We start from the raw sequence: 49,636 nt of genomic DNA, 5'->3' as shown, positions 1-49,636 counted from the left end.
TTTGGATCCCGTGGTCAAGCCGCGGGATGACATTGTTATTTTTAGACACTATAATACCCAAATAACTATACCCCATACAAGCAATGCTAATCCCTACTATAGACCCGTGATAATGAGCAGGGATACTACATTTATACCTGAGATATTCATCGCTATAAGTCCGCCAAGTAGGAATAAAGTAATGGAGTAGAGTAAGATGGTTTTGATGATAGAGTATGTCATGCCCGCGTAAGCAGGAATCCATTCTTTTTTTTCTGGATTCCCGCCTTCGCGGGAATGACATAAAAATACCAACTCAAACCCCATACCGACCAAACATAAAACAGGAGCAAGACCGCCTAGATATTTCATATGATTTGTATAAAATTCTTTGAAGGCTCCATCGATAATGTCATAAGACGCATGACCGAATATAGCAATAATGCCGAAAATAAAATTTAAATAAAGTAAGAAAAGATAGAATTTTTGAAATTTCAATTCTCTAGCTATTAACTCTCTAAATAAACTAACCCAAATAAATATTAATATTTGAGTATATATAAATTGTAGTAAATGACCTCCGCTCCAAAAAAGTAATTCATAATAAAATTCTATCTCGATAGGAATAATTTGGATAATGTTTTGCAAACCATTATAAGACCATCCAAAACAAACAAAGCTTAAAATAAACATTATAATAGTCGATAATACGGTAAAATTAACTAGACTATTTAAGTTCATCCAATCGAAGAAATATAAAATATTTATAGCATATAATAGTAGCGTAACACCAAATAAGCTTAACCCCAAAATAAATACGATATTTTCAAGCATCGGTATATAATTATTCATCACCGGATTATGCCCTGCTATTGGGGAGATGGCTATAAGTATCGTGCTTAGGAAAGCAAGTTTGCATAGTATGTCATTCCCGCGAAAGCGGGAATGACAAAGAGGGTTGCGAGAATGACATAGACCAAACACTAGCCGTAACGGACAACAACCAAACTAATACCGATAAATTAACATGAATAATTAAAGCAGATTTGAAAATATGAGGATTTGGAAAAAAGCTTGATAATTGCGGGGTACGTAATACCACCAAAATAATTGAATATAAACCTGCAAACCCCAAGGATAAAATACCAAGCTTAAGCCAAGAGATAGTTAAGCTATTATTTTGTGATTGATTGGTAGAATTCATAACTACACGCGAGTTTCGTATTAAGATGCCTAAATTATGATTAATGAATATGCTATAATGCTTATCCTTTCAAGGTTTGTAAGAGGTGTGACAAGTTTTACAATTTAATAGTTATAGTCAAAAAAGTCAATTTACTAAAAATTTATGCAGTTTTAAGTACATTTAATAACAAAAACAATATTACTAATATCCTCGTAACCCAGTTACTATCAGCTATTCAGTTCCTCTATTAATACGAAACTCGCGTAACTACAGGTAAATATTAAATATAATCTACAAATAGCTCACGGTATTTAAATAAGCAATATTTCTTTATTTGCTTTAGAAGTTAACATACGATATTAATAAGTCAATCAAAAGTTAATAGTTAGACATGACTAACAACCCACGCATCGGTATAGGCGCTATAGTTTTTAATAGCAAAAATGAGATTTTACTAGGCAAGCGTATTGGTTCTCACGGTGAATCTAGTTATGCTCCTGCCGGTGGACCATAATTTCCCTCTATTAATAAAAATAAACCAAAATGTAATACCATTTATGTTAAATGAACAACACTAATAATTAGTATTAATTCAATATTTTAAATATTGTTGCATTTGTGCTTCAATAATATAATTTTATCATTTATTTTATCGTCTCAATGAGTTTTTTAACTCCCTCGACTGACTTATCAAATAGTGCTTTTTCCTCTGCAGTTAACTGTAGTTCTATTACTTTTAGAACACCTTCTTTACCGATAATAATAGGTACTCCGACATATAAATCATGTACGCCGTACTCACCTTGTAAATAAGAGGTACAAGTTAGAATTTGACGTTTATCTTTTAAATATGCTTCAAGCATTTCTATTGCTGAGGCTGCGGGAGCATAATAAGCAGAACCTGTTTTAAGTAATGCAACAATCTCACCGCCGCCGTTTCTAGTACGATCAATTATTTTTTCAATACGCTCATTACTTGATAAGCCCATTTTTATCAAATCAGGTATCGGTACACCTGATATTGTAGAATATCTTGCAAGAGGTACCATTGCATCACCATGACCGCCGAGAACCGTGCTATTAACATTGCTAACCGATACTTTAAATTCTTCAGCAAGAAAAAGATTAAATCTTGATGAGTCAAGTACGCCTGCCATACCTATTACTTTATTATGAGGTAGCCTGCTTTCTTTAAGCATGACATATACCATAACATCAAGTGGATTGGTAATTACTATTACAAAGGCATCAGGAGCGTATTTTTTAACATTCTCTGCAACCGTTTTCATAATACCGGTGTTAATGCTAATTAAATCGTCTCTACTCATCCCTGGTTTTCTTGGTAAACCGGCAGTAATAATTATGGTATCAGATCCTTCAATATCTTTATAGTCGTTTGTGCCTTTTATTTTGATATCAGACCCGGCTATTGTACCGGCTTGCATGAGATCCAATGCTTTTCCTTGCGATACTCCTTCAGCCACATCAAATAACACGATATCGCCGAGTTCTCTAAGGCTAATTAAGTGAGCAAGCGTACCACCTATGTTACCGCTACCTATTAATGAGATTTTTGGATTTTTTTTCATTACTCCCTCTACAAATATTAAATATCCTATTACTATATTACAAATACATTCAAGAAAAAAGAATTTTTAAATTATATTGTTAATTGGTTAATTTTTATGAATTAACCATTCACATTGACTTTGATTAAAATAGATTAATATAATGCCGAGTCAAAAATACCATGAAACATGGAATTTTAATAAAATAACTATGCCTAAAATTTCTAAGTTGATAAATATTATTAAATCTTGTGTGGGAAAGGGGAGTAATACAAAAGAATGTAAAACCGTTCCAGATGTGTTTCACGATTTATGCGTTAGTATTAACAATAGTCTTAATAGCAAGAACAGTAAAGATGTAAGCTTTGATACGGTAGATAGCCCAGAAAACAAAAGTACCCTACATTATATAACTGACTTAGCAGATCTTAAAAAGTTACTTCAAAAAGGTATTGATCCTAATATATGAGATGAGAATGATAAAACAGCTTTAGAGGTTACAGGTAATTTTAAAAAAGCCAAAATGTTACTTGAATATGGTGCTACGGTGAATGACTATAAACAGATGGGTGAAGTATTACATTACAATGCATAATAATGCTAATACTAATTTTACAAAAGCAAATTTAACGCGAGTTTCGTATTAATAGAGGAACTGAATAGCTGATAGTAACTGGGTTACGAGGATATTAGTAATATTGTTTTTGTTATAAAATGTACTTAAAACTGCATAAATTTTTAGTAAATTGTCTTTTTTGACCATAACTATTAAATTGTAAACTTGTCACACCTCTTACAAACCTTGAAAGGATAAGGATTATAGCATATTCATTAACCATAATTTAGGCATCTTAATACGAAACTCGCGTTAATTGGTAAAAAAGACCGACTAATCCAATATTCAGCAACTTTACAAAAATCATCGACAAAACAAAATAATGCGGTAATATATTTCTTCAAGGGGATACTCTTGTTTTTTTTGCTAAAAACTTATATAGAATATCTTCTATCCCTTGTAAATACTTCCATTCCTACCTCTTTTAATCCAGAATTCGGGTTAAGAGTATATGTTGACAGATTACAGAGCTTAAAAAATAAATATGAAAAAGCAAAGGATAGCAGCCAAGCTGTTTCAAAAATAATATTAGATTATATTGAAAATCAAGAGAGTGATGGTTTAAAAGCTAAACTTGTTATTACTTGTCAAAATCTAGGGTTAATCGAAGATTATTCGGAAGTAGCTCAAGAAAATGCAGTATATAAGTGCTTGGATGAGGCTTTTGATTTGCTTGATCAAGGACTAAAGAACCCTCAGCTATAAGCTGAGGGGTTATAAAGTGGAATCGATTAGAAATCGATCATCATTCACAGGTTCACCTTCCTGTTCATCAATATAGCGCTGTATCATTTCATCAGTTATATTACCTGAACTGACCGCCATATAGCCCCTAGCCCACAAATGATTGCCCCAAAATTGTTTTCTTAAATGAGCAAATTCTTGCAATAAAATTCTTGAGCTACTACCTTTTAAATACTGTACTAACTTGCTAAGAGATATTTGTGATTTATATGAGATAAACATATGCACGTGATCACATGATATTTTCCCTGAAATTATATATACTTCATGTTCCATACAAATCTGCCTTAGTAAATCTCTAGCCCTTTCCGCTACTTTGCCTATCAATACTCTCTTCCTATATTTTGGTATCCATATAAGATGTACTTTTAAATCATACTGACTATGACTATTCTTTCTATAACTTCTCATGTTTCTTGATATAAATTCATTGCTAAAGCAATTTCATTATATCTTCCCTTCGCCTGAAGGCGAGGGATTTCTTATCCCCGAAGGGGGACATTAATAGGAGAAGATGCTCAAAATACATTAGTTTGATCAACTATTACGTGGATCGATTTCACGATTGTCACTAATGGTCAAGCCGACCTTGTTGTATGGTTTGATGTCATTCCTGCGTGGATTGGTTTTCCCGTCATTGCGAGGAAAAATTGAAAATTTTGACGAAGCAATCCAGTTTAAAAATGCTAATCTTTAGCATCTTTTTATTTTTTACTGGATTGTCACGCAGCCTACGGCTTGCGTAGCTCATGACGATTAGGTATCAACGCAAGCAAGCCTTCACAGGAATGGATACCCTTACCAACGTTGTATCATCTTATTATAATATTTTGATAAAACTTTCACGCCATATAGCCATAATAGACATACGATTACAAAGCTAAACATCAATAAGCCGGCTATGTCGTTATGTACGGCGTTCGGGAAAATACTAAAGGATATGAATTGAATAATAGCACCTATTGATTTACCGATTTTAGTACCCATAACATCAACGGCAGCTTTACCTTTGGTCTTCATTTCACTATCGAGCGGAATATATACCATTTCTTTAGTAGCATCAAAAAGTGAATATTTTACGGATTTGGAAAGTATATGCCAAAGTCCGCCGATAAAAACTATAACGACAAGCGGCGAACTATAGCCGAGAGTATTTACGATATTTCCTAGATGATTTTCAAAAACCGTGAATGAAAAGAACATAACACCTGCTCCAAACATCATAATCGGTGTTATAATAGCTCCCCAAAACCAGCCGCATATTCTAATTAAACTACTTCCTAAAAACGCACTAACTAACGTGAGTACTCCCGTCCCAAAAAACACTTCACCGTGATAGGATATAAAATCCTTTGTAGCAGGATAGAGTTGTTTTACTTTTGACATCCATAATCCTTCTATTAGGCTAATACTCATAGAATAAGACATTACAAGAAGACAAATAAAACCGAGATATCTAGAAGTCAATATTACTTTTGCACTTTCGACCAAGCTTAATTTTAATATATCCGTTCTTTGATTTTTAAATTTAATATTTTTGTCAGCTTCTACGACTGATTTATCAATAAATTTATGAAGAGCTAGACAAATTAATCCGGATATTAAAATAACCATAATAAAAGACTTTAAAAGGATTTCATTTGTATCGTTTAGATGAGAAAATAAAGGTAATAAGAAATGCTCGCTCTTAGCAAAATAAATAATTACGGTTCCTGAGATGAGTAAATTAGTTTGTCCAAATAAAGTAAAAAATGAGTAAAACCTCGGTGCTTCTTCGACTTTAGTAATTTTATTCGCAAGCTGCCAATATAAAAGAGTAAAAACTATAACCGGCCATAATTCGCCCATAATATAAAACAATACCAAGCTCCATTGTCCCCAGATTATTAAAAACCACTTTAAATGGGGAAGAAGGGTTATATAATGTTTAACTAATTCGGGATCGGGATGAAAAAACTCTCTGTACGGAAATAAAATAAAACCAAAAATTGCGAAGAAAAATAAAAAAGTACCGGTAATTATCCTAAAAACCTGCTCTGTTGTCATAATATTACAGAGTTTAGAATAAAGGATAACAAATAAAATTCCCATCGGCATTTCGCCCCAAAGTTTGATAAAACTCAATACTTCCGAGCTAATTAAGGTAACAACAAAACTATCTTTAATACTACGAACTAAGTTTTGATTAAGTAGAATAAAAAACATTAGTAAAGCCATCGGGATGAATTTAGTTAATTCATACGATCTAATCGGCCATACTATATGCCTAAATTTACTGTTTCTGGCTTTATTCCAAATTGTGAAGTTAGAATCCACGGCATCCATTGATTTACTATGAGCTTATTTTTTTAGTACCGAATAGTTTTTAAAAATGTTATGTTTTTGCAAGGCTTAGAGCTTTATATGTCATTCCCGCTTTCGCGGGAATGACATCAAACGCTTTTCAAAAACTGTCCGGCTATATTATTTTTTATGCAACCTAGACTATAATAAAAACTATATCAAGATTTTTTAAAATAGTCTCATATATTGTTGTTAATTACATTTATTATACTCAATTGCAGCCTTAACAAATTCAATAAATAAAGGATGAGCTTCAAAAGGTTTAGATTTAAATTCTGGATAAAATTGTACTCCTACAAACCAACGAAGTGCCGGTAGTTCAATTATTTCTACAATCTCTTCATCTTTTGAAAAACCGCTAAATACTACTCCGTTTTTTTCAAAAATATTTTGAAATTCATTATTAAATTTATATCTATGACGATGTCTCTCATTTATTTCAAGGCTTTTATAAGCATTAGCTGCAATGGTACTTGCGACCAAACTACAAGGATAAGAGCCAAGCCTCATAGTCTTTTTTACATTTTCAATTGTTATTTTTGAGTCTTCACGGTTTTTATTTATTTTCTCAATAATTTTTGTACCGTCTACTTTAAATTCTTCCGTTACTGCATCTTTAATACCGATTAAATTCTGAGCTATTTCGATTGTCGCAAGTTGCATACCGAAACATATTCCAAAAAAAGGTATGTTATTAGTACGGGCATATTTTATTGCTATAATTTTTCCTTCAGTTGCCCGTTTTCCAAATCCGCCCGGTACTAAAATCCCGTCTATATCTAATAATTTTTTATTAATATTCTCTTCAGTTAGATTTTCAGCATTTATCCATACTAAGTCAATTTTGTATTTGTAATAAATACCTGCATGATCAAGTGCCTCGATTACTGATTTATAAGCATCTTTTTTAGCTATTATAGCGATTCTTACTTTTGAATTAGAATCTTTTAGCCTACCAATTATATCATGCCATTTATCTAATTTGGACGGCACGACATTAATATTAAAAAATTTTAATACTTTATTGTCAAGACCTGAATTATGATACGCAATCGGTACTAAATATATATTTTTTTGATCTATTGCCGGAATAACATATTCAGATTCTATATTACAAAATAAAGCTATTTTATCTATTTCGCTTTTTGAAATATTACGTTTTGCACGACAGACTAGTATATTAGGTGAAATACCTATAGCACGTAATTCTTTAACTGAGTGTTGGGTAGGCTTTGTTTTTAATTCACGGGCGGTTTTAACATAAGGTAATAATGTTAAATGAATAAATAAACAATTTTCGCTTTTTAATTTGTTACCGATTTGCCTTATAGCTTCAAAAAACGGTAGACCTTCAATATCATCGACTGTACCGCCTATTTCACAAATAATAAAATCAAAACCCTTGGTGTTTGAAAGTATAAAATCTTTTATTATATTCGTAACATGCGGGATGATTTGAACGGTAACGCCGGTGTAATTTCCTAAACGTTCATCTTTAAGTAATTTTGAGTATATCGCTCCTGTCGTGATGCTATCAAACTTGCACGAGGAAACTCCGGTAAAACGTTCATAATGGCCAGGATCTAGATTGGTTTCTGCTCCGTCATCCGTTACATATACTTTCCCGTGTTCGTGAGGATTCATAGTCCCAGGGTTGACGTTAAGATAAGGGTCTAGTTTTCGTACGCAAACTTTAAATCCTTTCGCTTGTAATAGCATAGCAAGAGATGCTGCCGTTAGACCTTTACCGAGTGATGAAACAACGCCGCCGGTAACAAAAATGAAACGTACCATTATTTATTATAAACCTAGTTTACTAATATTTTCGTAAAATTTTACTGTTTTTTTTAAGTCTTCTTCCGTATCTACGGAAATAGGAATATTCTCAACTAAACATGTACCTATAGTCATACCGTTTTCAAGGACACGTAATTGTTCTAAACGTTCTGTTTTTTCTAAAAAAGTTGGCTTAAGAGATACAAATTTTTCTAAAGCGTTTTTGCGAAAACCATACATGCCTACATGATATAAAAATTCTTCTGCACCGTTTGGAATAAGACTACGCGAAAAATACAATGCTTTCCCCGCTGAGTCAACCGCTACGGTAATATTACTACTAGCTTCCACTGATTCCCTATCTACTTTTACTACTGGTGTAACAATATCGTATTCGCTGTTTTTTAAATATTCTATAATTTTCAAAATAGAGCTAGGTTCAATGAAAGGCATATCTCCCTGTACATTAACTATGTAATTAATATGTTTATTATTTGGAATTAATTTAAAAGCTTCATAAGTACGATCAGTGCCGGTAGGGATATTGCTATCGGTAAATATTACTTTCCCTCCGACTTTTTTAATAATTTTTGCTATCTCTTCCGAATCGGTTGCAACGTATATATGCTCAAGGTTAGCCTGATTTACTTGTTTGAATACCCGCTCGATTAAAGTTATAGAGCCGATAAGCTGTAAAGGTTTTTGTTTAAGCCTAGTTGAACTTAGCCTTGAGGGGATAATTATAGCCACGTCCTGATGCTGCATAAACTGCCTATATTTAAATTAAAAAATAATTGTTGACAAATTAGCCTTTTTCGGCGATAAAGTAAAACATAATTTTTGAATATATTTTATACTTTAGATGTCATCCCGTGGCTTGACCACGGGATGACACACAGAAAAAGCATAAATATATTTAAGAGCTCGTAGCTCAGTCGGTAGAGCATTTGACTTTTAATCAAAGGGTCCCGGGTTCGAATCCCGGCGAGCTCACCACATCTCTATATTGTGGGTTTGTAGCTCAGCTGGTTAGAGCACACGCCTGATAAGCGTGAGGTCGGAAGTTCAAGTCTTCTCAAACCCACCACTAAATCTACCGCAACTATAATGGTACCCAAAAACTGGACTACTAAAATGATAGAATGAGATATAATTTTCAAATACAAAAGAGAAATTATATGTCTAAAAAAGCAAAACAATATAGTGCAGCAGAAAAAACAAAGATAGTTTTAGAAACAATAAAAGCTGAAATGACAATAGCTCAAATTAGTAGCAAATATGGAGTTCATCCGACACAAATACAAGAGTGGAAAAAAGAGGTATAGAAAATTTAATTAGTGGTTTTCAAATTAAGCCACAATCCAAGGATCCAGATCATCAGGATTTAATAAAACAATTGTATGAACAAATAGGCCAGTTAACTGTTGAACGTGACTGGTTGAAAAAAATCTACATTGTTTGGACTTGGCAATTAGAAAAAATATGGTAGATAAAGATTGTAGTAATCTAAGTATCGCTAGGCAATGTACTCTACTGTTTATTAACAAATCTAGCTATTATTACAAGCCACAAGGCTTAACCCAAAAAGACTTAGAAATAATGCAAGTAATTGATGAAATATACACACAGCATCCTTACTTTGGAGCAAGAAGAATGTCTGAGCACCTTGTACCATTTGGAATCACAATAGGTCGCGAGGCAGTAAGTCGTTATTATAGAATAATGGCTATTGAAGCTATCTATCCTAAAATGAACTTAAGTAAGCGCAATCAAGCTCATAAAATATATCCATATCTTTTAAAAGGAGTTGAAATTATTAAAGTAAATCAGGTATGGAGTACAGATATCACTTATATTAGAATGGCACAAGGATTTGTATATTTGGTAGCAATTATTGATAGGTTTAGTCGTTATATTGTAAGCTGGAAGGTGTCTATTAGTTTAGAAAGTGACTTTTGTATTGATGCACTGGAAGAAGCTATAATAAAATATGGTCAGCCTGAAATCTTTAATACAGATCAAGGTTCTCAATTTACATCAAAAAATTTCACAGATAAACTAATTAAACGTGAAATCAAAATCATTATGGATGGCAAAGGCAGAGCCCTGGATAATGTATTTATAGAAAGATTTTGGCGTTCATTAAAACAAGAAAAAATATATTTGATGGTTTTAAATACTGTCAAGGAGGCAAAAAATGCTATAACTGATTACATAAATTTTTATAATAGAAAAAGAATGCACCAGTCATTGGAATATCTCACTCCGGAACAGGTGTATTTTACAAAAATTATTGAGTAAAATTATAACGCAAATTATATCTCATAAATCTTAATTTTTAGTCTAGACAAATTGGGCCACCTCATTGATTTTAGCCGATTACTATCTATCCCCGCTTGTGCTACAGTTTTCTTTATTCGTCTTTTTGCATCAATGAAATCCGGAGTCTCCTAAGATTTGTCCTTGCAACAGCACCAACTATAGCAATAGCTGCTCCAAACCAAAATGCAATACGTCAATCAAGTCCAAAAGAAGTAACAAGTGTTCCTACCGCCAATGCTACGGTTGCACCTAAAGTTACAAAAACAACAAGCGAAGCCACCACCCAATAACGTTGAAGAATTTTTGTCATTTCGGTTAGATAAAGCTCGGCACCTACTACCTCCCCCATAGAGGACATCCCCTGAGCGATCCGACACGCAGTTACTACAAAAGTCGCCGTAATACTAATTTCGGCATAAGTTTTTAAATTAGCCATTATAAGACAACAAAGCGACATTAAAAAAGTTGTAATAATGACCGTTGCCTTACGACCTATAGTATCTCCTATCCAACCGAATATTAAAACACTGATAGGTCTAAATACATATTGTTGAACAATATGCAATGGCAGAATATAGAGAAACAGCTCGTGCATCGGCTTCAGGAAAAAATAACTCGTTAAGTAGTACCGCCATGTGTACATAGGAGCATGAGATCAAAATATTCAAGAAACATACCTATCGATAGTAGCCCTATTGCTTCTTTTTGATTACGGGCTAAACTCTTTTGCGTAACTTAACATGCTTTTTTACAGAATTAATCTTACTACATGACAATTTTTAGAGATGTAAGGACTAAAGGATTGAATTTTGCTGATAATTCATGATGATAACGGGGAAAGAACTTGGTTTACATATGAAAGATCATTCCGCCCCTCTAGTCGAATTATTACAAAAACATATTTCGCTTAATTTATCAAGAGCAAAATGTTTAGGATTATTTATCATTTCAATGCTTAACAGCAGGACAGTAAACATGTCATTGTTATGCAATAGAATGCCGTCTGGGATTAAAGCAGCTTCATGGTATAGAAGGATGCAAAGATTTATCTCTGAAATCTCAATATCATGGAGAGTATTACCTGTTATGTTAGTCATGATGACTGGGTTTGAGCAGGAGCAAAAATGGGTATTGTGTTTAGATAGAACGAATTGGAAATTTGGTAAACGACATATAAATATTTTATATTTAGCTGTCAGTTTTCATGGTATAGCGATCCCCCTTTTTGGAATTTTCTAAGTGATAAAAAGTGTGGTAACTCTGATTATATTGAGCGTATTGATCTGATGGAGTGTTTTTTAGAAGTTTTTGACAAAAACCGCATTGAAGCATTAACCGCTGATAGAGAATTTATAGGTAAGGAATGGCTCTCTTGGCTTAGAACAAATCAAATAAGATACGTTTTTCGAGTTAGAGAAAATGGACAATATATCAGTAATGCAAGGGGAAAAATGGTTAAAATACAAGAGTTATTTCGCCCTCTAGCCATAGGATCGCATGTGAGTTTGTCACAACGTAGAATTGATACAAAAGGTGAAATATTTAATGTAGTAGGGATCAGAAATAAGAAGAGTGAACTTGCAGTCTTAATACATAGTGATGAGATCAAAAATCCTGCTGAGATATATGCTCAAAGATGGCAAATTGAAACAATGTTCAAAGCTTTTAAATCAGCAGGATTCAACTGTGAAGCAACTCATATTACTAATGATTTACGATTAGATACATTGATGCAAATATTGTCTATTGCATTTTGCCTAGCTTATCAAACTGGAGAGATTATAGTTTTAGATAAACCAATAGTTATTAAAAAACATGGTTATAGGCAAAATAGTATATTTCGTGTTGGATTAGATACATTGGTTAATATCTTGTATAATATTTCTACTCAATTAGTACGTTGGATACAGCTGTTGTCCTTGATATTCCAATATCCAAAGATGATAAAATGAAAAATTGTCATGTAGTAAGCAAATTTCCAATTCGTTCTATCTAAACACAATACCCATTTTTGCTCCTGCTCAAACCCAGTCATCATGACTAACATAACAGGTAATACTCTCCATGATATTGAGATTTCAGAGATAAATCTTTGCATCCTTCTATACCATGAAGCTGCTTTAATCCCAGACGGCATTCTATTGCATAACAATGACATGTTTACTGTCCTGCTGTTAAGCATTGAAATGATAAATAATCCTAAACATTTTGCTCTTGATAAATTAAGCGAAATATGTTTTTGTAATAATTCGACTAGAGGGGCGGAATGATCTTTCATATGTAAACCAAGTTCTTTCCCCGTTATCATCATGAATTATCAGCAAAATTCAATCCTTTAGTCCTTACATCTCTAAAAATTGTCATGTAGTCATGTAGTAAGAGAATTAATAAAGAACTATACTGTTTTATATAAAAATAAAAGTCAATTAAAAAAATTAGATTTTATAGCATTGCTAACTAAAGACAGGTATCGTATGAGCTGAGCGACTGAAAGGAGCGTATCAATCTAAAAAAATTCTAGTTTACAGAGTTTTTAACTAGATTGCTTAGTCAATTACTTTGTAATTTCCTTGCAATGGCGTTAATTTATTAAATAATCTATATTTAGCAATACCAATAAATTTCTAATTTAATACTTGCAATTTATCTTATAATTACTTATATTCAGATTCGCTTAGATTAAAAAGCACTAAGGCGTTTTATATGTAATTAATTTTGATCCCCTTAAACTTTTTACATTAAAACGCCGTTATTTTATTTAAGCGGGTGTAGCTCAGGGGTAGAGCGCTACCTTGCCAAGGTCGAAGTCGAGGGTTCGAATCCCTTCACCCGCTCCAATGATTTTTTCTTAAGAAATATTAAAACTATTTCAGTATTAACCTGAATGTTTAGGATGTCATTCCTGCTTTCGCAAGGCCTTGTTGCATAACTCGTTTTATGTCATTCCCGCGTAGGCGGGAATCCAGTAAAGCAGATAAAAAACTTATTTTTTTATCTGTTTATTTTATCAAATATGTAATCTATATCAATATTGAAGCTATTTATTCTGGATTCCCGCCTACGCGGGAATGACATAGAACATGTTTTTCGAGCCAGGCAACAACGCCCTTTCACAAATGACATCGGTAAGTTTATCATAAATTCAATCTTCCAAACCATTTATTTATTTTACCCTTGCATAAAAGCGTTTAGCTAGCTATTTTTATTTTATTAAACTTCTTGCATAACGTAGTTAATAAGGAGAAATTTGTAGGAGACACTTCACCTCGAACCGCAGCATACACTTAGTACGTGAGGATTCGAGTACCGGATCGACACACAAATTACCCTTAGAAGCAAGTTATGCAAGAAGTCTATTGCAACAATTAGGAAATTACATATGTCAGCAAATACGCAAGATAACCAGACAAACAATAACGACACTATAGAAATACAGGAAACTGAGGTAGTACCTGTAGAAACAAATTTTCTACAATCGGGGTTAACAAGCTTAATACCTATGGTTTTAATTTTTGCCGTATTTTACTTCTTATTATTACGTCCACAAGAAAAACGCCGCAAAGAAAGAGAGAAATTAGTAAGTGAAGTTAAAAAAGGCGAAGAAGTTCTAACAAATAGCGGCATTTACGGTATTGTGACTAAAGTAAGTGAAAATGACAATAATATTGAAATCGAAATAGCTAAAGACGTACGTATTAAAGCTTTAAAAAGTGCTATTATCAATATAACTAGTCGTACAAAAGAAGTAGCAGTAAAAAAAGAAAATAACAAAAAAGATAAGAAGGTAAGCGGTGCAAAATCTTCCTAAATGGAAAATCTTTCTTTCAATTATATGTACGGTTTTTGCGGTTATTTGTGCCTTACCTAATTTCATGCAGGTAAACTCTAAGTTTCTGCCTCATGATTCAGTAAATCTAGGGCTTGACCTTAGAGGAGGAGCCCATTTATTATTCGATGTTGATTTTGACACCTACTTAAATGATTCAATGGAAAATCTTGCCGACACTTTACGCAAAAATTTTCGTGAGGATAAAATCGGCTATAAAAATCTGTTAGTTAGACAAAATAGCATTCAATTAGAAGTAAGATCGCCTGAGGAATTAAAGCCGTTAAAGAAAATAATTAATAAAATCGATCCGGAAATTATCGCTGAAATAAATGAAAATAAAATAAAGCTTAGCTACAGCGAATCTAGATTAAATGACTTACTTAATAAGGTAGTAGACCAATCTATTGAGATCGTTCGCATGAGAGTTGATAGTACCGGCACTAAAGAGCCGACCCTACAGAAACAAGGCGATAAGCATATATTGCTGCAAGTTCCCGGTGAAGAGAATCCCTCTTACCTGAAGAATATATTGGGGAAAACTGCAAAGCTAACTTTTCATTTAGTTGATGAAAATGCCAATATCGAAGAAGCGGTAAAAGGACATGTTCCGGTAGGTTCAATGCTAGTTAAGGGAGATAGCGAAAGTCATGGGGAGTATTATGTAGTTATAAAGAAAAAAGTTGTTTTAGGTGGGGATCAGCTTACAACCGCTTCAGCTTCTTTTGACCAAAATTCGCAAGCGGTAGTTGCTTTTTCTTTCAACAATTTAGGTAGTAAAATATTTGGTGAAATAACCAAAAATAATACCGGTAAACGCCTTGCTATAGTTTTAGACAATAAATTACTAAGTGCTCCAACGATAAACGGAGCAATTATGGGCGGAAGCGGTATAATAACAGGAAATTTTACCGTTGAGTCGGCAAATGAGCTTGCACTATTATTGCGAGCCGGTTCGCTCCCTGCCCCACTTAAAATTATTGAAGAGAGAAGTATAGGGCCAAATTTGGGTGCTGATTCTATAGAGTCGGGCAAAAAGGCAGGACTTATAGGATTTATAGCAGTGTGTATATTTATGGTTTGGTCTTACGGTGTGCTTGGTTTATTTGCCAATATAGCCTTAAGCCTTGCATTGTTATATATTTTAGCTTTACTTTCACTTTTCCAAGCTACTTTAACTCTGCCGGGAATTGCAGGAATAATACTAACTATGGGTATGGCTGTTGATGCTAATGTATTGATTTATGAAAGAATTAAAGAGGAATTACATAAGGGAGTTTCTAATCTTTATGCTATTAAAACCGGTTTTGAATCTGCGGTTGTTACTATCCTTGATTCCAACTTAACTACTTTAATCGTTGCCTTTTTACTTTATATATTTGGAGTCGGGGCAATAAAAGGTTTTGCCGTTGCATTAACGATCGGGATTATATCTTCAATATTTTCGGCGATTATCATTACTAAATTGTTAATAGATATTTGGGTAAAATATTTTAAACCTAAAAAACTAGGTCTGGTGTAAGAGGTTATCAGTAATGATTTTTATGATATTGTTGCGTACCGGAGTCGTCATTGCGAGGAAATTGCATAACAATTGACGAAGCAATCTCAGGAGTTTGTTATTATTTCATGAGATTGCCACGTCGCCTACGGCTTCTCGCAATAATGATTTTGACAACGTTCCTCAAGCCACAGAATGACAACGAAAAAACGGACAATATATTATGAAAATACAGTCAAATATTATAAAAATAATTATTGTAATTAGCTTATTAATAGGAGTAGGAGCATTATATTTATTGCTATCTTTAAAAACTCCTGACAAACCGCTTGCCGGTCAAGTTAATATCTATGAAGATAACGTAAAAATCGGCGGTGATTTTGAGCTAACTGACCAAAATGGAAAGATATTTAATAGTGATAAGTTGCAAGGCAATTTAAGTCTCATTTACTTTGGTTTCACCTCTTGTCCTGACATATGCCCGACCTTTCTAAATAAGATGACGGAGATTGTAGAAAATTTAAGTAAACATAACATAGATATTCTACCTGTTTTTATCACTATTGATCCAAAACGTGATACACCGGAAGTACTTAAAGAATATCTAAAACATTTTCATCCAAAATTTATAGGTCTTACCGGTAACGAGCAACAGATAAAAGATGTAACCGATAAATTCAAGGTTTTCTATGCTCGTGTAAATGGTGATGATGACGACCCGAACTATATGCTTGATCATTCATCTTTTACCTATTTAATCGATGCAAACGGAAAATATCTGAAACATTTCTATTTAGATTCTTCACCTAAAGAAATTATGGAGTTTTTAAAAGGCAATTAATGAGTAATTATATATTAGCTGCATATTTATTTACTTTTTTAGTTTTAACGATATTGTTAATTGCAAGTTTTTTAAATTACAAGTCATTGAAAAATAAACAGAACTTTAATGCAAAAGAGAGTAAGAAATAGATTAATAACAATAATTATTTGTTTCTGCTCAGCATGTTTAGGAATTAGTATAATACTTTACAATTTAGAGAAAAATATAGTATTTTTTTTGCCGCCGTCAAAAATTAATGGAATAGAACAAGGCAAAGAGTTAAGAGTCGGTGGGCTTGTTAAAACAGACTCAATAAATAAAATTGCTGCTGATAAGACAAGTTTTGTTATTACCGATAATATTAAGGATTTAGAGATATTATACCAAGGTGTAGTCCCTGCCCTATTTCGGGAAGGACAAGGAATTATTGCCATCGGGCAATTATCGGATGGGAAATTTATAGCAAGACAATTACTTGCAAAGCATGATGAGAATTACAGACCTCCGAGTTAAAATACTCGGTGTCATACCGTGGCTTGACCACGGTATCCATAAAAACAACTTAAAACACAGGTTGTTTCAACATTTTTAACTGGATGCCGTGGTCAAGCCATGGTATGACAAAAACAAGACAAAAAACATGTTTATAGATAAAATCAAAGCAAAAGCAAATAATGACGAAATAAACGTAATTATCGAAATTCCGATGAATAGCGGTCCAATCAAATATGAATTTGACAAAGAATCAGGAGCGGTTTTTGTTGATCGCTTTATGCAAACCACTATGAGCTATCCATGTAATTACGGTTTTATTCCTCATACTCTTTCAAATGACGGTGATCCCGTAGACGTACTTGTCGTAGCTCATCATCCGGTAGTGCCTGGGTCGGTTATAAAATGCCGAGCAGTCGGCGTATTGATGATGGAAGACGAATCAGGGCTTGATGAGAAAATAATCGCAGTACCGACTTCTAAGCTCGATATTACTTTCGATCATATTAAAGAGCTAGATGATTTATGTGACATGCTCAAGAAACGTATCGTGCATTTCTTTGAGTATTATAAAGATTTAGAAAAAGGTAAATGGGTTAAAGTTACCGGATGGGAAAATAAAGCAAAAGCCGATAGCTTGATTAATGAAGGTATAGACAGGGCAGGAGCGTAGAGCAACGCTGTCATACCGTGGCTTGACCACGGTATCCAGTAAAACATGATAAAAATTTATTTTTATATATTTATTCTATCAAGCTATGTACTATCGTTAACAACGTTGAGGTTATTTTTTCTGGATACCGTAGTCAAGCCACGGTATGACAGCGCGTACGTTTTTTGATCCATGCAATAACATTAAAATAAGATAAAAAACAAACAGTGGCCAACTTCTTGCATAACGAAGCTAATAAAGAGGAATTTGAAGGAAACACGGAACGCAGCACCACAGTGTACACTTTAGTAAGTGAGGATACGAGTACCGGATTGACGCACAAATTACCTTTAGAAGCAAGTTATGCAAGAAGTCGATTATTTCGTTCAGGAGTCGTAGTAGCTTTTTTTACACTAATTTCTCGCATATTCGGGCTTGTGCGTGAACAATTTATCGCATCATTATTCGGCTCTATGCCTATGGGTGATAGCATTAATGTTGCTTTTAAACTACCGAATCTATTTAGAAGAATTTTTGCAGAAGGTGCATTATCAAGCGTATTCATTCCTATTTATAATGAAAAAATGCTTATTTCTAAGAAAGCCGCTAATAATTTTTCAGGTGAGGTTTTTACCCTTCTACTTCTGACATTAATAGTAATAATAGCATTAATACAAATCTTCATGCCACAATTAATGCTGTTTATTGCTCCTGGATTTCACGGTAAAAAAGAAAAGTTTGAGCTTACGGTATTTTTATGCCGAATTACAATACCTTATTTAATATTTGTTTCATTAACGGCTCTACTTGGCGGAATATTAAACTCCGTAAAGAAATTTGCAGCTTTTGCTTTTTCACCAGTTATTTTAAGTGTATGCGTAATAATTTTTACTCTAACATTTGACAATTATATAGAGTCTACTATCTCAATTAGCTTATCTTTAATAATTGCCGGAATATTACAAGTTTCTTTTATGTTTGTCTGTGTGAAAAGAGCGGATTTAAACTTTCCGATAATTTTTAACCCAAGCGATCCCGATGTAAAAAAGCTTTTGATTAATATGGGACCAGCGACCATTAGCTCCGGCGTACAGCAATTAAACCTTTTTATATCCCAATCTATTGCTAGCTTTATTGAAGGTGCTATTTCTATATTATCTTATGCCGACCGGATATATCAATTTCCTTTATCGATAATAGGTACTAGCTTCTCTACTATATTGCTACCTGAGCTGTCAAAAATATATAAATCAAATGATATAGTAGCTGCAAAAAAAATACAGAATAACGCTATTAGAATGGGGCTATTGTTATCATTGCCTGCTACATTCGGTATTATAATTCTATCTCATCCGATTATTAATATAATTTATGAAAGAGGAGTATTCACGAGCCAAGATACTACAAATACAGCTGAGGCTATTTCTGCGTTTGCACTTGGGCTTCCTGCTTTTATTTTGGCAAAAATTTTAACTCCTATTTTTTATGCTAACGGAAATACTAAAACACCGCTCAAAATAACCTTATTTTCAATAATAATTAATACCGGTATGAATCTATTATTAATGGATTCTTTGAAACATATCGGTATTGCAGTCGGGACATCTATTGCAGCTTGGTATAATCTAGGTTTATTATATAGCTATACTACAAAACAAAATAAGCTACATATAGAAACCGGTATAAAGCTTTTCTGTGGTAAAATTTTGTTATGCTGTACATTAATGTCTATTATAATTGCTTTAATAAAGCATTATTATTTAGAATATTTTTATTCGGAATATTTACTGATTAAGGTCTGTATGCTAGGCAGTACAATTGCAGTTGGAATGGGAGCATTTTTCGGCATGGCATATTTATTAAAAGTGGTTAATTATGATAATAACAAGAAATAAGCACCAATCAAATTATCAGGATTTGCTAAAAACCTTAGCTATTATAGCCATGATTATTGATCATGTGGGTTTATATCTATATCCCGAATTAACAATTATGCGGATCATAGGTCGTACAGCTATGCCGGTATTTTGCTTTTTTGCCGGTTATAATTTTCATGATAAGCCAAAAACCCATATAATAATATTCGGTGTTTTGCTACAAATATATACCACTGTGCTATTTAAACAGTTTCTTACTACAAATATTCTAATCTCTATCTATTTAGGGCAATGGTATATTTATTATTTTCGTAATTCTTTAACTCGCTTTTTCTATAGCGGTTATTGTCATACAATTATAATGGTAATATTGTGGTATATTAGCTGGGCTTTGATTGATTACGGGACTCTTGTAATTGCTATAATGATACTTGGATTTATTTCAAAACATGAACAGGCAAATCTAAAGCTTTGCTGTTTTATAGCAATTTTTGCTTCTTTCGTGCATTCAACTCTTTTTACTCTTGCAATTTCCTTTAATGAGTTTAATTTTTCAAATACTGACTTAATTTTAAACCTCACTTTCTTAACAATTACCTATATATTAATGATCATAAGCGATTATTCACAAAAAATACCGATAAATTTAAAATGGATAAGCCGAAATGTTTTATATATTTACTGCATACAAATTATGATCTTACAATTCATATTTATCTATAAATACACATATGGTTTTAAAAATTGGTAAGTAAACATTAATAATTAGTGACAGTGGTCCTAGATTAATATTAATATGATTTAGATAATGTTGATATTACTTATATGGATTTGATAGATCGTCTAATTCCGGATAATGAACAATATAAAGAGCAATTTAGAAAAAACAAACTATTTAAAATTAAGTTAGATAGTACTCTACAAAAAAAATAAATTTCTTAAACATTTTCGGATTTGGTCAGACGAATTTCAAAAAATGGTATTAGCAAGAGTAGTGTTTTCTGAAACAAAAGAATTTAAACAACTTGCATGGAAGCATCTTACCGATGAATTTGGACATAATATAGAATTATCCCAAAATCTAGAAAATGGTAAAGAAACTACGGATTCTATTTTTGAGGCCTTAGGTTCTTGGTTTACGCTAAAAATGATAACTCTTGGAGATAGTGAAAGAGCCGTCCTTGCCCATTTAGTAATAGAGTCTTGTGCTACTATATTTTATGAAAAATTAGGATCAATATTTTTTAATCATAAAGCAGCAAAACATTTCAAAACACATATGCATCTTGATCCTGAACATGAACAAATGGGAATAGATTTATTAAAACAAATAAATATTAATGATTCTTCTTTACTCAATATTCAAAAAAAAGCTGGGATATGATTGAAGCTCTGTTTACTAGACTTGCTGAAATCACACAGGATTACCTTTATCTACCTAACTAATGTAAATAGCGAATTATTACATAATCCGCTATCTAGTTAAAAATAATGAAAATAAAAACTAATTAATTGACATTTAAATCCATTATATGTATATCACTAAAGCTTATTTATATATTAAAAATTTTTAATATATAAGCTATATGAATATTAAACAATATTAATGGATTAAGTTATGCCAATACTCCGCGTACTAACAGCAACACCAAAAAGCATTTTTAGTAAACTTACTTATAAATACGATTTAGCTACTACTATACGTGCTTATAATGCTGTAAATATACATCTAGATGAAGCTTTCAAAACTTCATTACAAAATAATTCTTACAAAACTGCAAAACTACTACTTTCATCAGGTCAACTTAATCTTAATTATAAGGACGCCTAAGGAAATTCAGTTTTAATGAATATACTTCAATCACAAACTACTAAAAAATTATTTTAGCAAGGCAAAAGTAGAAACTGGTTTTAAATTATTTCCTTTAATACCTAATAATAACGGTGAGACAATTTATAATATTGCTGCAGTAGCAGACAATAAAAAAGTTTCAAAAATTCTTTATCATAAAATAGCAGAGCTTCATGATCTTAATAAAATAGTAATCCAATACTTTGCTAACAAAAAAACGCGAGTTTCGTATTAATAGAGGAACTGAATAGCTGATAGTAACTGGGTTACGAGGATATTAGTAATATTGTTTTTGTTATAAAATGTACTTAAAACTGCATAAATTTTTAGTAAATTGTCTTTTTTGACTATAACTATTAAATTGTAAAACTTGTCACACCTCTTACAAAGCTTGAAAGGATAAGCATTATAGCATATTCATTAACCATAATTTAGGCATCTTAATACGAAACTCGCGTAAAATAGATTCAAATACTTTAGATTAGGATTTTTAACTGGATTGCTTCGTCAATTGCTATGCAATTTCCTTGCAATGATGAAAATCACTAAACCTAAACCAAATCGCTTACTTGCGATTTGGCGAAGAGCTTTATCTGAAAGTTAACAAAATTTAAATTACCTTTTGAGCCTATTTCCGCAAATTTATGAGCTTTAAGAAGTAGGTCATAATCGTCCGCTAAATCGGCAAAGAAAAATTCGATTTCGCCGCTTTGTTTTACTCCTAAAATCTCACCGCTACCTCGAAGTTTTAAATCCTGCTCAGCTATATAAAATCCATCATTAGTTTGTTTCATTATCTCAAACCTACCTCGGGCAACTTTTCCAAGCCTTTTAGGATTATATAACAATATACAATATGACTGCAAACTACCCCGCCCTACTCTACCTCTAAGCTGATGAAGTTGAGCGAGACCAAACTGCTCAGCATTTTCAATAATTATTAAGGTGGCTTCAGGTACGTCTATTCCGACTTCAATAACGGTTGTTGCAACTAATATCTTAATTTCACCTTCCTTAAATTGCTTCATTATTTGGTCTCTCTGCTCGTTCTTCATCTTACCGTGAATAATACCGGTATAACCTTGATAGATATTTTCAATAGAGTTAAAACGATTCATCACATCCATCAATAAACTATCCTCTTCCTCCTCTGGTGTCATCCCACGAGCTTGTAGCGGAATCCAGTCAAAATTACTAGCATTATAAGTTGTTTTTTGGATACCGCAGTCAAGCCGCGGTATGACAACAGGGGGTTTTCCATGCTCTATCAATGGACATATCCAATATACCCGCTCACCTACTACAAGTTTCTTGTTTATTGCTTCGATAATATGCTCTATCTTGTTAACGGACATAGTGTTCGTAGCGATAGGTAAACGATTTTTCGGCTTACCCATTAGCTTTGAGATACTCATATCGCCAAACATAGTAAGTGCAAGACTCCGAGGGATTGGTGTAGCAGTTATAACTAATACATCGGGATTTACTCCTTTATTTATTAGATTCAAACGCTGCTGCACTCCGAATCTATGCTGCTCATCGATTACTATATAACCTAGCTTATTAAAACTTACTTTCTCTTGAAATAACGCATGAGTACCGACTAATATATCAATCTCACCACTTTCAAGCTGCAGCATAATATTTTTGCGAACTGACCCAAGAATCTTACCGGTAAGCAACGCAACCCTTATATCAGTATTTTTTAATGCTTTAACAAAAAACTCGTAATGCTGGTTAGCAAGCAAATCGGTTGGAGCCATAAGAGTTGCTTGAAACCCGGCTTTCACGGTATTTACCATCGTAAGCAAAGCTACCAAAGTTTTACCTGAGCCGACATCGCCTTGCAACAATCTCATCATTTCTCCTTTATCGCTTTGATCAAACTCTATTTCTTCTATAACCTGCTTTTGATAAGAAGTTAACTCAAATCCTAGCTCATTTAATATATTTGCTTGAATAGCTGCAGCTTTAGGGTAAATATTACCTTGTCTTCTACTTATTTGCGTACGTACATTTAAAAGAGATATTTGATTAGCGATAAGCTCCTTAGCTGCTAGTTGTTTTTTGGCCGACTCAGTGTCATCCCACAGCTTTATTGTATTGCTTGGGGTTGTCATCCCGTGGCTTGACCACGGGATCCAGTTGTTGTTATGGATACCGTGGTCAAGCCACGGTATGACAGCCTCACTTACATGCAACATTTTCAAATTCTGCAATATAATATCTAAATAATCTTTTACTTCTTTATCTTCTATACTCTTACATTTCTCTTCAAATATCTCTATTGCTTTTATGATATACGAATATAGCTGTTTGTTACTCAGTAAATATGTCAGGGAATAAATCGGCTCTATTTCCTTTGCAAGCTTAGGATTAGTAATAAATTCAGGATGTGGAATCTGCAAATAATGATCAAAAAATTGTACTTTCCCGCTGATAATATGAGAAGTACCAATTTTTAACTTGTTAAAAATAAATGGATGGGGCTTATGGAAAAACACTAATAACAATGAACCGGTATCATTGCTAGCCGTAATCTTTAACGGCTGATGGCTTTTTTTCGGTAAATTAATGCTCTCAATTACAATTTCCGTTTGGATTATTTCACCGTCTCTAACTTCGGTTAAATTAGGTGATAATATTTTATTTTGATAAGAAACGGGTAGATAAAATAATAAATCCCGAATATTGTTAATACCAAGCCTTTTAAGAGCAGATACGGTATCTTCACGTATATTAATGAACGTTTTTACAGAAGAGAATAAAAATTTTTCTAGAATAGTTAGCATATATAGTCATATATCATTACTTTAATATCATGATTACATATATACTTTAAAATAAGTAGAGAGTTAATAAAAAAATAAGTGTCCTTATGTTATGCCTACGAAAGCATCGCCTATGTGGATCAGTTTTTCCAGTGTCATACCGTGGCTTGACCACGGTATGACACTGAACACATTTTTAGATCCACGCAACAACGCCCGCTCGCAATAACGTTTTTTGCAATGCTTATAAAGCTAATTTTAGCCCTGCTCTAAGAATAGCTGAGGCTTTTAAAGGCATATAGCTTAAGCAGGTAAGGTAGTTACTTTTTGTAATACGTGATAAGCAGCATCAAAAAAATATGTAAAGTTACTAGTATCTTTTCTAATTTGATGTTTAATTTTAAACCAATAATGTTCTATAGGATTAAGGTCAGGACTGTAAGTAGGAAGGAATAAAATACTTGCCCCTACCGATTCAATTAATTCTTTTACCTTAGAGTTTTTATGAAAATTAATATTATCCATTACTACGACTTGTCCTGCCCTTAATTCTTTAATGAGTATATCCTTGACATACGTCTCAAAAATAGCTTTATTACAATTGCCTTCAAATATTAGAGGTGCTACAATATTGCTATTAAATAGGCCAGCAATCATACTAATTCTGTGTTTGTGCTGATAAACTTTTTCACCATAACATCTTTCTCCTTTTGGGCTCCAGCCATGTTCTCGACACGCATTATCTTCTATTCCTGATTCATCCAAAAACACTAGTTTATCTTTGTCTATGGTGGTTATCTTTTCTATAAACTCATTTCTTAATTTATGATTTCTTTTGGGATGAAGAAAAGTTTTTTTATAGCTGTAACCAACTTTTCTAATCATGTTTATTATAGTTCTTGCTGACACTTTACTAGGATACAAGATGGCTAGCTCTCGACTGCTTTTATCTTTATTAGATTCCAAAAATTTTTTAAATCCTTCCATATCTGTTATTTTATGACTATGCCCTTTTTGATAGCCAGTTTTTAATTGAACATCTCCTGTTTCTTTCTTTAATTTCTTCCAATCATATATTACTTTACGGCTGATATTAAATACTTGACTTGCTTCTATTATTCTTTTCCCTGACTCAATATATTGAATCACTCCCTTTCTTAAATCATATGAATATGGACTTGGCATAACTATTTTCTAATTACTTTACCATATCCTTTTATTAATATCACTATCTTAATTGCCTATGCTATACCAACGATAAATCTGGCTGTTTTGTAACCGCCTGAGCCGACTATCTCAAATGTTTCATTTAAGCTAAGCTCAAAATTAACTGCTCCAAGTCCACCTTGTTTACAGCTCTCTTTTAAAGGAGTAGCGGTTAACATTTTAGGCTGATTCCAAAATGCCGCTTCTAAACCTAAACCGATAAAATCAAATTTGACTAAAATTATTAGCTTTAACTCCGACACCGTAAGACTTAAATTTCTGATTTTTGCCGTAATTAACATTAACTTGAATATATTTGTTATCAACAACAAAATGGTTAACTAAACCACGCTCTAAACCGTATGGAGCAAGTATTGCTCTAGTAGCCGGTAAATATTTAACCGGTCCTAATCAATCATCAGAATATCATTTAAGTTAGTATTCATTACAAATGAATAACCTGAATAAACTAAAAACGGATCAAATAAATCTAAATAAGCATATGAACGAATTTTATTTTTAGTAATATAATTTTTACCGTATATGGAGTTAATCGCTTTTACATATGCATTTATATGCTTACCGCTTTTATCTTCTTTGTCATCAAACTTAGTACTAAAAATATAACTTGCTTGATCTAGTCTTGTCCATAAATAACCTATACCGTAAGTAGTATTAATTTTGTTAATTGCCATATATCTATCTTTAATATTTTCAGATAGTAAATAACTTGCTTGAATCCCCCCTGTATCTATAGCAATTTGCTTATGAACTTGCAAAGAACTAAAGAACCCTCAGCTATAAGCTGAGGGGTTATAAAGTGGAATCGATTAGAAATCGATCATCATTCACAGGTTCGCCTTCCTGTTCATCAATATAGTGCTGTATCATTTCATCAGTTATATTACCTGAACTGACCGCCATATAGCCCCTAGCCCACAAATGATTGCCCCAAAATTGTTTTCTTAAATGAGCAAATTCTTGCAATAAAATTCTTGAGCTACTACCTTTTAAATACTGTACTAACTTGCTAAGAGATATTTGTGATTTATATGAGATAAACATATGCACGTGATCACATGATATTTTCCCTGAAATTATATATACTTCATGTTCCATACAAATCTGCCTTAGTAAATCTCTAGCCCTTTCCGCTACTTTGCCTATCAATACTCTCTTCCTATATTTTGGTATCCATATAAGATGTACTTTTAAATCATACTGACTATGACTATTCTTTCTATAACTTCTCATGTTTCTTGATATAAATTCATTGCTAAAGCAATTTCATTATATCTTCCCTTCGCCTGAAGGCGAGGGATTTCTTATCCCCGAAGGGGGACATTAAAATCTTTAGCTTTAAAATATGTTGTACCCTCAAAAGGACCTACCTCATATTTTGTTACTTTTAAGTCAAATTCTCTTGCTCTTGCTCCATGACCTCCTATTTCATGATTACCTACCATAATCCAAGATGTAGCAGTAAATCTTGTAATATAACTTAAGATCTTCATAGCTATATTATTTGAATCGGCAAATATAGCATCATCTAATTGACGGTAACCTTCAATCAATGACATAGCAGCATCGCTACTCGCTTTTGAGGACATATCTTTATCATAAGTAACTACATAGCTATAATTTTTCTAGAATTTTCTTGAACTGTAATATCATCATCAATATTTGATGCAGTTGCTAATACTGATGATGAATATAAAAGACAAGTAGCAATAGTTAAATTTAATGTCCCCCTTCGGGGATAAGAAATCCCTCGCCTTCAGGCGAAGGGAAGATATAATGAAATTGCTTTAGCAATGAATTTATATCAAGAAACATGAGAAGTTATAGAAAGAATAGTCATAGTCAGTATGATTTAAAAGTACATCTTATATGGATACCAAAATATAGGAAGAGAGTATTGATAGGCAAAGTAGCGGAAAGGGCTAGAGATTTACTAAGGCAGATTTGTATGGAACATGAAGTATATATAATTTCAGGGAAAATATCATGTGATCACGTGCATATGTTTATCTCATATAAATCACAAATATCTCTTAGCAAGTTAGTACAGTATTTAAAAGGTAGTAGCTCAAGAATTTTATTGCAAGAATTTGCTCATTTAAGAAAACAATTTTGGGGCAATCATTTGTGGGCTAGGGGCTATATGGCGGTCAGTTCAGGTAATATAACTGATGAAATGATACAGCGCTATATTGATGAACAGGAAGGTGAACCTGTGAATGATGATCGATTTCTAATCGATTCCACTTTATAACCCGGGGGTGTCAGAAAGTTTGTGTAAGTTATAAAAATAGTTAAGAATAAAATTAATTAAAACAACTTACATGAGGCTAATATGAAGAATAAGAGTAAAGTATCAAATCCGACTATAGAAAAAGTAGTATCAGAAATACTATCACAAAGTGATCCATCTGAGATATTTGGCAAAGAAGGAATATTTCAGGAAATTAAAAAGCAGATAGTAAATAAGATTTTAGAAAAAGAAATGGAATCTCATATAGGTTATGAGAAGCATTCTAAGAATACCAAGGAGTCAGATAATAGACGTAATGGCAATTATGAAAAGACTCTAATAGATTCCGAGGGTCGTAAATTGATAGTAGAAGTGCCAAGGGATCGGGAAGGAGAATTTGAACCTCAACTAATTCCAAAAGGAGTAAGGAGATTTGAAGGATTTGATGATAAAGTAATATCTTTATATGCTAGGGGAATGACTATTCGAGAAATACAAGGGCACTTAGAAGAACTATATGCCACCAAAGTATCATCTGAGTTAATATCAAAGGTAACTGATGGCATTTTAGAGGAAGTTACTGCGTGGCAGAATAGAGCACTTGATAGTGTATATCCTATAATGTAGATTGTATTCATGTTAAGGCAAGAGACAATCATATAATAATAAATAAAGCAGTTTATCTAGCTATTGGCGTGAATATAGAAGGCAAGAAGGAACTATTAGGTATTTGGATAGGCAAGAATGAAGGATCTAAATTTTGGATGCAAGTAGTAACAGAACTGAAGAATCGTGGTGTAGAACAAATATATGTTGCGTGTGTTGATGGTCTTAAAGGTTTTCCAGAAGCAATAAATAGCATTTTCCCAAAAACCACAGTACAACTGTGTATTGTTCATATGGTAAGAAACTCTGTAAAATACGTATCATATAAAGATTTAAAATTGGTAACAGCTGATTTAAAGGCAGTTTATTCTGCAATAAATGAAGCAGAGGGATTAAGAGAATTACAAAATTTTGCTAAAAAATGGGATGAAAAATATCCAGTTATTTTTGATATATGGCAGAGAAATTGGTCTGGAATAGCTCCGTTCTTTAGCTTTCCGGAAGACATTAGAAAGGCGATTTACACTACTAATGCTATTGAATCAACTAACCGTCAAATTCGTAAAATTATAAAAAATAAGGGGGTATTTCCAGATGATAAATCGATTCAGAAAATAATCTTTTTAGCATTGACAAATGCTTCTAAAAAATGGACAATGCCTATTAAGAATTGGGCCATGGCTTTAAATCAATTTGCTATACTTTGTGATACTAAATTTACAAAATTGGGCAAATGGAGAAATCGTACTTACACAAAAAATCTGACAGACCCGAAAGATAAAATAGCCGCAAGCTTCACTAATTCTGCTTCTTATTCAGGTGATAAGTTATGCAGTATTCAGCAGCTATTTCACTTCGCTATGCAGCATTGTATGATTTGGGTTGGGCGAGCTGAAGCTGCCACGAATTTTGCCGATCATGAGATGGCTGATCCCGATAAAATTAACCGCTTAGGTAGCTGGTCAGGACTTATGACTCAATCTAACCACAAATCTTCTCCTGATATTACTCCTACTCAAGGTGATCTAAAAACTGCTAATTTATTTGGCAAAAGAATAGTTGAAATAAGAAGTTTAAAGGGTAGAGCCCAAATCGTCACGAGCTAAGCGACTGCAGACTTTGTTGCGTGGGCCGCTTTTTCTCTTGTCATCCCGCGACTTGATCGCGGGATCCAGTCTTTTTAAACTTTTTTATGAATACCGTGGTCAAGCCACGGTATGACACCGAATGCGTTTTTCGATCCACGCAATAAAACCCAATCAAAGAAATAACATCTTAATTAACTTCTCACAAATGATGGTTTTGTGAACTCCTATTATTTAGAATTTTTTGAGCATGCGTAGTCGTTTTAGCATCTCGTTCTCCTTTAGTTTTTAGAATTTTTGATTTATTACTATTAACACTAACATCACTCCAGTTACCGCTATCGCTTTCACTGCCACTACTACTATCACTCATCTCCATAGCAACTCTTCGTGCTAAAATTGATGCAACTCCATTAAGTTTGTTAACATTCTGAGCAGGCTTACTATGAGAATGTGCAACCGGTTTTCCTGTATTAGGATCAAATTCAACTTTTTTACCCGAATTCTGGATTAAAAGAGGTAGGAATGGAAGTATTTACAAGGGATAGAAGATATTCTATATAAGTTTTTAGCAAAAAAACAAGAATATCCCCTTGAAGAAAGATATTACCGCATTATTTTATTTTGTCGATGATTTTTGTAAAGTTGCTGAATATTGGATTAGTCGGTCTTTTTTACCAATTAGCAATAAAAAACCTACAAGAGAGTCTAAGATAAGCCATTCTGAGCTATTAACAATAGTACTTTTATATCATCAATCACCTTGTAAAAACTTTAAATATTTTTATATGTCCTATCTACAATTATATAAATCTGAATTTGTAACTCTTCCATCATATACTCGTTTTATAGCTTTAAAACCCAGAATTCTAACGTATTTAGTTTTATTGCTTGAATGGTATATGTATCAATCTCAACCTACCGGAGTCTCTTATATTGATGCAACATCTTTAGCAATTTGTCATCCAAAAAGAGTATCTCGCAATAAGGTGTTTGCTGGTATTGCTGCATTAGGCAAAACAACAAAAGGTTGGTTCTTTGGTTTTAAATTACATTTATTGATTAATGAACTTGGAGAGATTCAAGGTTTAAAACTAACGCCTGGCAACATAGATGATAGAGTGCCAGTGCCAGAAATAACCAAACGTATTACTGGATTGTTGTTTGGGGATAAATGCTATATAAAACAAGAACTTTTTGATGAACTATACGTCAGAGAGATCAAGTTGGTAACTGGGATAAAGAAGAACATGAAGAATAAACTTATACCATTAATTGAAAAAATTTTACTACGCAAACGCTCAATTATTGAAACAGTTTTTAGTGTACTAAAGGGGTTTTTGAACTTGAACATACAAGACATAGATCAATTTGGAATGCCTTCGTCCATATCTTATCTACTCTTGTTGCTTACTGTATGAAATCTAACAAACCAGCTATATCTAAAAATTATCTAATCCAGAATTGAGGTTTATACATTTCATTGAAGATAATAAAACTTATGATTCTTATGCAGGACGACGTTCTAAAGAAGCAGTGAAAGAAAAGCTAAAAGAATTGAAATAAATCTCAATTTTTATTTTCGAGGAACAACCAACAGTGAATTTGCTATTGGTTGTTGATTAAAAAGCAATACTCTAAGTTATCTATACTAAAGTACCTTCTTCTTCATAGGAGACTCTGGTCATATCTACCACAGCATGATCATTATCAAGTAGAGTGTTATTTTCAGTAGTAACATCTTCATTAATTTCAGCAGCAAGTTTTTCAGCTTCAATTTCATCAATATATTGTTTTAATTTAACGCGAGTTTCGAATTAATATAGCATAGGATTTAGCATATCAAGAGAGATGTAATAGAAGGTTTATTATCAGACATTTGATAATTTATCAGTGCTGCAACCATATGCACAAAGGCATTTGTAACTGATCTATGCCTTGAATGCTCAAACTTCCCCAATAGTTTAATTTTACTAAACACAGATTCTATTAATGCTTTTTTAAGCAATAATATTTTATCCAACATAGACATAAGTTTATTTTTCATATTTTTCTTTACCCTAGTTACCATAAAAATTCCTTGCTCTAAAAGTTGTAGAAATAATTGTTGCGAAATATAACCACGATCTCCGAATACTTTACCAAGAAACGCGAGTTTCGTATTAATAGAGAAACTGAATAGCTGATAGTAACTGGGTTACGAGGATATTAGTAATATTGTTTTTGTTATAAAATGTACTTAAAACTGCATAAATTTTTAGTAAATTGTCTTTTTTGACTATAACTATTAAATTGTAAAACTTGTCACACCTCTTACAAACCTTGAAAGGATAAGCATTATAGCATATTCATTAACCATAATTTAGGCATCTTAATACGAAACTCGCGTCAAAAAGATTTTTGATTATCAGTTCCAGCTGTTTTCTATCATCCTTATTGCCAGGGCTAAAAGATGCTTTAACTATACCACCGGCTCTATTAATTATTAGATGTAGTTTAAGTCCATAGAACCAACCTTTTGTTGTCTTACTGCTTGCTGCTATGCCGGCGAACACTTTATTCATTGAAATACGGTATCTCTTACATACCTCTATACTACTTGAATCTACAAAAGAGAGTCCGTCACACTGATCCAAAATAGAATTGAATATTAGTACTAATAGTGGTAAATGTGGACCTATTATTTTTATAAATTGACTATAGCTTACTAATTGAAAATCTCTTTGATGATGAATTCATATTTGCTTCAGATAATAATTCTTAAAACAATCATAAGATGACTGCCAGTAGCCTATTATAATTGTTATTACCTCACTTCTGTTCAGTCGACTTTTAGGACCAGATTTGTTGTTATGATTAGTAATTGAATTTGTATGCTTGTCTAATTCTTGAAAAAAATCATCGACGTAACAAAATATTTCTGTAAAATCCATTATCATAGGTTATTGCTCTTAAAGTTTTTTCAATAACCTATAAACTTTTTTCTAATACTATAAATACCATATTTTAATTAGCAATTTATATTTTGTACTCACTTTATAACAAAAACAGTATTATTAAGATCCCCGTAACCCAGTTACTATCAGCTATTCAGCGACTTTTTGAATACGAAACTCGCGTTATTTTAAATTATAAGTGCGTTTTAATAGTATATTATATTTAATTAAGCAATTATTAATTGAAAGTTTTCTTGGTTATTTCATACCAACAATTTTCAGGAATAGCAGCTTTATTACTAAAACCGCATATAATTAGCTGGTCTTTAGCTCTCGTCATTGCAACATAGAGTAGTCTTATATATTCTTGCAAATCTTTTAATTTTTCAGCTTCTTTCAGCTCTTGTAAAAACCTAGGAGTGTCAGCAGCATTAGCAGAAAAAAACATTTCACCTTTATCGTCCCAAATAAATTTATTGCTACTTACCGGCAAAGTAGTAGAATCGCATAATATAACGATAGGAGCTTCAAGTCCTTTAGAGCCGTGTACGGTCATTACTCTTATTTTGTCTGAATGCTCCATATCATGTTTGATATAGATATCGTTATTCTCAAACCAAGCAACAAATCCTTGCAAAGAATTATCTATATCATTCACATAGTTTTTGCTTAACGTTAATAGCTCATTTATTATATTATTGCTATCATCACCATTATAAGCATTAAGATTCTCTCGTAAATTTAAATTATTCACCGCTAAATCAAAGAAATTCTCAACAGTCGATATTTTATAAATTTCAATTAGGGAATTTAACTTAGCATATATTTCTTCATAAGCAGATAGATTATCCCATAAACTATTATCGTTTTTATTTACAAGAAGTTCGTATAATTGTTGCTCGTTCATGCCGATAATCGGCGATTTTAGTAAACCGGCAAGGTTTAAATCATCGTCAGGTAATAAAACAAATTTAGCCACGGACATTAAATCCATTATAGTTAGATTTTCTTTAAGATTAATTCTATCGCTTGTTTCAACTTTAAGCTTAGCTTTGCTAAGTTCTTTAATCAGATTTTTACTAAACTCATCTCTCTTTCTTACTAATATTATAAAATCTTTTTCAGATATTCTGTGTGCGGTAGACGGTAAAATTTCTTCGCTTTCTATTTGTTCTTTTATAAAATTTACGATTTTTTCTATGAGTAAATCGGCAGCAGATTTAGAATTTTCATAATCTTCGGGTAATACCCAAAAAAGCTCTTCTTGTTTTTCACTTGTTACTAAGGGCCAAACCGTTACGATGCCTTGATGTGTACGGAATGAGGATATTAAAGGATTATCCGAAAGGAATAAATTAGGGTAATCGGATTTTATATTTTTTAAAACATTATGAGTAAACTGTAAAATTTCTGCACATGATCTATATGAATATTCAAGGGTGATATTTTTGAATTTCTTATTAGCATTTGTGAGATTTGCTTTTAATTTTTCATTTACTAAGCTGAAATTATGAAGATCAGCTCCTTGAAAGCTAAAGATCGATTGCTTATCATCGCCTACTATGAAAATTGTCATACCGCGAGCTTGTAGCGGGATCCAGTCTTTTTTTATTTTTTCCTGGATACCGTGGTCAAGCCACGGTATGACATTTTGTGGTTTATCTGCTGCATTAAATTCTGTTATTAAAGTAGTAATAATATTCCATTGCAGGGGGCTTGTATCTTGTGCTTCATCGACAAGAATATGATTTATCTCGCTTTCAAGCTTATGCAGCAACCACTCATGAGTAGTTTTATTATTTAGTAATTTCTCGGTGTAGTAAATTAAATCGTCGTAATCGAGTAAATTATTTTCTTCCTTATATGAATCGTATTTTTTTAAAATAATATGAGCAAGTTTAGTAAGTAAGTTCGTATGATATTCTAGCTCTTCTATGCGACGCAGCTCATCTAATCGGTAAATTTCAGAGGTAATTTTTTCTAGCTCTAGTAATAATTTAGGATATTTCCTTATTAATTCTTTCGATAAAAGGCTTTTTCGTTTTTTCCCGTCTTTGGTAAAAAAAATTTCTTTCGGTTCTATCTCCAAATCATATTCTGCAAATAAGTTTTTTACCTTGTCATAAATATTATTTAATTCCCCTAACGCTAATCTTTTATTATAAATCTCTTTTGGAATTTGAGTATTTATAAATAACTTTTTGAATTTAATTTTCTGCTCAATTATTTCAGTAAAAATATCTTGTAGTGTTATTTCATGGAAGCGGTTAAGTAAAATTTTAATTAAGTCATTATGCTCGTCGCTTAAGTAAATTTCATTTCTGATATTTAGGAAGATATCTTGTAATTTAGTTTCTTCAAGAATCTTAAACTCCGGTGTTATGTCTGCTTCTACAGGAAAAGTTTTAAGAATTTTTTGACAAAAAGCATGAATTGTATAGATATTTAAAGGCTCATTACTATTTAGTATTTTATCATATAAAGTTTTTGCGTTTTCTGTTTCTTGCGGCGACGGCTTATTGCCGCTCATTAAGAAAAGTTCTTCTTCTAGTTTCTCGGCGTTGCAAAGAGAAAGATATTTAAGTCTGCTATTAATCCTTGCTTGCATCTCTATAGCTGCAGCATTAGTAAAAGTAAGGCATAAAATATTTGAAGGTTCTACGCCCGTTATTAACAGACGTAAAAATCGATCGGTTAGGATTTTGGTTTTACCGGTACCGGCAGATGCCGATACCCAAACAGAGTAATTAGGATCAGATGCTTGTTGTTGTAGATCGCTCATTTATGTATCGATTTTCTACTGTCACCCCGTGGCTTGACCACGGGGGCCAGTCTTTTTAATTATTTTTCTGGATCCCGCGATCAAGTCGCGGGATGACATCCACAGCCATATAACGACGCCGATAAATCACATATATTACGATTAAGGAAATAGCAAGTCCAAACCAAGTTAGGGCGTATTCTAAATGGTCATTTCTGATTGTTGCTAAATGATTTATTGAAAGCAGTAATAAAATATCTAGATTGCTAATATCTTTTCCTTCCGCAATAATATAAAAATTCTCAAGATCTAAGCCTAACACTTTGGATGCTTCTTTTAAATCTAGCGTTAGCCACACATTATTTTTTATATCGTTAGTAGGTAAGTAGCTGCGAGTTTTTTCTGATGGCATGGTAACACCGATAATCTCGTGCTGCTGGTCGTTTGTAGCTTGCGTGATAATATTTTTATTGCGATTACTGAACCAACCTCGTACTACTAAAATAACTTTATCTTCTATGGTTTTAAAAGGAGTAACTAAATAATATCCATCTTTTTCACTCGACCTTGACCTTCTACCATATAAATGTATGTCTTTATTAGGCAAAAATTGACCGGTAATTTTTACTTTGTGATAAGGTAAACCGTCTTGAATTTCTGCTAAATTAATTGCAGGTGAGGTTAGGTTAGCTTGCATTGAAGCTAAAAATAATTTCTTTTCTTTTAAACGACTAAGTTGCCAAAAGCCTAAAGAGATAAGTATTGTAAAGGTTATAAGTACAAGAAAATTTGTTTTCATAGATAAGTTTTAAGGGGATTGTTAAAAAAGCCTATGGTGTCATAATTAAGCCGGTATTAAAATCTTATTTATGAACTCTTTATGTTTTTGCAGCTCTTCTTTTGTAGGTTTAATAACAATAGTAGCTTGCTCTGTTTTGTTATTTACTTGATTAGTTACTAAATTATTTATTCCGGCAGATTTATCAACCATTTTAAAAGCGGATTGTCTACCGCCCATTAGCTCTACATATACTTCTGCAAGTAATGCTGCATCTTTCAAAGCTCCGTGAAGCTGCCTACTTGAATTATCAACTTTAAATCTTTTACATAATGCATCAAGATTATATTTTGAGCCTGGAAACATACTTCTAGCCATTACTAAAGTATCAATAGTATTTGCTAGTTCCAAGAGTTTAATTTCGGCTCTCTTTAATAATGATAATTCGTGATTTAGAAATTTAATATCGAAAGGAGCATTATGAATAATAAGTTTGCTATCTGCAATAAACTCTAAAAAATCATCGGCTATTGTATGAAACAGAGGCTTATCCTTTAAAAACTCACCGGATATGCCATGCATTCTATAAGCTTCAAACGGCATATCTCGCTCAGGATTAATATAAAAATGAAAATTCCTTCCTGTTAATACCTTGTTTACCATCTCAATAGCCCCGATCTCAACGATTCGATGACCTTGTCGTGGGTCAAGCCCCGTAGTTTCGGTATCTAAAATTATTTCTCTTAAACTCGACATTCCAAATCCTTTATTAGTCTTTAAAATCGTCATTGCGAGCGGGTGTTGTTGCGTAGACCGATTTCACTGCTGTCACCCCGTGTCTTGACCACGGGGTCCAGTTACTAATAATAAAATTATTAGTATTATCAAGTTATTTTTCTGGATACTGTGGTCAAGACGCGGGGTGACATCGGATGCATTTTTCGTTTCATGCAACAAGGCCACATTTCCTCGCAATGACGAGAATTATATTACTTCCAAATCCTTTATTAGCTTCGCTATTTGTTTTTCCAAGTCTAACATATCAACGCCGCTATTTATAGCAAAATCTGCTTTTGCTATTTTGCTCTCTTGTGATAGCTGAATTTCTTTGATTTTATTATAAATTTCTATATCAAATGAAGATCTCGTTATTGCTCTTTGCATTCTTATTTCTTCAGAGCAGTATATTGTTACGACAAAATCAAAATATTTATCAAATTTAGCTTCATAAAGCAGCGGTATTCCGGCAAAGCCAAATTTGGAATTAGCGTTTTCTTTTTTAAATAAAATGAGTTTATCTATTAGTAAGGGGTAAATAAAATTTTGTATTTTTTCTCTAGCTAGGTCATTATTATAAATTAAATTACTGATTTTCCCAATATTGAAATACTCAAGTTCAGGTAATAACTGTAGAATCCGAGTTTGCACGTTCAAATCTTGATATAATTCTTTTATGCATATATCGGCACAAAAAGTTTTATATCATTTTTCTGCTAAATAATCCAAAATAAAAGTTTTGCCCGATGCATAGCTACCAGTAATACCTATTGCTAACATTTTGTTATAAAAATTTTATGTTCATTAGCGAGTTTTATAGTTAATTCTTCTTCGACTATAATTACGTTATTTTTCTGAATCGCTACTCCTTTGTAATTATATTTAGCAAGATTCTTTATAGTATTAGGACCGATTGTCGGCATATCTAGTCTATTATCTTGACCTAATTTCGGTATTTTTACTAATACTCCTCCATAAGGATTTTTACGTAAATCTGCACATCTCGCTATTAAATTATCCGTACCTTCGGCAGCCTCTATACCAAGTATGTAGCTACTTTCAACTATAACCGATTGTGCGATGTCGAATGAACTTAGATGATTCAATAATTTTATTCCAAGCTCAATATCATTTTTATCTGAACTTGTAGGGTTAATATCGGTTATAGTATTGGAGTTACCTTGTTGATTTTTATATATTTCATTACTTGAGATTACCTTGAAACCGTAACTTTCAAAAAAATCTGCTACTGTTTTTAGCAAACTATCATCTCCTCGAATTTTTTGCCCAACTATTTTGAAAAGCAATAAACCGCCTATTTTATCTACGGCTAAATTTTTAAAATTCGGTCTATTAACTCCGCCGATAAAAATAATATTTTTTACCTCATGCTCCTTAAAATATTTTATAGCTTCCCCGACCATACCGATTTTTAAAATCTTATATTCAAAATCTTTAATTTGATCTATATCAGCTTCGTCTTTAATTGCCGCTATATAGCAATTACCGCCTTGCTTTATATAATTACCTGCTATTAAGTAAGGTAATGAACCTCTGCCGGCGATAATTCCAAGATTTGGTAGCATAATTAAGTTTTTAATTTAGAATTCTAAACATTTATTATAAGTCCATTTTTAATATAAATCTAGAATTCTTATTTGACCTTTACATTTTAATCAAATTAAGGCATAATATTTGGTGCTAATATAGCTATAGTAATAAACGTAATTTAGAATAGAGGTTGCGGACTCGGGGGCAGTACCCGACGCCTCCACCAATACATAAGAATGTTATTCCCGCATAGGGTGGATTATTGTTACATGGCTTGCTTATGTCATTCCCGTGTAGGCGGGGATCCAGAAAAATAACTTAAATATGGATACAGAAGTTACATATTTGATAAAATAAACATATATAAAAAACAAGTTTTTTATATGTTTTACTGGATCCCCGCCTACACGGGAATGACATAAGCAAGCCATGCAACAACGCTCCCATATAAGAATAACATCAAAATCTTGGGGGCGAAATAGGATCGACGTGCCTAATAAAAAGATTGCTTTTACTCGGGATGATTCCGCCGATGGCTTTTGCCATATGGGTCAAAACAAAGAAACGCAAACGATAATAATCGTTCTGGAGGTCGTTTAGCTTTAGCAGCTTAACCCTTACGCGGCTGGATGGTTTGCCGGGCAACAGAAAAACCCTCACGTATATACTCAAATGATTTCAAGAATTGAATTTTATTTTGAGAGGTGAGTACCCGCAGCCTATAACTTAATAGGTGAGGATGCGAATCCTTGATAAAATGAAAGAGCAATTCTTGAAATCATTTGAGTATATACGTTTAATTTAAAAAATTGGTATTGCCTAAAAACGGTTGATATTGTCATTGCGAGCGAACGTAGAGAGCGTGGCAATCTCATAAAGTAGGACTCCTGAGATTGCTTCGTCAAAACTTACAGTTTTTCCTTGCAATGACGTAAACTGTTCAAATTAAACTTCGTCGACCTATTTTTATTTATTTTTCTCGTATGAATATTGAATATAAAAAATTTGTGAATGAATATATGCTAGAATTTGTGAAAAAAATTCTAACAAAAATTCAGCATGAAAATTTATATTGGGATCAGTTAATATACATATCGTACAGAACCTATAACCCTGCGGTAATTTTACCTTCAAAAGTTAAACAGGCATATCCAAAACAGATAACAATAGTACTGCAATATCAGTTTGAAAATTTAATAGTAAATGATACGGGCTTTTCTTTAACGGTAAGTTTTGACGATGTTAAAGAAATAATTTACGTACCTTTTGATGCACTTATTAGCTTTGTTGATTCCAATAATAATTACAGTCTAACTTTTAATCAGCCGTTAAATATACAAGAAAATCCTCAACATGAAGAGGAAATAAGTAATAATAAAAGTTATCAGACTTCATCATCTTCAAATCCAAATGTTATAATGTTAGATAAATTTCGTAATTCTTCTAAACCTAAACCTAGTTAATGCATATTATGGATTCAAAAGTAGTGATATATACTGATGGTGCATGTGCGGGTAATCCAGGCCCCGGAGGATGGGGAGCTTTGCTTCAATTTAATGATACTAGCAAAGAAATATTTGGGCATGAGTTAGATACGACTAATAATCGTATGGAAATTACGGCAGCACTTGAAGCATTAAGGATTTTGAAAAAATCTTGTAATGTTGAGATTTATACTGATAGTAAATATTTGCAACAAGGAATTACCGCTTGGATTCATAATTGGATAAAAAATAATTGGTGTAAAAGCAACAATGAACCCGTTAAAAATGCCGATTTATGGCAAAAATTATACGCAGAATTGAATAAACATACTATTATTTGGAAATGGGTAAAAGGTCATGCAAATAATAGCGGTAATATTGCTGCCGATAAACTTGCAATGCAAGGAAGAGAAACTGCTATAGAAATTTTAAAATGTCGTGGATAGATAAGTTTTTTATTACTTTTTTTCACAAAAAAGTAGGAGAAGATGAGTTTTTGAATCAATATTATGAAAGCCGTAATATTGATTATTTAGGGCGTCCAAGGAGGTTTGTTATTTATAAAAATGTAAATGAACCTACAAAAATTCCGCCGAGTTGGCACGCTTGGTTACATCATTTAGTAAATGAGATACCGAAAAATATCCAGCTTTTTCCATGGCAAAAGAATAATATAATAACTAAAAAATCATCTAAGATATCAAATCTTAAATATAATAGATGGCAGCCGTAATTAACTAGTATACTCGATGAACTTCAAAAATTGGCGTCGTCGTTTTATAAGATCTGCGGTACTCACGTATTAGTATACGCTCCGTTCCTTGACTTATAAACTCCTTGCTCTTTTTGAAGTTGATCTTCGTATACCAATTCTTCATTTATCAGGAGTATAATATAAAAAACAATGAAACAGAATATTATTGAAACAATTATCGGCTTTGTAGTATTAATTATTGCTTTGCTATTTTTGATTTTTGCCTACAAAACAGGTAGTTCTATAACTAGCTCAAAAGGTTATCAGGTAACTGCTAATTTTCAGAGTGCAGAGGGTATAGAAGTCGGAAGCGACGTAATGATCTCAGGTATAAAAATCGGTAGTGTAAAGAAAATTACTTTAGATCCAAATAGCTTTTATGCAAGTGTATATCTAAATATTAATGATGATGTTAAAATACCTAAAGATTCTAAAGCCCAAGTAGTCACCAGCGGGTTACTTGGAGGTAAATATATTTCAATTGTACCGGGTAATGACGATGAAAATTTAGCAGCTAATGAAGAGATAAGATATACTCAATCAGCAATTAATATTGAATCATTAATTAATAAAATTGTTTCTTCATTCGGTAGTAAGTAAAAACTCTCTAAAATTCAACCGAATCTATTCTGGATTCGGTTTTCTTTATTTTAAAATCTCTAATATATGAATTATTAAAAAGTAGCATTAAGCAAGAAGAGAAGTCTTATGGCAAACCATTTGTCTATTTTTTAATATTCTAGATTTAGTTTTAATAATTATTGCTAATTAACGCGAGTTTCGTATTAATAGAGGAACTGAATAGCTGATAGTAACTGGGTTACGAGGATATTAGTAATATTGTTTTTGTTATAAAATGTACTTAAAACTGCATAAATTTTTAGTAAATTGTCTTTTTTGACTATAACTATTAAATTGTAAAACTTGTCACACCTCTTACAAACCTTGAAAGGATAAGCATTATAGCATATTCATTAACCATAATTTAGGCATCTTAATACGAAACTCGCGTTAAATACTAAATCTTTCAAGTTAAATTCTAAAGATACTATATATTACAAGGTAGGAAATTTTTGTGAAAAGATAGGTTTACCTAGTATAGCTTAAGCAGGTAAGGTAGTTACTTTTTGTAATACGTGATAAGCAGCATCAAAAAAATATGTAAAGTTACTAGTATCTTTTCTAATTTGATGTTTAATTTTAAACCAATAATGGTCTATAGGATTAAGATCAGGACTGTAAGTAGGAAGGAATAAAATACTTGCCCCTACCGATTCAATTAATTCTTTTACCTTAGAGTTTTTATGAAAATTAATATTATCCATTACTACGACTTGTCCTGCCCTTAATTCTTTAATGAGTATATCCTTGACATATAGCATAGGCAATTAAGATAGTGATAATTTGATGAACGAACATTAGAATTCCCCATGACGAATATTAAAATTCCCCATTTTTGAGTAAAAAATATTGTCTAAAGTATTACATTATTATCCTCCGATTTTATAGTTAATTTTTTGCCTTTCGCTGTAGCGATTCTATAACTTTCAGTATTTAGTTCAAGAATTGAAGAATGGTGAACCAATCTGCCAATAGCTGCTGACGTAGTCATTTCATCTTTAAAAATAGTATTCCATTTTGCAAAAACTAAATTGCTAGTAATTAATACACTACTCATTTCATAACGTTCAGGTAATAAGGTAAATAAAACATCAGTTTCTTCACGATTATATGGTACATATGATATATCATCAATTATCAATATTTCAAAATAATCGAATTTTTTCTTACTACATGACAATTTTTCATTTTATCATCTTTGGATATTGGAATATCAAGGACAACAGCTGTATCCAACGTACTAATTGAGTAGAAATATTATACAAGATATTAACCAATGTATCTAATCCAACACGAAATATACTATTTTGCCTATAACCATGTTTTTTAATAACTATTGGTTTATCTAAAACTATAATCTCTCCAGTTTGATAAGCTAGGCAAAATGCAATAGACAATATTTGCATCAATGTATCTAATCGTAAATCATTAGTAATATGAGTTGCTTCACAGTTGAATCCTGCTGATTTAAAAGCTTTGAACATTGTTTCAATTTGCCATCTTTGAGCATATATCTCAGCAGGATTTTTGATCTCATCACTATGTATTAAGACTGCAAGTTCACTCTTCTTATTTCTGATCCCTACTACATTAAATATTTCACCTTTTGTACCAATTCTACGTTGTGACAAACTCACATGCGATCCTATGGCTAGAGGGCGAAATAACTCTTGTATTTTAACCATTTTTCCCCTTGCATTACTGATATATTGTCTATTTTCTCTAACTCGAAAAACGTATCTTATTTGATTTGTTCTAAGCCAAGAGAGCCATTCCTTACCTATAAATTCTCTATCAGCGGTTAATGCTTCAATGCGGTTTTTGTCAAAAACTTCTAAAAAACACTCCATCAGATCAATACGCTCAATATAATCAGAGTTACCACACTTTTTATCACTTAGAAAATTCCAAAAAGGGGGATCGCTATACCATGAAAACTGACAGCTAAATATAAAATATTTATATGTCGTTTACCAAATTTCCAATTCGTTCTATCTAAACACAATACCCATTTTTGCTCCTGCTCAAACCCAGTCATCATGACTAACATAACAGGTAATACTCTCCATGATATTGAGATTTCAGAGATAAATCTTTGCATCCTTCTATACCATGAAGCTGCTTTAATCCCAGACGGCATTCTATTGCATAACAATGACATGTTTACTGTCCTGCTGTTAAGCATTGAAATGATAAATAATCCTAAACATTTTGCTCTTGATAAATTAAGCAAAATATGTTTTTGTAATAATTCGACTAGAGGGGCGGAATGATCTTTCATATGTAAACCAAGTTCTTTCCCCGTTATCATCATGAATTATCAGCAAAATTCAATCCTTTAGTCCTTACATCTCTAAAAATTGTCATGTAGTAAGAATAATTTGCTTAAGTTTTAAACTAAGTTTTGCTTCTAGTAATTGTTGAACCAAATTAGCTGCTGTTGTATATAATACACGCCTACCAGCAAGACACCACTCACGTGCTAAACCTATACTAAGATGACTTTTGCCAGTGCCAGGATTACCAAAAATAAGTATATTTTCATAGCGATCCATAAATTCTCCTTGTGCAAGATATTGGATCTTAGTTGAYGATAATCCTGGGATACTCTTAATATCAAAGTTGCTTAATAACTTATCTCGAGAGAGTTTTGCTTGCTTCAGCAATCTGGCAATACGTTGCTGATGTCTATGTTCTAACTCACGTATGGCTAACTCCTGTAGTAATCTATATATGTTTTCTTTTCTTGCTCAAAGCTTTCTGCAACTGATTTGTAGCATGATGCAAAAGTAGGTAAGCAAAGGTTCTTGAGTAAATTATTTAGCGGTTGCAGAGTTATTATCTGTTTACTCATGCGACCTCCATTGTTTTAAAGCAATGTAATTGATCATATTCAGACAGTATTGGTTGATTAATTTTTACTGAACAAACAGTTTTAGTCTGACTATTTAGTAAATCTGTAATATGATCAATTATTGGCTCAATCTTCTCTTCTAATAGCACTTCTAATGCAGCAACTACATTCAATTCTCCATACATTTTTGCTAATTGTAATATTTTAAGATATATTTTATGCCCTTTATATGGATATATAGATATAAGCTGGTCATATACCTGACGAAATATAGCACGTGGGAATAAAGCTTCATAATATTGATATTGGACAAATGCTCTAGGTTTACGTACTAAACTATCAATAATATGTCTATAATCAATAACATAGCCATTGCTGATTCTAGACATTTTTTGTAAACATTTGTTACCATAGTAAAGCTCTATTTCTTCAGAATAAATATAAGCTTTTAAAGTATAACCTATTAAGCGACTAGGCACAAATAAGCTACAGATAAAATACTAACTGTACTGCTTGGGTTAACACGTACTGATAATATTGTAGGTGCATTCCATTTCCTGATTGGTAACTCTTTTAAATAAACTAATTCTTCAGCTAATTTTTCTTTTCTACAGCTATTGCGCTTTTCTTTAATTTGTGTAAGGAATAATTCATAAGCTTTTAAATCAACAAAATTACGTGATCCACGTAATAGCAAATGTTGTTTCACTGCTTGCTTAAATGTATCATGACTTTTTTCAACAGAACCATTTTCATGACTAACACCGGGATTATTTCGCGATGGTGCAACATCGTAATAACCAAGCAATTCTTGCCATTTTTCTGTAAATTGTCTACTATTACCACATTGCTTGGTAGCTGCACTTAAATTATCTGTACGATGCTCTGGTAAAACTCCACCTAACTCCCATACAGCTTTTTCAAACCCTGATGCTAATGTATCAAAACTTTCACTATGGCATATGCTGAAAGTTTCCCAACATGAATAAGGCAACATAAAATGAAATAGTAAGTGAGGATATGGTTTCCCACCAATACAAATACCCAATTGATTCATATTGCTCCAATCAGACTGGCTTTGTTTGCCAGGAAGAATATTTTGTAAAAAGATTACTGGCTTATCCTTACCATGTTCAGCTCTCCATTGTTTCAACCTTTTCTGCAAACAGCATAATTGCTTTCCATTATAATTCCCATGATACTTTTCTGTCAAATATGCTAATATGGTAGTTGCTTGCAACTACCGGAGCTGATTCTAGCATTGATTCTATTTCATCCCAGTGCTTAACAAATGGATCCTTACGTGTCCTATATTTACGTATTGTTCGTAATTCGCTTGGATACTTATTAACACGTAAATACTTACGTGCCGTTTTTACACTCATACCTGCTTTTGCAGCAGAAATTATCTGATTATATTTTTTGATCTTTTGCATTAAAATACCTACTTGTTTATTTGTACATGTCATCAGTAATTCTCGAATAATATATAAATCTTAAAAAAGAAATTTTTATTCGATTTTACTGTCCATAGTTACTTCTTTTTTATAGGTAATTTTAATGTTCGTTGAGGGTAATTCTAATATTCGTTAGTCATTCTATAACTTCTCATGTTTCTTGATATAAATTCATTGCTAAAGCAATTTCATTATATCTTCCCTTCGCCTGAAGGCGAGGGATTTCTTATCCCCGAAGGGGGACATTAAGAAACGCGAGTTTCGTATTAATAGAGGAACTGAATAGCTGATAGTAACTGGGTTACGAGGATATTAGTAATATTGTTTTTGTTATAAAATGTACTTAAAACTGCATAAATTTTTAGTAAATTGTCTTTTTTGACTATAACTATTAAATTGTAAAACTTGTCACACCTCTTACAAACCTTGAAAGGATAAGCATTATAGCATATTCATTAACCATAATTTAGGCATCTTAATATGAAACTCGCGTTACTTTACCATATCCTTTTATTAATATCACTATCTTAATTGCCTATGCTATAATATATAGATTTAACTGTATTCCCCAGCAAATAGTAACGTTAAAAGCAAGAAACAAACTAATATTCTGCCAGTAGCCTATTATAATTGTTATTACCTCACTTCTGTTCAGTCGACTTTTAGGACCAGATTTGTTGTTATGATTAGTAATTGAATTTGTATGCTTGTCTAATTCTTGAAAAAAATCATCGACGTAACAAAATATTTCTGTAAAATCCATTATCATAGGTTATTGTTCTTAAAGTTTTTTCAATAACCTATAAACTTTTTTCTAATACTATAAATACCATATTTTAATTAGCAATTTGTATTTTGTACTCACTTTATAACAAAAACAGTATTATTAAGATCCCCGTAACCCAGTTACTATCAGCTATTCAGCGACTTTTTGAATACGAAACTCGCGTGAATTAATAGATCGATGAAATGCTTTGCTGCTTCATCAAAGTCAGGATCGTTGATTTCTTTTGGAGAAGTATAATTAGTGCCTAATTTCTTTGCTAGAATTGCATCTAAAAAAGTCTCATTTATTATATGTTGTTTCTTCATAAACCCTTTAATAATAATTAGTTAATATATAGCTTAACTAATATAGAAAAAATTGAAGAAACGTTTTAATAGGAAATTTATAAGTAGTATTACTGCAACAGTATATATTCGATGTCATTCCGTGGCTTGTCCACAGAATCCAGAAAAAAGCGAGATAAATCGAGCTTTTAATTTTAAAAATTTAGTGTGTTTATACTTTTTAGTAACTGGATTCCCGCTTCCGCGGGGATGACATCGAAGCACTAGGATAACCCCAATCAATTCTTTTTAGGCAGTACCAACTCTTCTAATTCATATTTCTTAAATGATCTTCTAATTTTCTTAGCTTTCTACCCTCGTTTACTATAGGCTTTACATAGGTTTGCATTTTTGCATTTTCTCTATATTTATTAATCTGATCGATCTGAGCATTGACTTCATCGGTAATGGCTTGCTTTCTATCCTCTATTTTATTTAATACTTCAGTACTATACTCATAATTTTTAACATCAGCATTAAAGTTATTAAGCTCTTCCGTAATCTTTTGATCTATTTCAGCTCCCTCGGCGGTATCTTTAACTTTTTGTGCTATTAATGCCGGCATTTCTTCGATCTTGATATCATCTCTTTTGAAATGATCTTTAAGCTCTTTATAAGTTTGCTCTAAATTTTCCTGAGCTTTCTCGTACATAATATCATAATGCTCTTGACGACGGGTATATCGATCTTCATCTATAAATTGTGCATGTTTTCTATGAGCGTTATCTATAATATCCCGCATCTGAGAATCAGTAGCTTTCTCACGCATAAATCTATCGCCCATCATTACCGGATCACCTTCCTCAAATAACCTACCACGCACCTCATGAATAAGCTTCCTTTGAGCTAATTCTTGATAATATTCTACATCACTCTGTCTATCTGCTTTTTCTAGTCTTGCTAGATATTCCGATGATAATATATCTGCTTGAGCAGCTAGCGTCTCCTTATTAATATGCATTTGAAACTCTTCACGTTCCCGTGCTTTTTCATCATCTTTTAATTTTTCGCTATAAGTTCTAAGCCTTGGATCGTTATATTCAAAATCATGCCATTCGGCACTGGTTAGATTACCCTCATAAGCATCGTGTAAATCTTTACCGACTATTGCAGTTAAAGCTCCTCTTTTTATTCCTGTATAACCTGCATATATTTTTTCGCCTATACCTACACGCTTTTCTTCTTTTAATTTACGTTTTGTATCAACACGATGCTCCATCTCTTGCCAGCTTCTAAGCACTCCTATATTCTTACCGAACAGACCAACACCTCACCCTGACATTTCTTGGTGAGCATGCTTATAAGCATCTTGATAATCTCTAGTAAAGTTCGCATCACTAGCGAGTTCACGTAAGTTAGCATCTTTTAATGACTTATCAAACTCAGCTTTTTGTTCTTTACTTAAAGCAGCGTAATCTTTCACTCCATATTTATTTGCAGCAATTTTATCTCGAAGCTGAGTAAATTTCATTTGCGATAGTTCTTTTGCTTTTAATTCATTCCCCTTAGGTAAATTCTTTAATAATCCTGAAATACCATTTTCATAATCAGTAATAGCATTCATTTTTACATCTTTAGAATCTATACCGTATTTTCTCTTAACCTCATTTTGTACGGCTTTATTTGCTGAAGAACCGAGAGCTTGCTTTTCAAGCCTTCCCATCATTATACCCTCAAATCCTTTAGCAAAGAACATACTAGTTTCTCCTAACTTCGCACTTACACGGGTAGTTACAGGTGCACTTACCGTCTTAGCCACATAACTTAGCGGTCTATTCATTTGCTTCGCTGCAGATTTATAAGATTGCTGATTAACTTTTTGTATGTCTGTTAAATTACCTGAAGTACCGGCAATAAATTGTGCCGTCGATATAGCAGTATCGTTAAATTTACTTAGCAAATAAATAGACACAAAAATTAGTAATATCCCATCAAGTTGGACAAATTTCCCGTTTATAAAATTACTAATCCTTTTTGTATCTTTAACTAAATCTAAAAACGGTAATTCAATATAGCGTTCATCTATACACTCGTACGCAGCACAATGCTTACATTTATCAGGATCATTCTTACAAAAATCATCTACTATTATATGATCTTCGGGAACTAATATCTTTGCTTTGTGGAAATTATTTATACCGCCTTTCATTGGTACGGGGAACCACCAATAAAATATTGAATTACCAAGGCTTGGATCTATATCCTCAAGAAAACTACCGAATATTTCATTTATCGGACCTAAATTAGGAAAATCATGTTTACATACCGCAAAACCAAGCGTTGAATATATTTCGGTTCTGATGATCATTGAAATAAAAGCGATACCGGCAAATAAAATTATAGGCTGTAATGCGTATGATATTAATTGTCTTAACCAATTCTCAAATAATGAACGAGTTATATTAAACAACATGAAACAAATAAATATCGGTCCCATAATTATAATCATACCGATAGTTATAAGAGCGGTTAGATATATAATAGTAGCTTTAAATATAAGAAAGAAAATAAAATACAGAGCTATTAAATATAGAATGATATATATAAAACCAAGCCAATCAACAAATAGTAAAGAAAATAATTTAGATAAAGTTTGAGGAGAAATAAGTAACCCAAGCAAGCTTTGAGAACCGGGGCCGGTAGCCGAAGCTTCATTAATTATTTGCAGTATTTGCTGAACCCCATCAATAAAAAATACGAATAAATAATCATGAAAAAATGTCCAAGCTTTATCCGTACTTAATAATATTGAGACTATACTAACTTTTAATATTCTAACTATAAGTTCGATATGAGTAAGGTTTATATTACCTATTAAAAAGGAAAAGCCTGTAAACATTATATATAGAGTTAAAATAGCCGAGACACTCATCCTATAACCCGACGTATCAATTATTTGTTGATAAGTTTTCTTTATAATCCCATCCTTACCAAATAATACTCCTTTTATTAAATCCGTTAAAAATTGTAGAGGATCGGGTCTAGTATCAGTAACTCCAGACTTTATTACTAATCTATATTGCCCGCTATTATCATCATAAAATTTATCTATAATCTTAAAATAAAGAGGAGAT

At 32.4% G+C, this 49,636-nt stretch carries 46 protein-coding genes, 3 tRNA genes, 1 other RNA gene and 14 pseudogenes; 30 read left to right on the top strand and 34 right to left on the bottom strand.

Going from position 1 to position 49,636, the window contains the following annotated elements:
* From REIS_RS17000 to REIS_RS16990, 3 genes and pseudogenes are all read right to left on the bottom strand, one after another.
* Positions 1–210 (bottom strand): annotated as a pseudogene (locus REIS_RS17000) (hypothetical protein); the annotation flags it as partial.
* Between the two features lie 74 nt (positions 211–284).
* Positions 285–897 (bottom strand): annotated as a pseudogene (locus REIS_RS16995) (hypothetical protein); the annotation flags it as partial.
* A gap of 7 nt (positions 898–904) precedes the next feature.
* Positions 905–1,183, bottom strand: coding sequence for a hypothetical protein (locus REIS_RS16990; RefSeq protein WP_187767761.1), 279 nt, complete (start codon positions 1,181–1,183; stop codon positions 905–907).
* Between the two features lie 373 nt (positions 1,184–1,556).
* On the opposite strand from REIS_RS16990, the pseudogene REIS_RS02835 reads away from it, so the two are divergent.
* Positions 1,557–1,673: pseudogene (locus REIS_RS02835) on the top strand (ADP-ribose pyrophosphatase); the annotation flags it as partial.
* A 136-nt stretch (positions 1,674–1,809) separates the two neighbouring features.
* Here REIS_RS02835 and mdh read toward each other — a convergent pair.
* Positions 1,810–2,754 carry a malate dehydrogenase gene (gene mdh, locus REIS_RS02830; protein ID WP_008579750.1) on the bottom strand — a complete coding sequence of 315 codons (945 nt, stop codon included), beginning with the start codon at positions 2,752–2,754 and terminating at the stop codon, positions 1,810–1,812.
* A gap of 190 nt (positions 2,755–2,944) precedes the next feature.
* On the opposite strand from mdh, the gene REIS_RS02825 reads away from it, so the two are divergent.
* Together REIS_RS02825 and REIS_RS12285 are read left to right on the top strand one after the other, a co-directional pair.
* Positions 2,945–3,202, top strand: a complete 258-nt coding sequence (locus REIS_RS02825; protein ID WP_241760915.1) for a hypothetical protein — start codon at positions 2,945–2,947, stop codon at positions 3,200–3,202.
* A 510-nt stretch (positions 3,203–3,712) separates the two neighbouring features.
* Positions 3,713–4,054 (top strand): hypothetical protein, encoded by a 342-nt coding sequence (locus REIS_RS12285; RefSeq protein WP_081819134.1) that lies wholly within the window; start codon positions 3,713–3,715, stop codon positions 4,052–4,054.
* Positions 4,055–4,063: 9 nt separating this feature from the next.
* On the opposite strand, the gene tnpA (REIS_RS02815) is transcribed toward REIS_RS12285, so the two are convergent.
* The 4 genes from tnpA (REIS_RS02815) to REIS_RS02800 form a co-directional block, all read right to left on the bottom strand.
* Positions 4,064–4,504 carry an IS200/IS605 family transposase gene (tnpA, locus tag REIS_RS02815; RefSeq protein ID WP_008579324.1) on the bottom strand — a complete coding sequence of 147 codons (441 nt, stop codon included), beginning with the start codon at positions 4,502–4,504 and terminating at the stop codon, positions 4,064–4,066.
* 387 nt (positions 4,505–4,891) lie between these two features.
* Positions 4,892–6,418 (bottom strand): nucleotide exchange transporter Tlc2, encoded by a 1,527-nt coding sequence (tlc2, locus tag REIS_RS02810; RefSeq protein WP_008579745.1) that lies wholly within the window; start codon positions 6,416–6,418, stop codon positions 4,892–4,894.
* Positions 6,419–6,628: 210 nt separating this feature from the next.
* Entirely contained in the window at positions 6,629–8,230 is a 1,602-nt protein-coding gene (locus REIS_RS02805; protein ID WP_008579744.1) for a CTP synthase, read from the bottom strand.
* 6 nt (positions 8,231–8,236) lie between these two features.
* Positions 8,237–8,977, bottom strand: a complete 741-nt coding sequence (locus REIS_RS02800; RefSeq protein WP_008579743.1) for a 3-deoxy-manno-octulosonate cytidylyltransferase — start codon at positions 8,975–8,977, stop codon at positions 8,237–8,239.
* 155 nt (positions 8,978–9,132) lie between these two features.
* Between REIS_RS02800 and REIS_RS02795 the strand changes: the two genes are divergently transcribed.
* From REIS_RS02795 to REIS_RS02780, 4 genes are all read left to right on the top strand, one after another.
* Positions 9,133–9,208, top strand: a tRNA-Lys gene (locus tag REIS_RS02795).
* 14 nt (positions 9,209–9,222) lie between these two features.
* A tRNA-Ile gene (locus tag REIS_RS02790) sits at positions 9,223–9,299 on the top strand.
* Positions 9,300–9,390: 91 nt separating this feature from the next.
* Entirely contained in the window at positions 9,391–9,537 is a 147-nt protein-coding gene (locus REIS_RS10940; RefSeq protein ID WP_008579742.1) for a transposase, read from the top strand.
* A 157-nt stretch (positions 9,538–9,694) separates the two neighbouring features.
* On the top strand, positions 9,695–10,513 hold the full coding sequence (locus REIS_RS02780) for an IS3 family transposase (protein ID WP_037214179.1): 819 nt from the start codon (positions 9,695–9,697) through the stop codon (positions 10,511–10,513).
* A gap of 214 nt (positions 10,514–10,727) precedes the next feature.
* Here the strand turns inward: REIS_RS02780 and REIS_RS14055 are convergent, their stop codons facing one another.
* Entirely contained in the window at positions 10,728–11,129 is a 402-nt protein-coding gene (locus tag REIS_RS14055; protein WP_233466333.1) for an MFS transporter, read from the bottom strand.
* 227 nt (positions 11,130–11,356) lie between these two features.
* Here REIS_RS14055 and REIS_RS12265 point away from each other — a divergent pair, with 227 nt between their 5' ends.
* Both REIS_RS12265 and REIS_RS12260 read left to right on the top strand, forming a co-directional pair.
* Entirely contained in the window at positions 11,357–11,773 is a 417-nt protein-coding gene (locus tag REIS_RS12265) for a hypothetical protein (RefSeq protein ID WP_008579269.1), read from the top strand.
* Positions 11,719–12,486: an IS4 family transposase gene (locus tag REIS_RS12260; RefSeq protein ID WP_338109802.1), complete on the top strand. Its 768-nt coding sequence runs from the start codon at positions 11,719–11,721 to the stop codon at positions 12,484–12,486. The genes REIS_RS12265 and REIS_RS12260 overlap by 55 nt, the downstream gene beginning before the upstream one ends.
* On the opposite strand, the gene REIS_RS02765 is transcribed toward REIS_RS12260, so the two are convergent.
* Positions 12,423–12,845, bottom strand: a complete 423-nt coding sequence (locus tag REIS_RS02765; protein ID WP_008579489.1) for a hypothetical protein — start codon at positions 12,843–12,845, stop codon at positions 12,423–12,425. The genes REIS_RS12260 and REIS_RS02765 overlap by 64 nt on opposite strands.
* Positions 12,846–13,296: 451 nt before the next feature.
* Here REIS_RS02765 and REIS_RS02760 point away from each other — a divergent pair.
* From REIS_RS02760 to REIS_RS02720, 10 genes and pseudogenes are all read left to right on the top strand, one after another.
* Positions 13,297–13,371: transfer RNA gene (locus REIS_RS02760), tRNA-Gly, on the top strand.
* Positions 13,372–13,732: 361 nt separating this feature from the next.
* Positions 13,733–13,893: pseudogene (locus REIS_RS12255) on the top strand (palindromic element RPE1 domain-containing protein); the annotation flags it as partial.
* 20 nt (positions 13,894–13,913) lie between these two features.
* Positions 13,914–14,342 (top strand): preprotein translocase subunit YajC, encoded by a 429-nt coding sequence (gene yajC / locus REIS_RS02755; protein ID WP_008579738.1) that lies wholly within the window; start codon positions 13,914–13,916, stop codon positions 14,340–14,342.
* Positions 14,326–15,882 carry a protein translocase subunit SecD gene (secD, locus tag REIS_RS02750; protein WP_008579737.1) on the top strand — a complete coding sequence of 519 codons (1,557 nt, stop codon included), beginning with the start codon at positions 14,326–14,328 and terminating at the stop codon, positions 15,880–15,882. Before yajC ends, secD begins: the two co-directional genes overlap by 17 nt.
* 202 nt (positions 15,883–16,084) lie before the next feature.
* A complete protein-coding gene (locus REIS_RS02745; protein ID WP_008579734.1) occupies positions 16,085–16,702 on the top strand; it encodes an SCO family protein in 618 nt (205 codons plus the stop codon).
* Between the two features lie 108 nt (positions 16,703–16,810).
* On the top strand, positions 16,811–17,197 hold the full coding sequence (ccmE, locus tag REIS_RS02740; protein ID WP_008579733.1) for a cytochrome c maturation protein CcmE: 387 nt from the start codon (positions 16,811–16,813) through the stop codon (positions 17,195–17,197).
* A gap of 127 nt (positions 17,198–17,324) precedes the next feature.
* Positions 17,325–17,849, top strand: a complete 525-nt coding sequence (gene ppa / locus REIS_RS02735) for an inorganic diphosphatase (protein ID WP_008579732.1) — start codon at positions 17,325–17,327, stop codon at positions 17,847–17,849.
* Positions 17,850–18,160: 311 nt separating this feature from the next.
* A complete protein-coding gene (murJ, locus tag REIS_RS02730) occupies positions 18,161–19,723 on the top strand; it encodes a murein biosynthesis integral membrane protein MurJ (RefSeq protein WP_410525716.1) in 1,563 nt (520 codons plus the stop codon).
* The gene (locus REIS_RS02725; protein ID WP_008579730.1) at positions 19,704–20,456 is read left to right on the top strand and encodes a TraX family protein; all 753 of its coding nucleotides are present in this window, start codon (positions 19,704–19,706) and stop codon (positions 20,454–20,456) included. Before murJ ends, REIS_RS02725 begins: the two co-directional genes overlap by 20 nt.
* A gap of 74 nt (positions 20,457–20,530) precedes the next feature.
* Positions 20,531–21,151 (top strand): annotated as a pseudogene (locus tag REIS_RS02720) (hypothetical protein).
* 957 nt (positions 21,152–22,108) lie between these two features.
* Here REIS_RS02720 and REIS_RS17735 read toward each other — a convergent pair.
* From REIS_RS17735 to REIS_RS14855, 6 genes are all read right to left on the bottom strand, one after another.
* Positions 22,109–24,349, bottom strand: a complete 2,241-nt coding sequence (locus tag REIS_RS17735; protein ID WP_008579726.1) for an ATP-dependent DNA helicase RecG — start codon at positions 24,347–24,349, stop codon at positions 22,109–22,111.
* A gap of 282 nt (positions 24,350–24,631) precedes the next feature.
* A complete protein-coding gene (locus REIS_RS12235; RefSeq protein ID WP_008579725.1) occupies positions 24,632–25,513 on the bottom strand; it encodes an IS630 family transposase in 882 nt (293 codons plus the stop codon).
* 56 nt (positions 25,514–25,569) lie between these two features.
* On the bottom strand, positions 25,570–25,836 hold the full coding sequence (locus REIS_RS10925) for a hypothetical protein (RefSeq protein ID WP_008579723.1): 267 nt from the start codon (positions 25,834–25,836) through the stop codon (positions 25,570–25,572).
* Between the two features lie 105 nt (positions 25,837–25,941).
* A complete protein-coding gene (locus tag REIS_RS02690; protein WP_008579722.1) occupies positions 25,942–26,313 on the bottom strand; it encodes a hypothetical protein in 372 nt (123 codons plus the stop codon).
* Positions 26,314–26,347: 34 nt separating this feature from the next.
* On the bottom strand, positions 26,348–26,788 hold the full coding sequence (tnpA, locus tag REIS_RS02685; protein WP_008579210.1) for an IS200/IS605 family transposase: 441 nt from the start codon (positions 26,786–26,788) through the stop codon (positions 26,348–26,350).
* 71 nt (positions 26,789–26,859) lie between these two features.
* Positions 26,860–27,144 (bottom strand): hypothetical protein, encoded by a 285-nt coding sequence (locus REIS_RS14855; RefSeq protein ID WP_179943703.1) that lies wholly within the window; start codon positions 27,142–27,144, stop codon positions 26,860–26,862.
* Between the two features lie 224 nt (positions 27,145–27,368).
* Between REIS_RS14855 and tnpA (REIS_RS02675) the strand changes: the two genes are divergently transcribed.
* The 3 genes and pseudogenes from tnpA (REIS_RS02675) (at position 27,369) to REIS_RS14040 (ending at position 29,500) form a co-directional block, all read left to right on the top strand.
* Entirely contained in the window at positions 27,369–27,809 is a 441-nt protein-coding gene (gene tnpA, locus REIS_RS02675; protein WP_008579324.1) for an IS200/IS605 family transposase, read from the top strand.
* An 81-nt stretch (positions 27,810–27,890) separates the two neighbouring features.
* Positions 27,891–29,095: pseudogene (locus REIS_RS02670) on the top strand (IS256 family transposase); the annotation flags it as partial.
* Positions 29,096–29,266: 171 nt separating this feature from the next.
* Complete coding sequence (locus REIS_RS14040) at positions 29,267–29,500, top strand: hypothetical protein (RefSeq protein ID WP_037214075.1); 234 nt, start codon at positions 29,267–29,269, stop codon at positions 29,498–29,500.
* A gap of 173 nt (positions 29,501–29,673) precedes the next feature.
* Here REIS_RS14040 and REIS_RS12230 read toward each other — a convergent pair.
* Positions 29,674–29,975 (bottom strand): annotated as a pseudogene (locus REIS_RS12230) (Arp2/3 complex-activating protein rickA); the annotation flags it as partial.
* Between the two features lie 97 nt (positions 29,976–30,072).
* Here REIS_RS12230 and REIS_RS02665 point away from each other — a divergent pair.
* Positions 30,073–30,947, top strand: a pseudogene (locus tag REIS_RS02665) (IS982 family transposase).
* 2 nt (positions 30,948–30,949) lie between these two features.
* Positions 30,950–31,045, top strand: a pseudogene (locus REIS_RS16960) (penicillin binding protein transpeptidase domain-containing protein); the annotation flags it as partial.
* 268 nt (positions 31,046–31,313) lie between these two features.
* Here the strand turns inward: REIS_RS16960 and REIS_RS02660 are convergent.
* From REIS_RS02660 to REIS_RS02630, 7 genes and pseudogenes are all read right to left on the bottom strand, one after another.
* Complete coding sequence (locus REIS_RS02660; RefSeq protein WP_040614705.1) at positions 31,314–31,646, bottom strand: transposase; 333 nt, start codon at positions 31,644–31,646, stop codon at positions 31,314–31,316.
* Positions 31,647–31,830: 184 nt separating this feature from the next.
* Positions 31,831–32,115 (bottom strand): transposase, encoded by a 285-nt coding sequence (locus REIS_RS12220; RefSeq protein ID WP_008579716.1) that lies wholly within the window; start codon positions 32,113–32,115, stop codon positions 31,831–31,833.
* A 538-nt stretch (positions 32,116–32,653) separates the two neighbouring features.
* Positions 32,654–35,197: a UvrD-helicase domain-containing protein gene (locus tag REIS_RS02650; RefSeq protein ID WP_008579714.1), complete on the bottom strand. Its 2,544-nt coding sequence runs from the start codon at positions 35,195–35,197 to the stop codon at positions 32,654–32,656.
* Positions 35,198–35,252: 55 nt separating this feature from the next.
* Entirely contained in the window at positions 35,253–35,975 is a 723-nt protein-coding gene (locus REIS_RS02645; RefSeq protein WP_008579713.1) for an SURF1 family protein, read from the bottom strand.
* 45 nt (positions 35,976–36,020) lie between these two features.
* Entirely contained in the window at positions 36,021–36,710 is a 690-nt protein-coding gene (gene dnaQ / locus REIS_RS02640) for a DNA polymerase III subunit epsilon (RefSeq protein ID WP_037214499.1), read from the bottom strand.
* Between the two features lie 228 nt (positions 36,711–36,938).
* A pseudogene (coaE, locus tag REIS_RS02635) lies at positions 36,939–37,511 on the bottom strand (dephospho-CoA kinase).
* Complete coding sequence (locus REIS_RS02630; RefSeq protein ID WP_008579711.1) at positions 37,505–38,317, bottom strand: LpxI family protein; 813 nt, start codon at positions 38,315–38,317, stop codon at positions 37,505–37,507. Before REIS_RS02630 ends, coaE begins: the two are co-directional and overlap by 7 nt.
* 74 nt (positions 38,318–38,391) lie before the next feature.
* Here REIS_RS02630 and ssrA point away from each other — a divergent pair.
* From ssrA to REIS_RS12205, 6 genes and pseudogenes are all read left to right on the top strand, one after another.
* Positions 38,392–38,943: a transfer-messenger RNA gene (ssrA, locus tag REIS_RS12215) on the top strand.
* A gap of 322 nt (positions 38,944–39,265) precedes the next feature.
* Positions 39,266–39,745, top strand: coding sequence for an SspB family protein (locus tag REIS_RS02625; RefSeq protein WP_008579709.1), 480 nt, complete (start codon positions 39,266–39,268; stop codon positions 39,743–39,745).
* On the top strand, positions 39,745–40,212 hold the full coding sequence (gene rnhA, locus REIS_RS02620; RefSeq protein WP_008579708.1) for a ribonuclease HI: 468 nt from the start codon (positions 39,745–39,747) through the stop codon (positions 40,210–40,212). The genes REIS_RS02625 and rnhA overlap by 1 nt, the downstream gene beginning before the upstream one ends.
* On the top strand, positions 40,200–40,499 hold the full coding sequence (locus tag REIS_RS02615; protein ID WP_008579707.1) for an NADH-ubiquinone oxidoreductase subunit NDUFA12 family protein: 300 nt from the start codon (positions 40,200–40,202) through the stop codon (positions 40,497–40,499). The genes rnhA and REIS_RS02615 overlap by 13 nt, the downstream gene beginning before the upstream one ends.
* Positions 40,500–40,670: 171 nt before the next feature.
* Complete coding sequence (gene mlaD, locus REIS_RS02610; protein ID WP_008579706.1) at positions 40,671–41,120, top strand: outer membrane lipid asymmetry maintenance protein MlaD; 450 nt, start codon at positions 40,671–40,673, stop codon at positions 41,118–41,120.
* Between the two features lie 396 nt (positions 41,121–41,516).
* A pseudogene (locus REIS_RS12205) lies at positions 41,517–41,624 on the top strand (aspartate--tRNA ligase); the annotation flags it as partial.
* Here the strand turns inward: REIS_RS12205 and REIS_RS02605 are convergent.
* The 10 genes and pseudogenes from REIS_RS02605 to REIS_RS02565 form a co-directional block, all read right to left on the bottom strand.
* Positions 41,624–41,896 (bottom strand): annotated as a pseudogene (locus tag REIS_RS02605) (transposase); the annotation flags it as partial. The pseudogenes REIS_RS12205 and REIS_RS02605 sit on opposite strands and share 1 nt — an antisense overlap.
* A gap of 98 nt (positions 41,897–41,994) precedes the next feature.
* Complete coding sequence (locus REIS_RS02600; protein WP_008579703.1) at positions 41,995–42,321, bottom strand: ATP-binding protein; 327 nt, start codon at positions 42,319–42,321, stop codon at positions 41,995–41,997.
* A 4-nt stretch (positions 42,322–42,325) separates the two neighbouring features.
* A complete protein-coding gene (locus tag REIS_RS02595; protein ID WP_241760926.1) occupies positions 42,326–43,000 on the bottom strand; it encodes a transposase in 675 nt (224 codons plus the stop codon).
* 38 nt (positions 43,001–43,038) lie between these two features.
* Positions 43,039–43,455, bottom strand: a complete 417-nt coding sequence (locus REIS_RS02590) for a hypothetical protein (RefSeq protein WP_008579220.1) — start codon at positions 43,453–43,455, stop codon at positions 43,039–43,041.
* Between the two features lie 49 nt (positions 43,456–43,504).
* Positions 43,505–43,816: an ATP-binding protein gene (locus tag REIS_RS02585; RefSeq protein ID WP_241760932.1), complete on the bottom strand. Its 312-nt coding sequence runs from the start codon at positions 43,814–43,816 to the stop codon at positions 43,505–43,507.
* A 175-nt stretch (positions 43,817–43,991) separates the two neighbouring features.
* Positions 43,992–44,474 carry a hypothetical protein gene (locus tag REIS_RS10920; RefSeq protein WP_008579188.1) on the bottom strand — a complete coding sequence of 161 codons (483 nt, stop codon included), beginning with the start codon at positions 44,472–44,474 and terminating at the stop codon, positions 43,992–43,994.
* Positions 44,459–45,148 carry a DDE-type integrase/transposase/recombinase gene (locus REIS_RS10915; protein WP_050755334.1) on the bottom strand — a complete coding sequence of 230 codons (690 nt, stop codon included), beginning with the start codon at positions 45,146–45,148 and terminating at the stop codon, positions 44,459–44,461. The genes REIS_RS10920 and REIS_RS10915 overlap by 16 nt, the downstream gene beginning before the upstream one ends.
* Positions 45,149–45,179: 31 nt before the next feature.
* Entirely contained in the window at positions 45,180–45,464 is a 285-nt protein-coding gene (locus tag REIS_RS10910) for a hypothetical protein (protein ID WP_050755339.1), read from the bottom strand.
* Between the two features lie 933 nt (positions 45,465–46,397).
* Positions 46,398–46,544: pseudogene (locus REIS_RS02570) on the bottom strand (phosphate acetyltransferase); the annotation flags it as partial.
* 286 nt (positions 46,545–46,830) lie between these two features.
* Positions 46,831–49,636 (bottom strand): annotated as a pseudogene (locus tag REIS_RS02565) (type IV secretion system protein); the annotation flags it as partial.

Source organism: Rickettsia endosymbiont of Ixodes scapularis, from assembly GCF_000160735.1.
Taxonomy (GTDB): Bacteria; Pseudomonadota; Alphaproteobacteria; order Rickettsiales; family Rickettsiaceae; genus Rickettsia; species Rickettsia tamurae.
Note: the sequence above shows the minus strand (reverse complement) of the source record. Positions and strands in the feature narration are given on the sequence as shown.

What these genes read in the sequence shown, in the direction of transcription:
- REIS_RS16990 (WP_187767761.1), bottom strand. Translation starts at nt 1,183, where the DNA reads ATGAATTCTACCAATCAATCACAAAATAATAGCTTAACTATCTCTTGG.
- mdh (WP_008579750.1), bottom strand. Translation starts at nt 2,754, where the DNA reads ATGAAAAAAAATCCAAAAATCTCATTAATAGGTAGCGGTAACATAGGT.
- REIS_RS02825 (WP_241760915.1), top strand. Translation starts at nt 2,945, where the DNA reads ATGCCTAAAATTTCTAAGTTGATAAATATTATTAAATCTTGTGTGGGA.
- tnpA (WP_008579324.1), bottom strand. Translation starts at nt 4,504, where the DNA reads ATGAGAAGTTATAGAAAGAATAGTCATAGTCAGTATGATTTAAAAGTA.
- tlc2 (WP_008579745.1), bottom strand. Translation starts at nt 6,418, where the DNA reads ATGGATGCCGTGGATTCTAACTTCACAATTTGGAATAAAGCCAGAAAC.
- REIS_RS02805 (WP_008579744.1), bottom strand. Translation starts at nt 8,230, where the DNA reads ATGGTACGTTTCATTTTTGTTACCGGCGGCGTTGTTTCATCACTCGGT.
- REIS_RS02800 (WP_008579743.1), bottom strand. Translation starts at nt 8,977, where the DNA reads ATGCAGCATCAGGACGTGGCTATAATTATCCCCTCAAGGCTAAGTTCA.
- REIS_RS10940 (WP_008579742.1), top strand. Translation starts at nt 9,391, where the DNA reads ATGTCTAAAAAAGCAAAACAATATAGTGCAGCAGAAAAAACAAAGATA.
- REIS_RS02780 (WP_037214179.1), top strand. Translation starts at nt 9,695, where the DNA reads ATGGTAGATAAAGATTGTAGTAATCTAAGTATCGCTAGGCAATGTACT.
- REIS_RS14055 (WP_233466333.1), bottom strand. Translation starts at nt 11,129, where the DNA reads ATGCACGAGCTGTTTCTCTATATTCTGCCATTGCATATTGTTCAACAA.
- REIS_RS12265 (WP_008579269.1), top strand. Translation starts at nt 11,357, where the DNA reads ATGATGATAACGGGGAAAGAACTTGGTTTACATATGAAAGATCATTCC.
- REIS_RS02765 (WP_008579489.1), bottom strand. Translation starts at nt 12,845, where the DNA reads ATGATGATAACGGGGAAAGAACTTGGTTTACATATGAAAGATCATTCC.
- yajC (WP_008579738.1), top strand. Translation starts at nt 13,914, where the DNA reads ATGTCAGCAAATACGCAAGATAACCAGACAAACAATAACGACACTATA.
- REIS_RS02745 (WP_008579734.1), top strand. Translation starts at nt 16,085, where the DNA reads ATGAAAATACAGTCAAATATTATAAAAATAATTATTGTAATTAGCTTA.
- ccmE (WP_008579733.1), top strand. Translation starts at nt 16,811, where the DNA reads ATGCAAAAGAGAGTAAGAAATAGATTAATAACAATAATTATTTGTTTC.
- ppa (WP_008579732.1), top strand. Translation starts at nt 17,325, where the DNA reads ATGTTTATAGATAAAATCAAAGCAAAAGCAAATAATGACGAAATAAAC.
- REIS_RS02725 (WP_008579730.1), top strand. Translation starts at nt 19,704, where the DNA reads ATGATAATAACAAGAAATAAGCACCAATCAAATTATCAGGATTTGCTA.
- REIS_RS17735 (WP_008579726.1), bottom strand. Translation starts at nt 24,349, where the DNA reads ATGCTAACTATTCTAGAAAAATTTTTATTCTCTTCTGTAAAAACGTTC.
- REIS_RS12235 (WP_008579725.1), bottom strand. Translation starts at nt 25,513, where the DNA reads ATGCCAAGTCCATATTCATATGATTTAAGAAAGGGAGTGATTCAATAT.
- REIS_RS10925 (WP_008579723.1), bottom strand. Translation starts at nt 25,836, where the DNA reads ATGTTAATTACGGCAAAAATCAGAAATTTAAGTCTTACGGTGTCGGAG.
- tnpA (WP_008579210.1), bottom strand. Translation starts at nt 26,788, where the DNA reads ATGAGAAGTTATAGAAAGAATAGTCATAGTCAGTATGATTTAAAAGTA.
- REIS_RS14855 (WP_179943703.1), bottom strand. Translation starts at nt 27,144, where the DNA reads ATGTCCTCAAAAGCGAGTAGCGATGCTGCTATGTCATTGATTGAAGGT.
- tnpA (WP_008579324.1), top strand. Translation starts at nt 27,369, where the DNA reads ATGAGAAGTTATAGAAAGAATAGTCATAGTCAGTATGATTTAAAAGTA.
- REIS_RS14040 (WP_037214075.1), top strand. Translation starts at nt 29,267, where the DNA reads ATGATTTGGGTTGGGCGAGCTGAAGCTGCCACGAATTTTGCCGATCAT.
- REIS_RS02650 (WP_008579714.1), bottom strand. Translation starts at nt 35,197, where the DNA reads ATGAGCGATCTACAACAACAAGCATCTGATCCTAATTACTCTGTTTGG.
- REIS_RS02645 (WP_008579713.1), bottom strand. Translation starts at nt 35,975, where the DNA reads ATGAAAACAAATTTTCTTGTACTTATAACCTTTACAATACTTATCTCT.
- dnaQ (WP_037214499.1), bottom strand. Translation starts at nt 36,710, where the DNA reads ATGTCGAGTTTAAGAGAAATAATTTTAGATACCGAAACTACGGGGCTT.
- REIS_RS02630 (WP_008579711.1), bottom strand. Translation starts at nt 38,317, where the DNA reads ATGCTACCAAATCTTGGAATTATCGCCGGCAGAGGTTCATTACCTTAC.
- REIS_RS02625 (WP_008579709.1), top strand. Translation starts at nt 39,266, where the DNA reads ATGAATATTGAATATAAAAAATTTGTGAATGAATATATGCTAGAATTT.
- rnhA (WP_008579708.1), top strand. Translation starts at nt 39,745, where the DNA reads ATGCATATTATGGATTCAAAAGTAGTGATATATACTGATGGTGCATGT.
- REIS_RS02615 (WP_008579707.1), top strand. Translation starts at nt 40,200, where the DNA reads ATGTCGTGGATAGATAAGTTTTTTATTACTTTTTTTCACAAAAAAGTA.
- mlaD (WP_008579706.1), top strand. Translation starts at nt 40,671, where the DNA reads ATGAAACAGAATATTATTGAAACAATTATCGGCTTTGTAGTATTAATT.
- REIS_RS02590 (WP_008579220.1), bottom strand. Translation starts at nt 43,455, where the DNA reads ATGATGATAACGGGGAAAGAACTTGGTTTACATATGAAAGATCATTCC.
- REIS_RS10910 (WP_050755339.1), bottom strand. Translation starts at nt 45,464, where the DNA reads ATGACATGTACAAATAAACAAGTAGGTATTTTAATGCAAAAGATCAAA.